This window comes from Chryseobacterium sp. RU33C (assembly GCF_900156015.1).
GTDB lineage: Bacteria > Bacteroidota > Bacteroidia > Flavobacteriales > Weeksellaceae > Chryseobacterium > Chryseobacterium candidae.
Genome location: NZ_FTMT01000013.1, coordinates 57,672 through 115,342, shown reverse-complemented (window position 1 = coordinate 115,342; position 57,671 = coordinate 57,672). Strand labels below are relative to the sequence as shown.

Genomic DNA, 57,671 nt, shown 5'->3' with positions numbered 1-57,671 from the left:
GACTCTCCGTACAATTACGAAAAACTTATTTTCAAATTTAAAGGATATCCAAAGTCTCTGGACAGTATAGAAGCTCAATATCTGTATTACGGAAGAAATTTTAGGAACGATAAAATAAGTACATCAGATGACAGCTTTAAAAGTCTTGTAGAAGCTTTTAAGCAAAATAATTTTGCAGACTGTATCAAACAGGGGAAAGCTTTGTATGGTAAAGATCCTACCAATCTGGATATTCTGTTAATTCTTCTTAGGGCTTATGATTCTGTAAAAGATGGAAATAACTTTATCCATCATCTGAACCAGTTCCGTACCCTTACTGAAGGAATAAGAAGTTCAGGAGACGGAAAATCTGAGAAAACAGCTTATATCGTTAATTCGGTGGGAGATGAGTATATTCTTCTCAATATTCTGAATATAGGACAGGATTATACCAGGAGTTCAAAAGCTTCTAAAGATGCGATGTTTGATATATGGGAAAAGGATGGGAAGCAGATTTATATCAAAATACTGTATTTGGAACTCACTAACTAATCTTAAAATAAAAACACTTAGTGGAATTATATTATTCATTTTCAGCATTAATCGTATTAGCATCAATCTTTGCCTATCTTAACTACAGATTTTTAAAACTTCCGAGTACCATCGGAATTATGGTCATTGCCATTGTGGTTTCTATTTTTCTGGTCCTGTTCGGAGAAACGGTTCTTCCCAGAACTTTCGGACATCTTCATAAACTGATGAACGGCATAGATTTTACAGAAGTTCTGATGGGAGCCATGCTTAATTTTCTGCTCTTTGCAGGAGGAATTCATATTAATATTAATGATCTGAAAGAACAGTTCAGACCTGTAGTGATATTTTCCACGGTAGGTGTTGTGATTTCTACCTTTGTCGTAGGATTCGGAATGTTTTATCTGCTTCCTTATGTGGGAATAAAGCTTCCTTTTATCTACTGTCTTGTTTTTGGTGCTTTGATTTCTCCTACAGATCCGGTAGCGGTTCTGAGTGTACTGAAACAAGCCAATGTATCCAAATCACTGGAAACAAAAGTGGCCGGAGAATCTCTTTTTAATGACGGTATGGCGGTTGTAGTATTTACGGTGATCTTACAGCTGGCGGTCGGAAAAGAAGTTGATCTGAGTGTTGAAACCATCGGATTGCTTCTGCTTAAAGAAGCCGGAGGAGGTCTTTTACTCGGGGTTCTGTTAGGATGGGTTACTTCAAGATTGATGCGTGAAGTGGATGATTATATTATCTCTGTGTTGGTGACACTTTCTGTTGTAATGGGAGGGTATCTTATTGCCCGTCAGATGCATATTTCAGGACCATTGACAATGGTGGCCGCAGGATTGTTTATGGGGAACTTCAACAGAAGTTTCAAAATGAAATCAGTGACGCAGGACTATCTGATTAAATTCTGGGAGCTGATTGATGAAATTCTGAATGCTGTACTATTCCTGTTCATCGGTTTTGAACTTTTGATGATTAAAGATCTCAGACATTTCATGATTCCCGGCTTAGTTGCCATTGTGGTAGTTCTGTTTGCAAGATTTATTTCTATTTGGGGACCTACAAAATTTACTTCTCTGAGAAGAAGTTTCAGTCCACAGACGGTAAAAGTTCTCGTTTGGGGCGGAATCCGCGGAGGAGTTTCCATCGCATTGGCAATGTCTGTTCCTAAAAGTGAATACAGTGAGATTATTTTAAGTATAACTTATTGTGTAGTAGTATTCTCGATCATTGTTCAAGGGCTTACTATTGCAAAAGTGGCGAACCCTAAACAGATTGCAGAAGAGGAGGAAGAGCAGGAAAATATTGCTTTAGAAGAGAAAGCTTAATTTATTATGAGTATTGTTAAAGAAATACAGGACGCACTTGCTGTTTTATCCATTCCTGAAAAAGCAGAATTTCTTCCAAGATTTTTCAAAACGGGAAAAGGAGAATATGGTGAGGGTGATTTTTTTCTGGGGGTAAAAGTTCCGGATCAACGCTCTGTAGCCAAAGAATATTACTCGAAAATAAATTTACAAGAACTCAGCACCTTACTTTCTTCAAAATATCATGAGCACAGACTGACGGCTCTTTTTATGCTGATTTCAAAGTTCGAAAAAACAAAAGATAAAGCAGGAAAAGAAGAAGTGATCGCTTTTTATCTGGATCATCTTACCTATGTTAATAACTGGGATCTGGTAGATTCAACCTGTTATAAAATTTTAGGCAGATATGCGTTTGAAAATCAGAAAGAAAATCTTCTTAGAGAACTTTCGGAATCTGATGAGATGTGGCATAAAAGGATTGCTGTTGTCGGAACAATGCATTATATAAAAAAAGGGTCATTTGAGCTGACAAAAGAATTCGTCACCAGAAACCTGAAACATCCACATGATCTGATGCACAAAGCAAATGGATGGCTGCTAAGGGAAATGGGAAATAAAAATGAAGGAGAGCTGATCCGTTATCTGAATCAGTATTATAAAGAAATACCCAGAACCTGCCTTCGGTATGCTATTGAAAAACTGGATGAAGATCTTCGTCAGGACTACCTTAAAGGACGTATTTAAAAAATAATATACGGAAAAAGTACCGTATTTTCCCCTGAAAAAGTACCGGGAAACAGCTATTTATTCCCAAAAAATCAAAGATTATAAGGATGTAAGGCCAGAATTAAGTAATTTTGTGGTTTTAAACCTAATCATGAAAAAAATATTAAAACTATTTCTTCTTCTTCTTCCCCTGTTATTTTTAACAAGCTGTTTCGATATTCTGGATAAGGTGAACGTAAAAGCAGATGGTACAGGAGAATATACTATTATTCTTAATGCCAGTAAAAGCAAAGCACGGCTGGCTTCAATTTCCAAGATGGAAACCATCAACGGAAAAAAAGTTCCTAAAAAATCAGAAATTGAAAATAAAATCAATGAAGCTGCCAGAATTTTTAGAGCAACTCCGGGAATCAGCAATGTGAAAACCTCCATGGATTTTGATAATTACATCATCAAACTGAGTTGCAATTTCAAGAAAATAGAAAATATCAATGCCGGTCTGGAAAAACTAAAGGCTCAGAAAATATTGGGCAAAGTGGTTCCAACACAAGTATACAGCCAAAATCTTGAAAAAAAAATATTAACAAGGAATAAAGTAAATACCTTCAAAACAGATTACGACAAGATGAGTAAGGCTGATAAGGAGGTTTTTAACGATGCGAAATATACTTCCATTATGCAGTTTGAAAGCACGGTGAAATCACAAACGAATAATACGTATGTGCTTTCTCCAAATAAAAAAGCACTCAAGCTGGAGGCTGATATTCTGGATCTGATCCTTCAAAAAAAACAAATTCAAAACACTATTCTTTTTCAATAAATTTCTAAACTATAGTCATGAAATCTATCTTATTAAAAACGCAAACCATTATTTTTGTTCTCTTTGGCTTTACATGGGGTTTAGCTCAAAACAGCATGAAAATTCCTTCCGATGCCGTATTTTATATGGAAGTTAACGGAAAACAGCTTAATAATAAAATCAACTGGAATAAACTGAACCCTTTGCTGCATGAGCTCAGCAAAAAGAGCAAAGAAAACCTTTCATGGACAGATTATTCCAAAACAGGAATCAAATATGATGCTGTTCAATATCACTATGCAAGTTTTAATGACTCGATTAAAGCTTATAATACCCATTTTATCATTGATAATAGAGAAAAGTTCCAGGAGTTTATTAATTCTGTAAAGAAAAAAGGACAGGAAGTTTCCAGCAGAAAGAACTATTCTTATGTAGATATCAATGATGATATTTTTGTAGCGTGGAACGGAAGCCGTGCTGTTCTCAGCATGATCAGCTATACAAAACCGTATAAGGATCTTTGGGCAGAGGAAGCAGTTGCAGACAGTACAGCAGTTGCAGTGGTGGACTCCGCTTACGCAGAGCCGGGAGATACAGTCTATACTGAAGAGCCGGAAAAGCCGTTTGATTATAAAGAAGAGATCAAAAGCCTGAAGGAAGATATCAAGTATCTGAAAGAAAGTATAAAAGATAACAACAACGAGATCGCAAGAATCCAGAAAGATATCAAATACCTGGAGAAACATCATAAATATCCTGCAGATAAAGAAACTGCCGAGAATTCTGAAAATGGAGAGGAAATGCCTGATGCAGAATATGATGAGGAAGAAGAAAAAGCCTATCAGAAAGAACAGGACTCTATCCGAAGAGAAAACTTTAAGGTTGTTAAAAAGAACGCTGAAGATCGTTTTGACCAATATTTCAGTTCAAATTTAGAAATTGAAGTTCCAAAAGAGATGCTTACATTCAGAGATGCCAATTCCGATGTTTTTGTGTACACAGATTATGGAAGAATTGTAAATGAAGGTATCTACGGAAAAATGACGAAGTATTACAGCTACGGACAGTTTTTCAAAAACATGTACAACTCCAACTATACATACAATCTGTATTTTGATAAAGACAAAGTAAGACTGGTGAATAATTATCAGCACAAAAATAATGACATTCAAAAGAATATCTCTGCCATTTATAAAGGAAAGAAAAACAAAAAGCTGCTGCAACTGATCAATGAAAAAAGTGTCGGTTACTATGCCATGAATGTTAACGGGGCAAAATGTTTTGACATGATGTACAGCCTTCTTCAGAATTCCGGAGAAAATGAGTACAAAAAAGAAATGGAGCTGATCATGGAAACCATGAAAATTGTACTGGATGAAGAAGCAATTACCAAAATTGCACCCGGAAACGGAATCTTTGTTTTAAACGAATTGAAATCTAAAACAGTAGAATACACCGATTATGAATACGATGCGGATTTCAATGAAAAAGAAGTAAAGAAAACCAAAGAGATTGCTGTTCCCAACTTCACTTTCGCTTTTGCAACAGAGAACGAAGGCTACTGGAACCGTATTTTTGATATGCTTTCGACCAATAAAAAGCTTTCTAAAAGATTCTCTAAAAAAGGAGATTTGTACACATTTAAAGAAGAAAAAAACGGAGGCTATGTGGATCAGCTATTCTTTACCGTGAAAGATGGAGTAGTATATCTTATGAGTTCAGCAGATAATATTCTGCCGGTAGACCAATCTGATATTTCCAGAAAATGGGCAAAAGATTCAGCTAAATATCCTTTGTCGGGAAGACTGGATATCCGGAAACTTTTAACAGGATTAGATAAAGAATTCAAAAGTCCGAAAGAGAGAAAAACATTGGAGGCGATCAAAAAAAATGTTGGAGAATTGTATTATAAAACAGAAGTAAAAGGAGAAAGTATCCAGACTGAGATGAATTATAACATCAAAGATTCTTCGGAAAACAGCTTAATGTATTTCTTTGATATATTCGATCAGATTTTTAAAACAAAGGAAACAGACAAGAAGCCTCAAATTTTATAGATGAAAAAAAGGAAGATTATTATCCCGTTATTTTTATTGCTGGCTGTTGCAGTATATTTTGTAGCTTTTCACAAAGATAAAAGCCTTCAATATATTCCTGATAATGCAGATGCAGTGGTCTTAATTGACACGAAGAAATTAACGGGACAGTACCTCTTCAGTTTAGTAACTCATCCTTCAAAATGGTCCGGAAGTAAAAGAAAGAGTAAAAGTTCAGGATCAGTAAAATATTCAGGGATCAGAATACCGGATTTCCTGCAGGTCTTCCATATTAAAAACACCAGGCTGTCCGAATGGTACACGGTTTTGGAACTTAAAGACCCACAGAAGTTTATTGGTTTTTTAAAAAGTCAAAAGTTTGAATATAAAGGAAATAACCGCTTTCAGAAGGATCAGTTATTCTTTATGATAGACGGAAATTATTGCATTGCGGGAACGTCAGATCATGCTTTTGAAACTATTCAGAAAAAACTTCTACAGAGTTCTCTACATCATGTTTGGGATGCAGATAAATTTATTCAAAATACACTGGGAAGCATTTCATTCATTTCAGGACATAAGATCCGAAACTTTTCCATTGAGCTAAATGAGGATGAAATTGAAATCAATAATAATTCAAATCCGGAGATTCTTAATACGATTGCTTCAAAAGCTGAGAAAGGAAATCATTTTCTAGAACTTGAATTAGACAAAGAAAACATCAGGAATTTTATCAGTTTTTTCAAAAAAAGTATAGCAGATTCTTCACAGATAACATCTTTAAAGGCTGCTGCAGATCTTAGACAGATCAATGATACCATCGTCACGTATGAATATGATGATAATTTTAATGAAGTTGAAAAAAAGACGGTTCAAAAGATCACCCAGCCCAGCTATATGGTCGATATTCAGAGTAATGATCCTGAAAAAACCTGGCAGTATTTCCAGTCCGAAAAATGGATCAACAACGAAAATCAATTCACTGCAATTCCCTTTCAACCTAACAAAATCACGTCAAATAATAATGGCATTACGATAAAATCGACCCGAAATCCGATAGCAATGCCGCCGCGATTAAATGAAAACTATATTGTAATCAGAAATAATGCGTTGTTATATTCTTCTTTGAAAACACTGAGTATCACTGAAAAAAGAATCATCTCAGATATCGATTATGTATTGTACGGAAATCAATCCGGTCATTATTGGATAAAAATAAAAGCAAAGAAAGGAGAATTACCCTTAATTTTACGATGGTAAGCAAAGAACCCGAATAAAATTTTCATGAATGGCTTCATCAGACATCGCATTGCTCAAAACTTTTACGCATTATTTTTTGCATCTTGTTTTTCCTGTTTTTATCGCATTGATTTTTTATCGTAAAAACTGGAAAAAGGCATATTTCATTCTCCTCGCTACGATGCTGGTAGATCTTGACCATCTTTTTGCCAATCCTGTTTTTGATCCTTCAAGAGAAAGCATAGGTTTTCATTTTTTACATTCTTATTACGCCATTGCGGTGTATTTTTTGCTGTTGTTCTTCAAAGGAAATATCAGAATTATAGGAATAGGGCTTCTGTTTCATATGTTCACAGATTATCAGGATTTTAACTTCTGGCCTCATTAAAATATTATTAATATTTTCTTTTAATATTGAAATTATTATAGATTTTTTGTATTTTGTAGTCACGATATGAGACTAAAAGAACTTTTACATTATACCTATATTTTTCCTATTCTGGCAGTAGGGTACTATTTTTCCGGTTTTATGGGAAGTGGTGTCTTTAATGATATTCTTGCCGGTATTTTATTGATCGGAAGTGTTTTATCAGCAGTACATCATGCTGAAGTTGTAGCTCATAAAGTAGGAGAGCCTTTTGGGACCATCATTCTGGCTCTTTGTATCACCATTATTGAAGTGGCACTCATCATCTCGCTGATGGTTGCCGGCGGAGATCAGGCGATCACGCTGGCCAGAGATACGGTTTTTGCTGCTGTAATGCTTATTCTTAATGGAATTCTCGGAATATGTATTTTGGCAGGCGGCTTTAAATATCATGAGCAGTTCTTCGCAAGAACCTCAGCAACTACTTATCTGGTGAGTATTGTTTCCATTCTGATACTTACCCTTGTTCTTCCCAATTTTACATCAAGTGTCAACGGACCATTCTATAACGAAGCACAGCTTGTTTTTATATCCATAGCATGTCTTGTCATTTACGGGGTTTTCCTGATGGTACAGACGGTTCGTCACAGAAGCTACTTTATTGTTCCTGATGAGCATCCTGAAGAACATTATATACCTTCTTTACCAAAAACGCTTATCAGCTTTATTTTTCTGGTAATTTGTCTTGTTATTGTCGTACTGATGGCGAAAGGATTATCAGATACCATAGAAGGTATGGTACAGAGTCTTGGAGCTCCAAAATCCCTGGTTGGGGTAATTATTGCTGCCGTAGTTCTTCTTCCTGAAGGGGTTGCTGCGATCCGTGCAGCAAGAGCCAATCAAATCCAGTCCAGCTTAAATCTGGCATTAGGCTCTGCACTGGCAAGTATTGGTCTTACTATTCCTGCAGTTTCAGCGGTATGCATTATGTATGATATTCCACTTGTATTAGGTTTGGACAAAAAAGACATTATTCTGCTTTCTTTATCCGTATTTATTGTAATGTTATCTTTAAGTCGCGGTAAGACAAATGTTCTTTATGGTACTGTTCTGTTGGTAAATCTGGCAGCTTATATCTTTACAGTAATAGTTCCTTAAAAAAGCAAAAAGAATTCCATTTGAAATCAATTCCCGAAAACTTCAAAACGGGAACTCAAAGCACTTAGAGCCTTCTGGCCAGCTCCATTTTGAAAGCCATAAGTTTGGCTATATTTTCGGATTTGTAGATTGCCATGTCTGCATTTTCTCCTACAAAGTTTTCCTCAATAGTAGTGCGCCAAAGAAGCAGCCATCTGTCAAAATGCTTTTGTTCCATCGCCTGTATCTCGTTAATCGGGAAGTGTACACCCATTGGATTTCCTTTATAGGTCATCTGCCCGAAAAGAATAGACTCCCAGAAAGAATACATTTTAGGAAGATGCTGATCCCAGTCTACCTTAGCAATATCATTAAAAAAGAATCCAATGGTTTCATCTTTAACAACTTTGTTGTAAAATGAATTGACAAGGTATTCAATATCTTCTCTTGATTCAAGCTTTTTCATAGTTCAAATTTAATATAATTCACATTAAAAATTCCAGTCCCGAAATTGATAAATTTCATATAGACAGTATTTTACAACCCGTGCTGTAAAAATATAGAAGTATAAAATGAAAAAATTGGGAAAGATTAAAATTTGATTAATTCGCAAAAAAACACCTTAAAAGAATCCATTTTTTGTAAATTTAATTATTAAACACTAAAAAATTATTAAAATGACTAAAAAAATCAATTCTATTTGTATTCTCTTACTGATGTTTTCGGTGTCATGTTCAAGGGATGAAGTGAGTACTATTAATGATGATTCAGAAAAAGTGAATTATTCTGAAGTAAAGAATTCGCAGCTTACAGAGGCGAAAATGCTTCAGCAAGGCTGGAAAATTGTAGATGAGTTTAAATTGTCAGGTAATAATGGACTGAGTGCCCGCTATCGTTCATCTAATGAAGAGCGTGAAATTCCATTCAGGCCCAATCATCTGAAAGATATGGGATATGATATTAGTTATTCCGGAGAAAGAACGAGGTTGAAAAATGTTTTTGCTTACTCTGGTCAGGTTCCGGATGGAATTATTTTTAATCCTGACCTTTCTGTAGATGGAGATACACGGAATACAGCTCCTAATCCTAATGTTTCCATTGTTCTGGGAACTCCTGAGGTATCCATAAAAACAGATGGGGTGGATTTACCGGATAATGCCTATACCACGGAGGCGATTAATATTGGCGACAGAGAAAGTGAAATTACGGTAACCTATTCTTATAAAAAAGGATATTCTACCTCCTGGAAACGTACTGTCTCAGGTTCATTTGAAGTGGCAGCATCAGTATCCGTTGATATTCCGTTAGTGGCAAAAGCTTCGGCAAGCACAAAAGTTGTGGTGGGAGGAGATACAACGGAAGGAACAGAAAACTCTGAAGAAATTACGGAGACCAGCAGCTACAAGACCATCGTTCCTGCCCATTCTAAAAAGTCTATTTCTGTCCTTACGAAACTGAAAGGATCATCTGTTGAATACTTTGTACCTATGAAATTAACCGGAAGATTGCAAGCCAACTTTCCTTCTCCTGTAGATGGACATTATTATTGGGCCTTTCCTATCGAAAGCTTTCCTGATTTTCTTGCCAATATACATGGAGAATCGGGGATTGTAAAATCTGTCAGCAATGTAAGTGTTACGGTAATGGAATCACCGGCACAACCTATATAAAACTATTTTAATAAAGATTGTATAAACAGCAGAAATTCAAAATTTCTGCTGTTTTTTTGTTTTAGTTCTTTTGAATGAAAGTTCAATAAAGCCCTTTGATAAAGCAATCTGTCATCTGAATGATGAATATTAAAGGATGATTCCTAAAAAGCATTGATATCTTAATGGATTCTATTCTTAACTTTGCTTTTTAAATATCTGTAAGTTGAAAAAAGAGCTGATCATCAGATGGCTTACTGATAGAGGAAAATCATAATATAACAAAGTCAAAATGATTAACAAATGACAGGAGGACTCAGAAAAAAGATCCGTCAGAAAAATGCGGAGAACAGTGGTTTCGGAACCAATGCCTCAGGAAGGTTTATCAATAAAGATGGTCTCCCGAATGTTCAGAGAAGAGGAGTGAACGTTTTTAACAGGCTAAGCTGGTATCACACCATGCTGAATCTCTCTTCATTCCGTTTTATATCTTATCTGGTTATTGCTTATATCATCATTAATCTTTTGTTTGCTATGATCTATTATCTTATTGGTGTAGAACATCTTACCGGGATTGATAAGAGTGATCCGCTTAATGAATTTATTGATGTTTTTTTCTTCAGCTCTCAGACATTTACTACGGTTGGATATGGAAGAATCGCTCCTGTAGGTTTTCTGGCAAGTCTTGTGGCTACTTTTGAAGCTTTTCTGGGATTGCTTACCTTTGCCATTGCAACAGGGCTTTTTTACGGAAGATTTTCAAGGCCCCGTGCCTATCTTAGGTTTTCTGATATAGCCGTTATTGCTCCTTTTCAGGAATCTTCAGCATTAATGTTCAGGCTTGCTCCCTATAAGAATAATGCGCTGACGGATGCAGACGTTATTGTATCTGTAGCCATTGAGGTGATAGAAAACGGAGTAGCCAAAAGTAATTTTTACGGGCTTACGACACAGATGAGCAAAATCAATACGCTGGCTCTCAACTGGACTGTGGTGCATAAAATTGATGAAAACTCTCCGTTTTACGGATTTTCTGAGGAAGATTTTAAAAATACGGATATGGAACTTATCGTACAGGTACGCGCTTTTGATGAAGTGTTTTCAAATACGGTGGTTCAAAGGTCTTCGTATACTACAGGAGAAATTGTATATGGAGCTAAATTTGTTCCGATGTATTATCCAAACAAAGAAAATCTTTCAACGGTACTGGATCTGGATAAAATCAATGAATATAAGAAAGAAGAACTCCCGGATTCAGTGATAAACAAAGCATAAATGGATTTAGATTTTTATAAAAAACAAGCGATACAAAAGCAGAAAGAGCATAAGAAATTTCTGGACGGATTAAAAAAGAAACCACCCAAAAACCTCGACTATGCAGTACAGGAAACCCATGATGAAGTTTTTGAAGAAATAGACTGTCTGCAATGTGCTAATTGCTGCAAAACAACCGGTCCTCTCTATACTGAAAAAGATATTGAGCGAATTGCCAAACATCTCCGAATGAAGTCTGCAGACTTTGAAGCAAAGTTTTTAAGAGTGGATGAAGATAATGATAAAGTTCTGCAAAATCTTCCCTGTTTTTTTCTGAATGGTGATAATACATGCTCTATCTATGATGTAAGACCAAAAGCTTGTCGGGAATATCCCCATACAGACCGTAAGAAGATTTACCAGATCAATAATTTGATGCTTAAAAATACTGTTATCTGTCCTGCAGCATTTGAATTTGTAGAAAAAATGATGAAGAATATAGAGAAGTAGATTTCAAGGATGGAAGCAGGAGGAGGGAGAGGGAAGTTTTGAGAGTAAAAACGGTTTAATTAAAGTCTTTTAACCGGAATAAACTTCCAGCTTCCGGCATCAGTCTTCCAACCAAATCACCCGAACTTATTTTTTGCAAATTCCTCTTAAATAATTATAAATTCCGTTAAATAAGCTTTTTACATATAATTTCACAAATGATGCTTCGTTTTAGTTAAACAATCATTTAAATATTATATTATGAAAAAGTTATTTTTAACGGCAGCGTTTACATTAGTCGGAGTAATCGCAGTATCAGCACAATCAACAACACAAAAGCCGGCCGATACTTCTACTAATAACACTACGACAACTCAAACTCAACAACCAAATACTCAGACTACAAGTCCTTCGGATCCAAAGAATCAACAGGAAAAATCACCTGCAACTACAATGGAAACTGCACCTGCAACGGATCCATCAGTAAGTACAACGCCTACTGATGCTACTAAACCTGCAGATGCTCCTAAAGAAGAGAAGAAAGACAAAAAGAAGAAAAAGTAAAGCACTTTAGCAAACACCAGCCGGAATCCTGAAATCTTTTATTTCAGGATTTTTTTTGGTCAATTTCTTCCACTCTGAACAGGAGGATCTTAGTAATGAGATCCAGTGGAAGATCTTCATGAATTGGAAATTGGACAGCGCCTTTAGAAAACTTATATTTTCTTTCCTTAAAATCTGTCTCAAAATTCCGGATACCTTCAGATCCCGGATAGAATCCGATATGCTTTTTGTAACCCGCAAAATAAACAAATGGTTTTCCTTTGTACCGGAAGGCAGGCATCTGATATCCAATATATTCTTCAAGATCCGGAACCTGTAAATGAATTGCTTTCCTAAGTTCTTGAAGCTTTTCCTGTATTTCTACCGAAAACAGGAAAATGTATTCATCAATATTTGTAAACGTGCTTTGCATGATATAAAAATAAAAAAAGCGCTGCATATAGCAGCGCTTTCTCCTTTCACTTTTTACTTTTTTCCCATTATCCCGGGAACAGGCTATATCAAAAAAGGTCGGGAGTTTTTCCCAACCTTTGTTTTTTTCGTTACACAACTCCTTGAGCCAACATTGCTTCTGCTACTTTTACGAAGCCGGCAATATTTGCACCTTTTACGTAGTTTACATAACCGTCTTCGTCTTTTCCGTAGTCTCTACAAGCTTTGTGGATACCGATCATGATTTCCTTTAATCTTGCATCAACTTCTTCGGAAGTCCAGTTAAGACGGATAGAGTTCTGAGTCATTTCTAATCCTGATGTAGCAACACCTCCAGCGTTGGAAGCTTTACCAGGAGAGAATAATACTTTATTATCTAAGAAATAGTTGATAGCATCAAGTGTGGAAGGCATGTTCGCAGCTTCAGTCACACAAACACATCCGTTTTCAACTAATTTTCTTGCATCATCTATATCTAATTCGTTTTGAGTTGCAGAAGGGAAGGCAACGTCACACTTCACATCCCAAGGACGTTTTCCAGCATGGAATTCAGCAGAAGGATATTTTTTAGCATAGTCTTCCGCTCTGTTGTTTCCGGAAGATCTAAGCTCTAATAAATAATCGATCTTTTCTCCGCTGATACCATCTTTATCATAGATGTATCCATCTGGTCCAGAGATTGTTACTACTTTAGCGCCTAATTCAGTTGCTTTTTTGATCACTCCCCACGCTACGTTTCCGAAACCTGATACCGTTACGATTTTATCCTGGAAATTTTGTCCGATCGTTTTAAGCATCTGCTCTGCGAAGTATACTACACCGTATCCTGTAGCTTCAGGACGGATTAATGAACCTCCGTAAGCAAGACCTTTTCCTGTAAGAACTCCGGTAAACTCGTTTCTGATTTTTTTATACTGTCCGAATAAATATCCGATTTCTCTTGCTCCAACACCGATGTCCCCTGCAGGTACATCTGTTTCAGGGCCGATGTGCTTGCACAATTCTGTCATGAAAGCCTGGCAGAAACGCATTACTTCCATATCAGATTTTCCTTGTGGATCGAAATCTGAACCTCCTTTACCACCTCCCATTGGAAGAGTTGTCAAAGAGTTTTTGAATACTTGTTCAAAAGCTAAGAATTTAAGAACGGATAAGTTTACAGTAGGATGGAAACGGATTCCTCCTTTGTATGGTCCAATAGCAGAGTTCATTTGAATTCTGAAACCTCTGTTAACCTGAATTTCTCCTTTGTCATCAACCCATGGAACTCTGAAAATAATAATTCTTTCAGCTTCAGCCATTCTTTCAAGCAGCTTCATTCCGGTATATTCTTTTTTAGTAGCAATGAATGGAATTACGGTTACGGCAACTTCTTTTACAGCCTGTAAAAATTCCGGTTCGTTAGGATTTTTTGCTTCAATTTTTGCAATAAACTCTTGGATTTTCTGGTCAATATTATATTGTTCCATATATTAAGGTTGAATATTATTGTCAACAAATTTAATTTTTTTTTCAAGATTCACAACACTATATTTTAACATTGTTAAAAATTAAATAATAATGTTCCGTAATATTATTAAATTAATAATTTACGTTCAAATTTTGTTAAAAATGAAATGTTATGTGTGAAATAATGCAGTATTAAGAAATCATTAAATCTTAAATGGCGATGAATTGTCTCCCGGAAAATGATTTTACTTTCCCTAAAAGTTCCAATTCCAAAATTATTGGTAAAATTTTGTGAGTGGCAAGATCAATTCTCTGGGCCAGGTCATCTAATGAAATCTGAGGCTGGTCTTTAATAGATTGATATATTAAGTTTTGATTGCCAGATAATTGTAAAGTAGTCTCGCAATAAGGAAATAACTCTTCCATTTTTTCTTTGGGACCATTTAACCCGAGAAGTCCGATAAGATCTTTTAAGGTAGAAATGGCTGTTGCTTTATTATGGAATATCAACTGATTACATCCCTGGCTGCAGCTGTCCGTAATTTTTCCAGGCAGCGCAAAAACATCACGGTTATAATCATTAGCGAAGGCAGCTGTGCTTACAGAGCCTCCTCCAAAACCGGTTTCCACTACAATAGTTGCCGGAGATATTCCTGCGACAATTCTGTTTCTTTGGATGAAGTTTTCCCGGTCTGGTTTTCTTGCAGAGCTGAACTCTGTTATTAATACGCCTCCTTCCTGTAAAATTTTTTCAGAAAGTTTTCTGTTTTTTGCCGGATATAAATACCTGAAACCATGTGCAAGAACCGCTATGGTAGGTTTCCGGTGGCGAATAGACTGTTCGTGAACTTCTTTGTCGATGCCTAAAGCGAGACCACTTACAGATGTATATTCTGAAGATTGTGTTGCTTCAAAAAAGTCTTCAATGAACTGCTTCCCATAAGTTGTCATATTACGGGTTCCTACAATACTTACTTTTGGTTGTGCCTCATCAATATTTCCTTTTTGATAAAGAATAGCCGGTGCGTCATTACATTCATTAAGCAGGGATGGGGTTTCTTGAAGGTGTCTGAGCCTTATTTGAATATTATTTTTTTCGCAAAAATCCAATTCTTCTTCTGCAAATTCCAAATGAACCTTATTTCCAATGTCTGAAACCGTTCTTTGTCCTATTCCTTCCAGTTTTTTATACTCTTTTTTTGCTCTTTTCCAGGCATCCTGAGCACTTCCGAATGTACGGACAAGCTTATGAAAATGAATGTCGCCAATCTGGCTGCACTCGCGAAGGGCGATTGAATATAAGTATTCTTCGGAAATCATGTGTGTTTTTCTTCAAATGTAGTAAATTAAGTTTTATCTTTTTCTCAATTCCTCCAGATGATCCCAGATATCATCTTTTTTCTTGTAGGGAAGTTCCATAAAATCCTCAGGATGATTTTCCTTATATTCCTGCCACAATTTATCATCTTTTTCGCTATAATAATTCGGAAACTCCCAGATAAATTTTTTCTTCTTTTCTCCTACGTTTTTAAAAGCAAACGCAATAATACTGCCTACTACAGCTCCGGAAAGATGGGCCTGCCATGAAATTTTACTCGGTTCCTGCATATTATAAAACAGTTCTTCCGGAAGCATTCCCCAAACCAAGCTGCCATAATAAAGCACTACAAGCATTGAAATAGTAAGAAGTTTTGTATTCCATTTGAATACCCCGCTGAAGAAAAGGAAAAAAGCAAGAACATATACCACACCGCTGGCTCCGATGGTACAAGTGTACATATATTCGCCAGTGAGAATGTCAATTGGAGGAAGCAGCCATACCAAAAGCCCCGTTGCCAGCCAGCCGATAATAAAAACTTTATTGGCTACCACAGGGTAAAACTGATATAATAAAAACATAAGTGCCGCTATCGGGATAGAGTTTCCTATAATATGATCGATGTTTCCATGTAAGAGGGGAGATGTAACTATGCCAAATAATCCCTCGGGCAAGAGAGGAATAATGGCTCCAAAACAGCTTTGAAAAAAGCCCTGCATTTGTAAAAAATATCCGAACCACATCGCTGAAAGCATTAGCAATGGGTATATAACCGCTCTTTTGGAAATTACATTTTTGAACATGTGGATTTTACGTCAAATCAAAAGCCAATGATAAATTTCGGAAAATTTGGCGATGAATAAGTTTCTACCGACCTGATTTTAAGACAAAAGGTATTAAATTTAACTGTTGAACTTATTATTTTGGCATTGATTTTATAGAAATATCTTGTTATGAGGTGATTAAACTTTATTGAAATCAGATTCTTTTAAAGCCAGATTTACCTTAAAAAAAATTATATTAATATTTTTGCATTGAAAATTATTTAGAGTAATGAAGAAGTTTTTATTGATTCTTTCCTGTTTTATAGGAATAAATGCAAGTGCACAAGAAGAATTGAAAAAAGATTCCGTAGTTGCAGACACTGTAAAATACTGGTCAGTAATGGGAAAAAATACATTAATGATTAACCAGGCTGCCTTTTCAAACTGGGTAGGAGGTGGTGCCAACAACGTAGGATGGCTTGCCGGTGTCAATTACAATATAACCTATGAAAAAGACAAAGATCTTTGGGAGAATATTATTATACTGGGTTATGGGCAGAATGACACAAAAGGGTTAGGAATAAGAAAAACCCAGGATGTGATCAATGTTTCTACCAATTATGGGAGGAAGTTTTCAAAAAGCTGGTATTTCTCTTCAGGAGCTGGTTTACAGTCACAGTTTGCAGCAGGGTATGAAGATGGAAATAATCCTGAGGCGAAGAAAATATCAAATTTTATGGCGCCAGGTTATCTGAATGTCGGTATGGGTATCACATACAGACCGAATGATGATCTGACTGTCACTTTACGTCCTATCAACGCCAGATGGACTTTTGTATTGGATAAAGATCTTCAGACGGCTGGAAGTTATGGGTTAAAAAATGACGGTGATACCTCCTTACTGCAATTCGGTTTCCTGGGAACGGCAATATATAAACTGAAAATAATGGAAGATATTTACTTAACCAATACAGCTTCTGTTTTCTCGAATTACCTCGACCGTCCGGATAGATTGGTTCTTGCTTATGGAGCTTTACTGAACCTGAAAGTAAACAAATATATCTCATCCAATGTGACAGTAGATTTGCTCTACGATCATAATCAGATAGAAAAAACGCAGTTAAAACAAACTCTTGGAATCGGTTTCGCTTATACGCTGGATAATGGGGTGAAACGCTCCGACCGTAAAGACAGCCAGTGGTGGATTAAAAAATGATGTAGAATAAAATACTTAAACAGGAAAAGCACTTCATAAATGAGGTGTTTTTTTGTTTTTACAATACTGTAATTTTAAGTTGCTTTAAGTTTGTGAGATAAAATATTTATGTTTAATTGTCTTATTTTCAGTTTGTTATTGCTTTGAAATAAATTATGTTAAATTCAATTTAAAGTGAATTTTATAATGGCATAGATTATTATTTATACATTTGTAATAAATCGTCATTTATGAAAAAACTTTTATTAATCAGTTCTATTTCTCTTGGTGCTTTAGCGCTTGCCCAAGAGACTAAAACAGATGCTCCGGCATCAGATACCGTTAAAGCCTGGTCTATTCAGGGGCAAAATACCTTAATGCTCAATCAAGCTGCCTTTTCAAACTGGGTAGGCGGGGGAGCCAACAATGTGGGCTGGCTTGCCGGTGTTAATTATAACCTCACCTATGAAAAAGGGAAAGATCTCTGGGAAAATATAATTATCCTGGGTTACGGACAAAATAACACGCAGGGAACTGGAGTAAGAAAGACTCAGGATGTTATTAACCTATCTACAAATTATGGTAGAGAATTTGCCAAGCATTGGTATCTCTCAGCTGGTGCTGGGCTTCAGACTCAGTTTGCACCGGGATATGAAGATGGAAATAATCCTGATGCCAAAAAGATTTCCAATTTTATGGCTCCCGGATACCTGAGCGTAGGGGCTGGGGTTACTTATCGTCCCAATGACAACTTTACAGTGACTTTACGCCCGGCGAATGCCAGATGGACTTTTGTTTTAGACGAAGATCTTCAGAAAGCAGGAACTTATGGTCTTAAAAATGATGGAGATTCTTCTCTTTTCCAATTCGGTTTTCTGGGAACAGCTATGTATAAGCTGAAGATTATGGAGAATATCACCTTGCTGAATACGGCTTCTGTATTCTCCAACTATCTTGATCATCCGGACAGGCTTGTTCTTGGGTATAGTGGAGTTTTAAGTATGAAAATCAATAAATATATTTCTACCAACGTTACCCTTGACCTTTTGTATGATCATAACCAGATATGGAAAACACAGTTGAAACAGACATTAGGAGTAGGTTTGGCCTACAATTTTGATAACGGTAAGAAGCGTTCAGAAAATAAAGATAACCAAAGCTGGTTGAAAAAATAAGATAGAAAAAATCTGAAATACATTAAAAAAGCACTTCATTTTGAAGTGCTTTTGTGTATCAATATATAAGTTTTAAAATTCTATATCAACTCCTAATTTCTCAGCTAAAAGTTTTGAAATTTTATCTTTTAGAGGTTCTATATCAATGTTTTGCATTGCATCATTAGCGAAAGCATATAAAAGTAATGCCTGTGCTTCTTTTTTAGAGATTCCTCTTGCTCTCAGATAGAATAAAGCATCTTCATTCAATTGGCCTACTGTACAACCGTGAGAACATTTTACATCATCAGCAAAGATCTCTAACTGAGGTTTTGTATCAATACTTGCCCCTTCGCTTAGCAATACGTTGTTATTCTGTTGGTAAGCGTTGGTCTTCTGAGCAATTTTGTCTACAAAAACTTTTCCGTTGAAAACTCCGTGAGCATTCCCATCAAAGATTCCTTTGTAGTTCTGATAACTTTCACAGTTCGGGAAGTTATGGTGAACTGCCGTATGGTGGTCTACCAGCTGATCTTTCCCGATAATGGTGATTCCGTTCATGAATGAATTGATATTAGATCCATTATGAATAAAATCAAGGTTATTTCTTACCAGTTTACCTCCGAAAGAGAATGTATTTACGGTGGTTAAACTGTCTTTTTCCTGTCTTGCAAACGTATTATCAATCAGGTAAGTTGTATTGTTGTCATTTTGAAGTTTGTGCCAGTCTGCTTTTGCGTTCGGGTATGTAAAGATCTCTGTTACAGAGTTGGTTAATACATAAGTGCTGTCAAAATTGTGGTGGCTTTCAATGACCTCTACTTTGGCTCCTTCTTCTACGATCAAAAGGTTTCTGGTATTGTAGAATGTATTTTCCTCCTGGTTCTGAGAAATATAAAAAACGTGTATTGGCTTTTCAATCACTACATTTTTAGGAACTTTCAGGAAGAATCCGTATTTGCAGTAAGCAAGGTTTAAGTTCGTAAAAGCCTGTTCTTTGGAAGCAATAGTATTGAAATATTGTTCAAAAACCTCTTTGTGCTTCTCATCGTTCAATGCATAATTGAATGAAAGGAACTCTGCATTCTCAATAGAAACTTTAGAAAGTTCTTTGTGAAGTTTACCGTTTACAAAAACAATCCAATCAAAATTTTCTTCTCCAAGGTGCAGTTCATCAAACTGCTCTTTAGTGATATTGTGGTTCTCTTTCGGGAAGAAGTTGTAGCTTTTTTCCGTGATTTCCTTTAGATTGGTATATTTATATTCTTCGTCTTTTTTTGTCGGAAAACCAAGGTTTGCAAATCTCTGAAGTGCCATTTTTCTTTCATCATCCAGAAATCTGTGACGAAGACTCTCCAAAAATTCATTGTGGTTCTCTATAATTTGTTCTTTTAATGCCATTACTGGTATATCTGTGGTTTGCACCATTTTTTCTTTTTTTTGAACTAAAATATTGTTATTCCGAGTGATAGGAATCCAAATTTTACTTTAGAGATTCATATTTTGCTGCACTTCATAAATGGGCGCTATACATTTAATCTCTGAAATACTATACTTCCTTCTTAATTTAAAAGCCAGTCGTAACCTTTTTCTTCAAGTTCTAATGCTAAAGACTTATCTCCTGTTTTGATGATTTTTCCATCTGCTAAAACGTGAACAAAATCAGGCTGAATATAGTTTAGCAATCTCTGATAGTGCGTAATCAAAAGAACTGCATTCCCTTCATTTTTAAAGTGATTTACCCCATCTGCCACGATTCTTAAGGCGTCAATATCCAATCCTGAGTCAGTTTCATCAAGAATAGCCAGTTTAGGATTAAGCATCATCATCTGGAAAATTTCATTTCTTTTCTTTTCACCTCCGGAGAATCCTTCGTTCAATGATCTTGAAAGAAAATCTTTTTTGATTCCTAATTTTTCAGATTTTTCACGGATTAATGCAAGCATTTCTTTTGCCGGCATTTCTTCCAGTCCGTTTGCTTTTCTTGTCTCGTTCAAAGCAGCTTTGATAAAGTTCGTTACAGAAACTCCCGGAATTTCCACTGGATACTGGAAAGAAAGGAAAATCCCTTTGTGAGCTCTATCTTCTGGAGCTTCTTCACTGATGTCTTGTCCTTCGAAAAGAATCTCTCCACCAGTTACCTCATAATCTTCTTTTCCAGCGATTACAGAGGAAAGGGTAGATTTACCAGCTCCGTTGGGTCCCATGATTGCGTGAACTTCGCCCGGCTTTATTTCAAGATTAATCCCTTTTAATATTTCTGCGCCATCTTCAATTTTGGCGTGAAGGTCTTTAATTTGTAACATTCTTGCTAACTTTTGCTTTTTTATAATTGTATTAGCTTCCCCTGTATGTGGAATATCCAAATGGTGATAATGTGATTGGAACATGATAATGCTCGTTATCTTTTATCTGGAATATTACCTCAATAGACGGATAGAAGCTTTCTATATTTTTATGTTTATAATAATCTTCTATGAAGAATACAAGTTTGTATTTTCCGTTGTTACCAGCTTTTTGATACGGTAAAAAATCTGAAACCCTGCCATTATTATCAGTTTGCTTTTTACCTATAGAAACCCACTGTCTGTTTGTTTCATTATATTTCTCCAGTTCTATGACCACACTTCCGGCAGGTTTTCCCTGCGAAATATCAAGAATATGACTTGATAACTGAAACCCTTTATTTTCCTGAGCAGAAAAACTTAAGGAAATAAATCCAAAAAATGCTAATAAAAACCTCTTCATAAAAATCATTTTTTCTATTATCCCACTGAACCTTCCAGTGAAATTTCCAATAATTTCTGTGCCTCAATAGCGAACTCCATCGGAAGTTTATTTAAAACTTCTTTACTGAAGCCATTTACTATCAGAGCAATTGCTCTTTCTGTATCAATACCTCTCTGGTTGCAGTAAAAAATCTGGTCTTCCCCGATTTTTGAAGTCGTTGCCTCGTGTTCCAACTGTGCCGTGGGATCTTTGATTTCAATATAAGGGAAAGTATGAGCACCACATTCATTACCCATCAATAAAGAGTCGCATTGTGAGAAGTTTCTTGCTCCTTTTGCAGAAGGCATTACTTTCACCTGTCCTCTGTAGGAGTTTTGAGATTTCCCGGCAGAAATACCTTTTGAAATAATCGTAGATTTGGTGTTTTTACCAATGTGGATCATTTTTGTTCCTGTATCTGCATACTGGTGGTTATTGGTTACCGCAATAGAGTAGAATTCTCCGATAGAATTGTCACCTTTAAGGATACAAGACGGATACTTCCATGTCACTGCTGAGCCTGTTTCCACCTGTGTCCATGAGATTTTTGCATTTCTTTCGCAAAGTCCTCTTTTCGTTACAAAGTTGAATACCCCGCCTTTTCCTTCTTCATTACCAGGATACCAGTTCTGCACTGTTGAATATTTGATCTCAGCATTATCTAAAGCAATAAGCTCTACAACGGCTGCGTGAAGCTGGTTTTCATCTCTTGATGGTGCTGTACATCCTTCAAGATAAGAAACATAACTTCCCTCATCAGCTACAAGAAGCGTTCTTTCAAACTGTCCTGTTCCTGCCTGGTTGATACGGAAATAAGTGGAAAGTTCCATAGGACATTTTACCCCTTTAGGAATATAACAGAAACTTCCGTCAGAAAATACTGCGGAATTCAAAGCGGCATAAAAGTTATCTCCCCTTGGAACTACTTTTCCAAGATATTTTCTTACCAAATCAGGATGATTTTTAATAGCTTCAGAGATTGAACAGAAAATAATTCCTTTTTCTGCCAATGTATCCTGGAATGTAGTTTTCACAGAAATAGAGTCCATTACGATGTCTACAGCAACTCCGGAAAGTCTTTTTTGCTCTTCGATATTAATCCCTAGCTTTGCGAATGTCTTCAACAACTCAGGATCTACCTCGTCAAGACTTGCCAGCTCAGGCTTTACTTTAGGAGCAGCGTAGTAGCGGATTGCTTGGAAATCTGGTTTTTCATACTTGATGTTTGCCCATTCAGGCTCTACCATCTTCTGCCAGATTTTGAAAGATTCCAATCGCCATTCAGTCATCCATTCCGGCTCTTCTTTTTTAGCAGAAATGGCACGGATGATATCCTCATTTAAACCAATCGGGAAGTCTTCATAATCAATCTTCGTTTCCCAACCGAATTCATATTTTTTATTTTCTAGATCGACTCTTAAATCGTCTTCTGTATATTTACTCATTATTTTTTTTTAGATTTCAGATTATAGATTTCAGAATTCAGAATAGCTCTGAGGTCTGAAATCTAGGATCTAATGTCTTTTCACTAAAGACTAAATGATTCCCCACATCCACATGTTCTGGATGCATTCGGGTTGTTAAAAACAAACCCTTTTCCGTTCAACCCTCCTGAATACTCAAGAGTTGTTCCTGCTAAATAAAGGATGGATTTCTTATCTATAATAATTTTTATGTTATTATCTTCAAAAATCTGATCTGTTTCTGTTTTTTGGTTATCAAACTTTAAAACATACTCTAAACCAGAGCATCCGCCGCTTTTTACCCCTACTCTTATATAATCTTCAGCAGGGTTAAAACCATCTTCCGTCATCAACTGGATGGCTTTCTCCTTTGCATAGTCTGATACTTTTATCATTGTATTTATTTAGAATGATTTAATGATGCAAAAATACAAACTAATTTCCGCAATCTCAAATCGAAGATATCTATTTTAATGATTCTGATATTAATAGCAATTTTCTGGGGCATAAATTATGTTAAAAAAAGATAAATCCAGTCTTTCAATGTGAAGATTTCGTTACGGATTTAACCTTGAATCGTATTTTCGATCTATAAAAAATAGAAATCATCATTTTATACAGTTCTCTTTTTTAAATTCAAAAAAATAAAAAATATAAATGAAAAAATTAGGTATTATCGCGTTGGCACTCTTCATACAGAATGTTTCTGCACAGACAAACAGGTTTGTGTATCAGGTCACTATGAAGCCAGATGCGGAAAATAAAACAGATATCAAAACGGAAAATGCTTATCTGGATATTTCTCCGGAAAAGTCAGTGTTTTATTCTGAAAACAGAATCAAAAGAGACTCTATCATGCAAAGGGCATTTCAGGGCGGAGGCGGAAGAGCAAGCATCAACAGAGACCAGATGGAAAGTCTTAGAACCAATATCAGCTATTCCATTGAAAAAGATAAAACAAATCAAAAGACCTATTTTAAAGACAGAATCGGACGTGATATCTACTCCTACGAAGAAGATCGGCCTTTGAACTGGAAAATACAGTCAGAGACAAGGAAAATAGGTGAATATAAAGTTCAGAAAGCAGAAACCGATTTTGGAGGAAGAAAATGGACAGCATGGTTTACCACAGATCTTCCTTATCAGGATGGACCTTATAAGTTCGGAGGACTTCCAGGGCTTATTGTAAAAGTAGAGGATGACAAAGGAGATTACTCTTTCGATTTAATGAAAAATTATAAAATTGCAGAATTTCCAACTTTGAATCAGTTTGGAAATACGCTAAAGGTAAAAAGAACAGATTATGTAAAGCAGCAGCAAAAGTTTAAAACGGATCCCATGTCATTCATGAGTCAGAGTGCAGGAGGTATCAGTGCTCCGATGAGAATAGGCGGAGGAGGAAGAGGCCCTGGAGGCGGTGGCGGAAATCAGAATCCTGCTGATATGAGAAAAAGAATGGAAGAAAGGGTGAAAGAAGAAGCCAGAAAAAATTCTAATCCCATCGAATTGTAATAAAAAATGCGGTCTCACATGAGACCACATTTTTGTTTTATATAATCAATAAATCTGATAAAATTATTTCAATAATTGGTTGAAAGTATCTCCCTGCCTGATATCTCCGGTGTTGTAGCCTTTCATGAACCATTCTTTACGCTGAGCTGAAGATCCATGGGTAAAGCTTTCCTGATTTACATATCCCTGTGCTCTTTTCTGGATATTATCATCGCCAACTGCTTCTGCAGCATCTATGGCAGACTCAATATCTCCCGGTTCAAGAATGTGTTTGCTATCGTTGGTTCTTTTTGCCCATACTCCGGCATAGAAATCAGCCTGTAATTCTGTAGCAACGGATACTCTGTTCATCTGTTCTTCGGAATATCTTCCGCTTCTTCTTAACGCATCTACTTTCTGAGTAGTTCCCAAAAGAGTCTGAACATGGTGTCCTACTTCATGAGCAAGAACATACGCTACGGTAAACTCAGTTACTTTAGCTCCGAATTTTTGCTGAAGCTCACCAAAAAAGCTCATATCCATATAAACTTTCTGATCGGCAGGGCAATAGAATGGTCCCATAGCAGATTGAGCAGTACCACATGCTGAAGAGGTTGTATTTTCAAAAAGAACAATTCTGGGTTCAGAAAAAGTCATCCCATTTTCTTTAAATATCTGGTTCCAGGTTAAGGTATTCCATCCGGACATCATGTCAACCATTTCCCCAATCTGTTTTTCGCTGGCTGTAAGTTCTCTTTGTTCTCCAGAGTTTCCTGAAGGCTGCATGCCGCCGGAATTCAAAATACCGGACGGATCACCTCCCAAAAAGAATACGATGGCTGCTATAATTAAAGTTCCGAGTCCGCCTCCTACAATCATACCGCCTCCTCCGCCTCCTGAACCACGGCGGTCATCAACGTTTCCGCCTCTGTCGTCTGTCCATTTCATACTAATAAATTTATGGGTTAATTTAAATATTTTACGCCAGATTATAAGCGAAAATACCTAGATATTTATCTGTTGAGTTGTTTTGTCTTTAGCCAGTAAGAGGTAGACTGATAAGCTGATATAGCATCATCTACCAGTTTCTGATCTGGATTTTTTAATAATTTCTCGTCGTAATACAGTTTAAACTCCGGTTTCAGATCACTTTTTTCCAGTTCTAAAGAATATTGTTTTACCTTTTTTACCGGCGAAATAATGGTCAAACGTTCCCCTTTGATAAATCCAAGATCCTGATAGGTTGCCACATAAGCTTTAGGCTGGAATTCGGGTTTGAATACATCCTGGCCCAGGAATTTAGACTGATAGCTGAAGTTTAATAGCCCCAAAACGGTAGGCATTACGTCTATCTGAGACATCAAGGCATTGAATTTCTGAGGCTGAATAAATCCTTCAGAAAATACCATGGCAGGAATTCTGTATTTATCCATAGGAAGTTCTGTTTTTCCGGCACTGGATGCACAGTGGTCTGCAATGATGACAAAAACTGTGTTTTTATACCAGTCTTGTTTCTTAGCCATATCGAAGAACAATTTAAGCGAGTAATCAGTATATTTTACACCGCCTTCACGGGATTTTGCTGTTCCGGGAATATCAATTCTTCCGTCAGGATAAGTAAACGGTCTGTGATTGGAAACTGTCATCCAGTGATTGAAAAATGGTTTTCCGGATTTTGCTTCAGCATTCATCACCTGAATAGCTTTTCTGGCCATATCTTCATCAGCAACACCCCAAACATTGGCAAAAGTGATTTCTTCAGGTTTAAAATTATTTCTGTCTACAATACCATAGCCGTTTCCTCCAAAGAAGTCCTGCATATTATCGAAATAGCTGTATCCACCATATAAAAATTTGACATCATATCCTTTAGACTTGAAAACACTCCCGGTGGTGAACTTATTCTTATTATCATCTCTCTTGATGATACTTTCTCCTGCTGTAGGAGGAATACATAATGTCAAAGCTTCCAGTCCGCGTACAGTTCTGTTTCCGGTTGCATAAAGATTGGTAAACATCAGTGATTTATCAGCAAGGCTATCCAGAAAAGGAGTAATTTTTTGGGTATTACCATAGTGTTCCATGAAATCTGCAGAAAGACTTTCAATGGAGATCAATACTACGTTTTTCTTTACTTCAGGCTGTGCAGCAGCAACAGTCCTTGATAAAGTCTGTTGTGGATACTGGCTTAAGAAATTCTTTTCAGCCTGCTGCTGGTTAATCTGTGAATAGAACTGGAAATAATCCAGCTCATTATGGGTAAATGCCCAGTAGAACTTGGGAAGTCCGTTGGCTTCAATTTCGTCTGCAAAAACATTGTCGGATCTGATTTGCATCAAAGAAGGTATTGCCAGTGTACTCAACGCACAAAGTACCATATAACTGCCCAGCAGCACCATTTTTTGTTTAAAATCAGGAAGTTCCAGCAGTTCATTTTTTGTTTTCTTATAAATAAACCAGGTGATGGCAAGGGTAACGATCATGATGGCTGAAAACAGAGGAATAACCGGATAACTTTCCATGATATTCCCAATCACCTCATTCGTATAAATAAGATAATCTACTGCAATAAAATTATAACGTACTCCAAATTCATTATAGAAGAAATATTCACTTACTCCGTTGAAAATGATCAGCAGAACATATAATAGTAATGTGATGAAATATAGGGTGTTACGGATTTTAATTCTTTGTGTAGGAAGAAACAGCATCAATCCGAAGAAAAGCGTCTTTATTCCTACAAAAACAAGAGCGATCTCCATAACAGAACCTCCATACTGCTTGAAAATATTATTCGGAACAAGCCAGATATAAAGGAAGAATAGAACCAGCGCTCCCAGAATAGTATAACCGTAAGGCTTTTTATATTTTGAATCCGAAAGAAAGAGGAAGTAAAGGGCAAGAATAGAGCTGGCCAATATGAAGACGAAAACGTCATTCACCAGACCTATCAGCAAAACTTTTACAACTTCGAAAAATCCGAAACTAGCGGTAGTAATTGGATGAAAAAAGAATACTGCTCTTATTATCAAAGAAATAATAAGATAAAAAATTCCTAAATACAGGAAGGGCTTTATTTTTTTTAAAAACATGTCTTGACCGTCTTTATTAATTTTCACAAAGATAGTTTTTGTAGAGAACTTTTGACTGAAAAAAAGAAAAACATCCTTGTTATTAGTAAGATTTTAGAATTATTTATCTACTAATAAAAAAGGACTATTAAAAAATAGTCCATTATATTGTCAAAGTGGATAAGCAGTTAAGAGTGTCCAAAACCGATATTTCCTTTTTTATCAGATAATTTTTTTTTGAAATCAATCATTCTTAGCGCTGTAACGGCTGCTTCTACGCCTTTGTTTCCAAGATCACCGCCGCTTCTTGCGACAGATTGTTCTTTGGTGTCATCTGTTAATACACAGAAGATTGTGGGAGTATCAGTCATGATGTTACAGTCTTTGATTCCCTGTGCTACTGCAGAACATACATAGTCGAAGTGTGGTGTTTCCCCCCGGATTACACATCCGATAGAGATTACTGCATCATATTTTCTCTCTTTGCAAAGCTGCATGCTTGCATAGCTTAATTCAAAAGCTCCTGGTACAGGGAAAAGTTTGATGTTTTCTGTTTTTACTCCTTCTTTTTCAAGGATTTCCAAAGCTGCATCACGAAGATTGTACGTTACAAAATCATTCCACTCAGAAAAAACAATGCCGATAGAAAAATCTTCGGCATTAGTTATATGAAGTGGCTTGTAATCGGAAAGATTAACTGTTGCCATTTTTTAATAATATTTAGTCATTTCGATATAAGAATCAGACATTCCGTTGTCGTAGTCCTGATATTTCTCATCAATTGCAGAGAAGTATTTTTTAGCTTCTGCATTTTTCTTTAATCCTAAAGCAAGAATACCTGCTTTTCTTGTAAAATAATAAGTCGTATAAGGATCATCAGATGCTGATGCGGCCTGGTCTAATAAAGATAGAGCTTCGTCGTTTTTGTTAAGACCTGATTTTGCGTCAGCCATAGCTCCATATTTCATTGCCATCAGAGTTTTGTTTTTGGAAGAAAATTTATCCAAAAGATCATATGCTTCCTGAAATTTTCCTTCTTTGAATTTTAATAAACCGGCATTGTAAGCAGAAAGTTTACCAATTTCAGTAGAAGAATACTCGTTGGCTGTTCCTATAAAGCCAGGATTAGCAGCAGACTTTCCACCTAAAGCATCTTTATCTTTACCTTCTGTAAGATTTTTTTGAGCAGCAAGGAAACTTTTTACAGCTTCAGTGTTCTTTGGAGCAATCACAAATTGCTTATAAGCAAAGAATCCTAAAACTCCCAAAATCAATGCTCCGAATATTAAACCCAGTGGTTTTGAATATTTTTCAACAAATCTTTCAGTGTTTAAAGCTTCTCTGTCAAGGTCTTTAAAGAACTCAACCGTTTCTTTACCTTCTTGCTCATGCTGAGCACTCTTTCCCAATTTTGCCATAAGTTTTTAAAAATTGAAATGCAAATTTAATTGTTTCTGAGATATTTACAAAATACTTTGTTTATATTGTTGATTTTATTTAAACAAATAATGTAAATTCTTATAAAAAACGCTTCGACTCCGCTCAGCGTGACACTTCTAATATTCCCTGGTTTAATCTCACAGTAAATGATTAGCGTTGTCATGCTGAGCGGAGTCGAAGCATATATATTGAATCTTAATACCCTAAAATATGGTAAATTTCTGCACCGAATCTTTTCAGTTTTTCGTCACCATTCAAACCTTGCAAACCGATAAGAAAACTAAACTGTGAGACAATTGCTCCCTGCTTTTCTATCAATTTTGCTGCTGCTTCAGTAGTTCCTCCCGTTGCTAAGAGATCATCGTGGATTAAAACTCTTTGTCCGGGTTTTATCTGTCCTTCACGGGTTTCAATTATGGCATTTCCATATTCCAGATCATATTTTTCTGAAATGACAGGCGGAGGAAGCTTTCCGGCTTTTCTGATTAAAACGAAAGGTACTTCCAATGCTACAGCAATTGCGATCCCAAAAAGGTAACCGCGGCTTTCTATCCCGCAGACTGCATCTATTTTCCCTTTACTGAAAGCAGCAAGATCTGCAATAACATCTTCATAAAGTTTTGGGTTTAGAAAGATGGGTGAAATATCCTTAAACTGTATTCCCGGGATCGGAAAATCGGGGATATTTTCAATTGTTTCTTCTAATCTTTTGATCAGTTCTGCTGAAGCCATTTATTAATTGATTTTATAGCTGGAAATTTTCCAGTCTCCATTTACATTTTTAAGTCCGAAAGTTACTTTTAAAGAAGTTGTCTTCCCGCTTTTATCCGTTACATCATAAGTAGCATTTACGCTGGCACTATTAGCATTAGCTCCACTTGTTGTAATGTTTTTTACACTTACATTTTTTACAGATCCAAAACCTGAAGTAGGATTTGAGAAAGATTCATAGCTTCCCCAGCTTGGATTGCTGGCTGTTTCGTATGCGGCTTTTAAATTCTGAGAACTTACACTGTTCAGGAACTTGCTTACAGTATTCTTAGGATCTGCAGTAGGCTGTTTGGGTGCAGCTGGTGTTGCAGGAGTAGCTGTTGCAGGATCTGTAGTTGTTCCGGAAGGTGCTGTAGGATTGTTTGGATCCACCACTGCGCTTGGCTGTTCTGTTACCGCTGTAGAATCCGTTTTTGGAATGGCCGGAACTTTCAGAGCTGCTGCATTCACATCAAGTCCGATTTTTGACATTTTGAAAGTTTTTGCCGTAGTTTTTACGGAAACTGTGATGTCAATTTTATTATCTACCACTTTTGAAGCAGGAATAGATGAAAACTTTAAATTGAATCCTTTAAAGTTATTATCCTGCATCAGGTTTTTAGCTGTAGCCAATCTTACACCATTGCTGAAGACTTCAAGAGTGGCTTCAAGGCCGGCTCCTGTGAAAGATACCGGATTTCCGGCTGCATCTACAAGTCTTGGAACAATCTGAATGGCCGTAGGCGCTCCGGTTCCGTCATCTCCTGTAGGTCTTGTCACAAGGCTTAATGATCCTGCTTTTACATCATTAGGATCGCTTTCTTTAGCTTTATCATCCCCGAAGATATTCATTTCTCCCAGTGATGGCGGGGCAGTACTGGCCCATTCTATTCCGTTTTTCTGTGCAACTTCGTCAGCCAAAGACATGATTTCAGGAACTTTCTTCCCGTTAATCAGTTTTCCAAGGGCTTTTAGCTCATTGATATCACCATCTGCCTCTACTCCAAATGTTTTAAGTATATAAAGAGCTTCATTAAACTTAATCTGCTTAATGGTAGGTAAACTGGAAGTCATATCATTGATACTTGACTGCAGCGTTTTAGTATTCGTAGCATCTACATGATCTTTCTTACATGCTGTAAAAAGCAACAGACTGAAAACAAGTAGAAAAGAAAACTTTTTCATTTTTATTTGGTTTGTTGCAAATTTAATAAAACCTTTATTAATACTGGATTTTATTTTCACTTTATGTTTTATGGCTTGTTTTATTTCTTGATCACGGAAGCCATAATCCTATATTTTTACTTTTTGTTGGGTTGTTCTTTTAAGTCTCCTTTGAAAAAATTACTGAAGATGGTCTGCATATTGGGGAATGAAGAATCCTTCCAGTAAGATGTCTGATAACTGCTGTTATCTTTATTGAATTTTACCTTTTCAATATCGTTGTCATTATTGAAGCTGAGTTCCGTAGGATAGAAATTAGTGTAAAGTGCAATCTGATTGTATTCGGGTTCGCTTTTATGTTTTAGTTTAACAAAAACAAGTTCATTGTATTCCTGGAAATCTTTCAGCGTCTTTTCTGATCCCTTTTCAAAGGACATATTCAAAATGGTTCTGATATCATAAAATTTATATCCGAAAAATGAAAACTCTTTTTCCTGAAGTGCTCCACCCGTTACTTCAATCTGATCGTTACGATCACCTTTCAATTCTCTGATGGTATTTCTTTTTGTTTTATATTCTTCCGGATTTCCCACATTTTTTAGTTTGGGAATCTGTAGAGAATTTCCATAATCCCATGATGAAGTTTCTTTCTTCTCGTTTTTAGAGTCCGTTAGTCTGAAAACTCTGTACTGTTCCACATTGGTACTTTTCAGTTTTTTTGTTTTATTGTCAAAGATGTAGGTTACAATTCCATCGGCATAGCTGTTAAGCTTATTATTTACCGTTACATAAGCATTAAAATTTCCTTTGATAAAAATATACCTGTCAGGCTTATTATTTTTGATGACTATGGCTTCAATCTCTTTTACCTGATCATTGATTTTTATAACGGATTGATCAAAGTCTGAGTAAGATAAAGTGGCAACCGGAAAATTATTGTAGACAAGCTGAAACTTTTCCTGAGAAGGCGAGAGTAACTGTTTGTCAATCTTACCTTCAATATCAGAATACGCTACAATGGTTCCATCTTTCCCAAACACTGAAACTCTGGGAAGGGGAGTATTACTTTTTTCAGAAACAAAAGTGATTGTCTGAGCAGAAATAAAACTATATAAAAAAAGGAAGAATGAGTAAATGAAAAGTTTTGTTTTCATAGTAATGTGTTGTTAAGTTTTTGATCCCATCATAGAGGTGCATAAATATCTGTTGTTTTGTATGCATAAAAAAAGACTGATCGTTTTAACAATCAGTCTTTTATCATTTTATTTTGTTACAAGTCCTTAGAAAGGATACTCATAAATTTCAGATTCGTGTAAGAATGGGTTTCCTGTAGGGATCAACTTCAGTTTAGATAAAGCTGAAAGTACAGTAAACATAAATAATCCGGCTACGAATAAGATGGCTCCAAGGATTAACAGGAATACTTCAGGAGTGTTCCAGTATGGTCCTACCGTTCCCGGCATTACCATGTTGAAGTAATCTAATATGTGTCCTAAGATCACCACTACTGCCATTGTAGTAACTACTTTGTAGTTTCTCTTGATGCTGCTGCTTACTAATACCAATAGTGGTAATAAGAAGTTGATGATCAACATCGGTAAGAAAGTAGGAGAGTAGTGCTGGAATCTACCGAAGAAGTAGTTAACCTCTTCCGGAACGTTGGCATACCAGTAAAGCATGAACTGAGCGAACCATGTATATGTCCAAAGCATACTTGTAGCGAAAAGGAATACTCCTAAATCGTGTAAGTGGTTGTCATTGAACTGTGGTAAGAAACCATTTTTCTTAAGATAAACACTTAATAGAATGATTACAGCGATACCACTTGAAAGGCAGCTAACCATTGAATACCAGATATACATTGTAGAATACCAGTGAGGGTCAATAGACATCAACCAGTCCCAAGCCCAAGCTGCAGAAGCAAATCCGAAGAATGCAATATATCCTACTGCCCATCTGTAAAGCATTTGATACTCTACTTTAGACTTTGTTTCATCTACTTTTTTAGACTGAGCTTTTAATTTCCAAGCGAAGAAAGAAGCACCAATCACATAGATTAAAGTTCTTACTGCATAGAAAGGAATATTTAAGAATTTTTTCTTCTCGAATAAGATCACATCAAAGTGTGGATTTTCAGGATCTGTTAAAGCAGGGTCCATCCAGTGGAATAAGTGACCATTATGAGTGATGTTTAAGATCATCAGGATTACCAGGATTGCACCACCATAAGGAATATAAGAAGCAATAGCTTCCATTACTCTTGTAATGATGATTGGCCATCCTGCGTGTGCAGCGTGCTGAATAGAATAGAAGAATAATACGCAGCAGCTTACTCCAAAGAAAAATACAGCTACAAAATGTATTGCTGCTAAAGGCTGGTTGTGTACCTGCATGGTAGCATGCTCAAGGTGAGCCGCGTGATCCTGAGGTCCAACCATTTCACTTGAGTGTGTAGGAGCGGTATGACCGGAAGCATGAACAGCTTCCATCATTTGTTCTATTTTCTCAGTAGAAATTCCTTTGTTCAAAAAGAAACCAATACCGAAAAGAACTAAACCTACAACAAGAAGTATTATAGAAGTTGATTTTAATTTTGGTGAAAAACTATACATTTCTTTTCTTATTTTTTAGTTTCGGTAGTCGTTTCAGTTGTTGCTGGTGCCGCCGCTGTAGCTGCTGCCGGTGCTGCTGCTCCTTTTTTGAAAGCACTCATCACATACATTGCTACTCTCCATCTGTCTCCTGCGTTCAATTGTCCAGCATAAGATCCCATGGAATTTCTACCGTTTGTTAATACATAATGAACAGATCCTACAGTAATTTCTCTGTCAGCATAGTTAGGTACCCCGGAGAATGCCCCACTTTGAACGATAGGTCCTTGTCCATCACCTCCTGTTCCATGGCATGCAGCACAAGTATGATCAAACAATATTTTTCCTCTTTCAAGATCTTTCGCTGCGTTAGCCGGATTCAAAGGAGATACTGTAAGTTTTTTAGATGCTTCATACCCTGCATTGTACTCATCAACATTTTTAGGTAATAAGCTTTCTTCAAAAACTCCATCTTTATTTTGAGCAACTGATCCTTCTACCGGAGAAAGACCTGTTGCACCATTATTTTTAACAAAAGCAGGAATTTCATTTTCATGATCTGAATAAGCATCCTGAGCTTTCATCAACGGATCATAAGCTACCGGAAAATACATGTCCGGGAAATATACCAGCGGAGTGTTCTCCTTTGGTCCGCAAGAGTTAAGTAAAACTGTTGTTAAACCTAAAACCGCTGTAATTTTTAATACATTCTTTTTCATTTTAAGCGTCTTTAACAGTTATTTCTTCAACTCCAGTTTCAATAAGCAACTGTTTTACAGATTCTACATCTTCAGTTACGAATTCCATCATGAATTTATCATCAGTAGTTCTTGGGTCCGGGTTCTGAGCTGGAGCTCCTGGATACATTTTGTTTCTAACCAGGAAAGTTAAAGACATCATGTGAGCTGCACAGAATACCATTAATTCGAACATTGGAACTACGAATGCCGGCATGTTGTGTCCCCAGTCAAAAGCGGGTTTACCACCGATATTCTGAGGCCAGTCGTGATTCATCACATACCATGTAAGAGTAGCACCGATAGTTACACCATAACAAGCATAGATGAAAGCGGCATCAGAAATTCTGGTTTTCTTTAAACCTAAAGCTTTGTCTAGTCCGTGAACCGGAAACGGAGTATAAACTTCGTTAATTGCGATTCCTTTATCGTTGAATGCTTTAACGCCGTTCATTAAGTCGTCGTCGTCAGCATAAAGTCCGTATACAATTTTAGTGGTGCTCATCTCCTTCTTTTGCTTTATAAGTTTCACCTGAGATTTTCAAAATCGATTTTAATTCAGCCTGTGCAATTACAGGGAATGTTCTTGCATATAATAAGAATAATACAGAGAAGAATCCGATTGTTCCTAAGTATACACCCACATCAATGATCGTTGGCTTAAACATAGTCCATGATCCTGGTAAGTAGTCTCTTGAAAGGTTGATAACGATGATATCAAAACGCTCAAACCACATACCGATGTTGATGATTAATGCAACGATGAATGTCCAGATAATGTTCGTTCTAAGTCTCTTGAACCAGAAAGAAGCCGGGATAACAAGGTTACAGATGATCAATGACCAGAATGCCCACCAGTAAGGTCCTACAGCAGCACCTGGAGAAAGGTATGTGAAATCTTCAAATCTTGAACCTGAGTACCATCCGATGAAATATTCAGTTGCGTAAGCTACAGTTACCATACCACCAGTTAAGATGATTACGATGTTCATAATTTCGATATGATACATTGTAATATACTCTTCCAAGTGACACACTTTTCTTGCTACCAACAATAGGGTCTGTACCATTGCAAATCCTGAGAAGATTGCACCAGCAACGAAGTAAGGAGGATAGATTGTTGAGTGCCATCCTTTAATTACCGAAGTGGCGAAGTCAAATGATACGGTTGTGTGTACTGAGAATACAAGTGGAGTTGCCAAACCTGCAAGAACCAAAGAAAGTTCTTCGAATCTTTGCCAGTGTTTTGCTTTACCACCCCAACCGAATGCAAGGAATGTATAAATTTTCTTAGTCCAAGGAGTTTTAGCTCTATCTCTGATCATTGCAAAGTCAGGGATTAGTCCCATGAACCAGAATACAGTTGATACTGAGAAATACGTAGAGATCGCAAATACGTCCCAAAGTAGAGGAGAGTTGAAGTTCCCCCAAAGAGAACCGAATTGGTTTGGCAAAGGGAATACCCAGTATCCAACCCAAACTCTACCCATGTGGATTACAGGGAAGATTGCTGCCTGTACAACCGCAAAGATCGTCATTGCCTCTGCAGATCTGTTTACAGACATTCTCCATCTCTGTCTAAATAATAATAATACTGCGGAGATTAGGGTCCCGGCGTGACCGATACCTACCCACCATACGAAGTTGGTAATATCCCAACCCCAGTTAATAGTTCTGTTAAGCCCCCATGCTCCAATACCTGTCCCGATAGTGTAAGCGATACAGCCGAATCCATAGAGGAATAGAACTAGTGCAGCATATAATGAGATCCACCATAATTTACCTGCTCTTTCTTCGATAGGTCGTGCGATATCTTCTGTAATATCGTGATAAGTTTTGTGACCAATAATTAGAGGTTCCCTTATCGGAGCTTCGTAATGTCCTGACATTTTTTACCTATTTATTATTTAAACTTTATTTTTCTACTCTGTTTCTTACTTTAGTATGATAGAACACGTTTGGTTTTGTTCCGATCTCCTCTAGTAAATAATATCTTCTGTTAGATGCATACTGCTCTCTGATTGAAGAATCTTTATCATTCATGTCTCCAAATGTCATTGCACCAGTAGAACAAGCTTTAGAACAAGCAGTCTGGAATTCTCCATCCTTCACTCTTCTTCCTTCTTTCTTAGCCTCAAGAATAGTATTCTGAGTCATTTGGATACACATTGAACATTTCTCCATTACCCCTCTAGTTCTTACAACTACGTCAGGGTTAAGTACCATTCTTCCTAAATCATTGTTCATGTTGAAATCGAACTTGTCATTTAGGTTATACGTAAACCAGTTGAAACGTCTTACTTTGTACGGACAGTTGTTTGCACAATATCTGGTACCGATACATCTGTTGTAAGCCATATGGTTTTGACCTTGCTTACCGTGTGAAGTAGCCGCTACCGGACATACAGTTTCACATGGAGCGTGGTTACAGTGCTGACACATTACCGGTTGGAAGATTACATCCGGGTTGTCTGCAGGGTGGTTTAATGCACCTCCGTCTCCGAAAGCAGTACCGTACAATTCTGGTACAGCCATTCCTTCTTTCAGTCCTTCGTAAACTTCAACTTTCTGTCTTGAAGAGTAGTAACGGTCAATTCTTAACCAGTACATATCTCTGGACATTCTTACTTCTTCTTTACCTACTACAGGAACGTTGTTTTCTGCCTGACAAGCAATAATACATGCTCCACAACCAGTACAAGAGTTTAAGTCAATAGATAAATTAAAGTGAGGACCATCCGTATCATCAAAAGCATCCCAAAGGTCGATTTTTCTCGCCGGAAGTGCTCCGCTGATCGTGTGGTATTCCAAAGGCTTGTTCCATCCTTTGTGCTCATCATCGAAAGCTACGTTGATGAAATCTGCCAAAGGAACTTCCTTCGCGATTTCATAACGACCCATCAATGTATTTTGAAGCTGGATACCTGCGAATTCGTGATCTTCTCCTGTTTTTTCGATTTTTACCCCTGAAAGAACAAGGTTAGAACCGTCAAATAAAGGATAAGCATTTACACCAGTATCTGCAGTTGCTCCTGAGTTTTTCTTACCATAACCAAGTGCGAGACCTACAGATCCTTCAGCCTGTCCTGGCTGTACGAATACAGGAACATCTTTTATCGTAACTCCGTTTACAGTAAGGTTTACAATAGAACCATCTAACTGCATTCTCGCATTAAGATCGTTATCAATTGCAAATTTCTCTGCATCTTTAGGAGAAATTGTAAGGTAGTTATCCCAAGACATTCTTGTGATCGGGTCAGGTAATTCTTGTAACCAAGGGTTGTTTGCCTGAGTACCGTCTCCCATTGAAGTCTTAGTGTATAATACTAATTCTAATTCAGAAGCTTTAAAGTTTCCTAGTTCCGCAACAGCCTGAGCAGCGTTTCCACCTGCATAAGATAAAGTAGTAGCGTTTGTGGAAGCGTTGATACCGTTATACAATGCTTTGTTGAAAGAAGTACCACCTAAAAGAGAAGCTGAGCTTGCCTTTAAATAATCGTAGTAGTTGTTTGCTGCATTGTTTTTTCCATTCTTCCATACCAATAGAGATTCTTCAATCTGTCTTGATTTGTAGATCTTCTGGATCGTAGGCTGCATTAATGAATATACTCCTGTCTGTGGTTCGATATCTCCCCAAGACTCCAGCCAGTTAGCAACCGGAATTACAGCTTTCGCTGCTTTGTACATTTCATTTTTCTTATCTGCTACAGCAATTACGTAAGGAACTTTTGATAAAGATTTTTTGAAATCTTCTCCTTTTGGATGAGAGTAGATAGGGTCTACGTTGTTGGTAACCAATACACCTACTTGTCCACCATTTATCCATCCCAGGAATTCCTGATATCTTGCACCGTCGAATTCTTTAAGGAAGTTTGCTTTACCTGTGAAAGCAACTGAACCTAATTTTTGGTTGATTAAGTGTGCTAAAACCTGTGCTCCTTTGGAACCGTCAGCGAAAACAACAGCTTTGCTTCCTTTTGCTTTCAATTCGTTAGCAATTTCAGTTGCCGTCTTATCAGAAGTACCACTACCTACAATTGCATTGTAAACTTCAACTAAAGTTTTGTTTACAGCACTTGGTTTTAATCTGTATCTTGAATCAGCATTAGCACCCGTTAATGACATGTTAGATTCCACCTGAATGTGTCTCAACATGTTTGGTCCTGGCTTTCTTGCTGCTGCATAAGATGTTTCTAAGCTTGAAGCGTTATAATCTCCTAAGAAATCAGCCTGGAAAGAAACTACCAGTTCAGAACCTTTAAGGTCGTAAACAGGTAATGCTCTTTGTCCGAATACTTCCTGAGCCGCATCTAATCCTGCAGCGTAAGGGAAAGCATCATAAGTTACTAATTCAGCTGTAGGATATTTAGCTTTGAATTCAGCGAATAACTTTTTGAAAGTTGGTGAAGCAAAAGAGTGTGATAAAACCACAATTTTTTTGCCAGACGCTTTAGCTTCTTCCAAACCTTTAATAACGAAACTGTCTACTTTATCGAAAGTTTCATCTTTACCGTCTAGTTTAGGCTGCTTTACTTTATCATTATCATAAAGAGAAAGAACACTTGCCTGAGCTCTTGCGTTAGTTTTACCTAAATCACCACCAGCCGGATTGGGTTCAATTTTGATAGGTCTACCTTCACGGGTTTTTACTAAAACACTAGCAAAGTCGAAACCATCAAAATAAGTTGAAGCGTAATAATTAGGGATTCCCGGAATAATGTCATGCGGCTTTACCACATAAGGAATCGTTTTAATTACCGGAGCTTCGCAGGCAGCTAATGTTACTGCTGCTGTAGAGAAACCTAGTAATTTAAGGAAATCTCTTCTTGAAGTACTAGATCCGTTTTTCTCAGCATCTCCAAGGAAATCTTCTACCGGAATTTCTTCCTGAAACTCTTTCTGAGCCAGCTTATTATTCAAAGCTGGATCTTTAAGTTCATGAATACTTCTGAATTGTATTTTGTTTGAAGCCATTTATACTTCTAATTTTTTAGTTATTAATAATGACATTTACCACACTCAAGACCTCCAATTGCATCTACAGTGATCTTACCTCCATCTTGTGGATATTGTTTTTTCAACTTGTCATGTAGATTTTTGAAGTACTCTTTATTATAACCGTTGTTCATATCAACTTCAGTCGTTCTGTGGCACTCGATACACCATCCCATAGTAAAGTCGTTTGCCATCTGAACAACATTCATTGTATCAATTTTACCGTGACAAGCTTTACATACAACATCGATTTTGTTGTTAGGGTTCTTTTTGTTGAAAGAATTGATGATCGCCTGTTCTCCAGCAATTACGTGCTGAGAGTGGTTGAAGTACACGAAGTCTGGCATGTTGTGGATTCTTGTCCATTCAACCGGTTGTGTTTTTCCTGTGTACTGTTGTTTTGCAGGATCCCAGCCTGTTGCTGCGTAGATCTTCTGGATTTCTCCGTCATAGAATGCCTTATCTTTTCCTGGCTCCATGTAGTGATCTGCGTTGTATTCAGAAATTGTTCTGTGACAGTTCATACAAACGTTCATAGAAGGAATTTCAGATACTTTTCCGTATTTGGCACTGGAGTGACATAACTGACAGTCAATTTTCTGTTCTCCGGCGTGAATTTTGTGAGAGAAATAGATAGGCTGCTCAGGTTTGTAACCTTTGTAAACCCCAATCCACATTAACCAGTTCCATACTCCGTAAGCAGCTAAAATAGCAAGAATTGCTAATAACCCTTTGCCAATGAAGTGGAACTTCTCATACATTTCACTGAAAGAGCGCACTCTTGTTTCATTAAGCCCGGCTAAATCTTCAGACTGACCTAATTTTACCAGTTGTCTTAGTTTAGCCAAGATCCAAACCAGTAAACCTGCGATTGCTAAAAGCGAAATGATGACAACGTTTGTAGTAGTTTTGTCTGCAGGAGCTGCAGCAGTAGAGCCAGCATCAGCTGTTGCTTTCGCATCATCTTTCTTTGGTTCCGGCTCTGGCGGATTAGTAGTGAAAGCTAAAATGTCGTCAATATCCTTATCTGTAAGATTAGGAAACTGCTGCATTTCAGTCTTGTTAAACTTCTCAAAAATCTCATTGGCGTATTTATCCCCGGAAGCTCTCAGAGCTTTGTTGTCTTTGATCCACTTGTAAAGCCAATCTTTGCCTACACCACCTTCTGTCTTTACACGTTCTACAACCCCTTTTAATGGTGGTCCTACAACCTGTTTGTCCAGCGCGTGACATGCAGTACAATTCGCTTTGAAAAGTTTCTCTCCGTTTTTAGGATCGCCGTCTTGCCCGTAAAATGAAGCACTGGTTGATAGCAATAAGCCTATTGCGATCAACGTTTTTTTATAATGCTTTCTCCAACTAATCATTTAAATTATCTTATGTTAGTAAATTATTGAACATTCAATCAATTCCGCAAAAATAATATTTTTAACAGGAATTTAACGGTATATCGAAAAGGGAAAATATCATTTACGTTTAATTTGTATTGATTCTAAATAACCAGTTTGGTATAGTTTTTTAATTTGTATAAATTTGCGGAAACAAGTTTAAATGAGAAATCTAATCAAAATATTTTCGATATTATCATTATTTGGATTTTATAATATTGAAGCACAGCAAGTTGTTAAAAAGGATACCCTGTCAGGAACAGAGCTTGTTATGACAATGGATTCCAAAATAAATGCTGCTTTGGAAGGAATTGAAGGGAAGTGTGCTAAAGTGACTCCAACAAATTCTTCTAAAGATTTTAGTAATAATGATACTGGAATTTCTACAGGAATCAATACAAAACCACCTAAGATCTTTGTGCCGAGCAGAGAGCTTACGAATGCTGAAATCTGTAGGAAAAATCCTAGAATTTTAGGGTTTAAAATCCAGATTACAACAGTGAAAAGTAATGAAGAAGCTAATGAGGTGAAATCTTATTTCAGAAAAAGATTTCCTAATCTGAAAGTGGAAACAGATGCATCTTTAAGACCTAATTATAAAATTTTAGCCGGAAGTTATTTTACAAAACAAAGTGCTGCCAGCGATCTTTCCAAAATCAGAGAATACTTTAAATCGGCAGTTGCTGTGCAGTATAGAATTTTCTGTGCCGAGGCAAAATAGGAAGAACTTATTTCAACATAAAAAACATAAAGCTGAGAAATTTCTCAGCTTTTTTTATTGATAATAATTTTCCATAAACCAGAAGAATTCTGACATTCTAAAGATATTATTGACCAGCAGATAAGTACATAATATTGCGACAGTTAATGTTAAAAATGACATCATTTTCGGTGATGTTCTGTAAGTAAAAAAGAGCCATCCTAAAAGCAGAGGATATACAAAAACAAAATGTCCTCCATAGATATAGGAAGTGTGAAGGCCAAACCTCATCACACAATGGATAACAATGTCAATCAAAAACGAAATAATAATTATCTGAACCCATTTGTTTTTAAAATTCTTAATATAACTCCAACTTATCAGGATCAGTAATATTGCTATGAAAAAGTAAGGAATAGCTGATGAATAGAGATCCATATAAAGTCCTTTGAAATTAAATCCTTTCATATTATGCTTGTCTGACATGATGAATCCCGGGAAAAGAATATTCCCTCCGAAGAAGAAAGAAAAAATCATATCCCATGTTGGCATCGACTTTACATTTGAGAACTTTTCATACTGCTGATTTGTTTTTGAAAAGATGTTCTGGTATTTAAAATCAATTCTGTTCAAATAAAGAACAATGAAACAGATCATAGTGATTGCCACCCTAAATAATGCATTTCCAAATTTTTTCCAGCTTCTGAAAAGATCTTTTTCGAAAATAAGGGGAATAAAAACTTTGACAAAATTGGTAATGGTAAGCCCTCCAATGGTTATCCCCGCCAGGGATAATGCAGTTGCGGGTATCTTTTCTTCTTTTCTCAGTTTTATGGCTGCATAGTAATTGTATAATGAGAGCAAGAATAAAGTGTAAGTAAAGTTCTCCGGAGTGAAAGAAAGGATGATATTAGTTGAAAAAACTCCAAAGAACAAAGTAATTAAAAGGCTTAACCATAAAGGAAGGTAAATGATATTCTTTAAATATTTAAATACCTGAATAATGTTCAATGTGATGATGATGTTACTAAGCCATGCCAGCGTGAGCCTGAAGTTGGCGTCCATTTTTCCTCCTGAAATAAATAGTGAAAACTCTCTTACCCAGTTAAAAAAATAGTAGGATAGAGGATGTCTCTCAAAACTACCTCCCGTCATAAGAATAGACTTATTGTCAAAACTGAAATAAGCATCCCATGGAATTCTATTGTCAAAAATAATCCTGTAATGGATTGCAATATAAGAACCTAAAATTCCATAACAGACAATAAAAAACAGAAATACTGCCACTTCAGAGTAGGTGGAAGGAAAAACCAGTTTGAAAAAATCGGTGATTTTTGTTTTGATATAAGACACAGGTCAAATTTTTTGCAAAAATAAAATAAAAAAACCACCAAAAATGGTGGTTGTGAAAGATTGTATGAACGTTGTTATTGTTTGATTACTTTTTCTGTTTTGGACGTTCCGTCTGAGAAGTCAACTTTTAATAGATAGATTCCTTTTGGAAGTGAAGACATATCCAATCTTTCAGAAGTATTGTTAAGCAGAGATTTTCCGCTTACATCAAATACTGTGGAAGATTTGATTTTTTTGTCTGTTCTGATGTTGATTTCTCCTTTTGTCGGGTTTGGATAGATATCAGTGAAATCTTTTACTTTAGCATTTGCTTCCTGAGTAGCTAATGTAGCACTTGCTAAAACCTGTACATCATCTATAGAAAGGCTGTCTGCGTCATTAGCTACGTAATGAAATCGGAATTTAACATTGGCTTGCCCTGCATAAGGAGTTAAACTCACTGTAATTGCCAATGTTTCATAATCGATAAATAATCCATAGTTTTCTTCAACCCATACCTGGTTCCATGTGGTTCCTCCATCTGTTGATACTTCTACTTTTAGATCTCCGTTTGGATTTGGATCCACCATGTATTCGTATCCAATTTTTGCATTGAATTTTAGTACTGGACTTGTTGTTCCTACTAAACTGAAAGAAGGACTTGTTAAATGAGCGTCCTGTGCCTGGGCAATCCATCCGATACCTGCGGATTTACCTCCAGTGATATTAAATGTTGTTTGACCGGTTGCATTGAAGATGGTGGTAGTGAATCCCCAAGGTCTTGAAGCTACATTTGTTCCGGTAGTCCATCCTGTTGGTGGAAATGTCGTACCCTGAAAAGTCTCTGAGAGAATCTGTGCATTCCCAAATACAAAAGAGATTAGGGAAATAAATAGTAATTTTGTTTTCATTTGGTTTACATTTAAAGTTGATAGTAAATATAATAAAAAAATGAAAATAATTACGTTGTTTTTAATTTTTTATGAATATTTGTTAATTACGAACTGCATGAAAGTGTGGAACATCCTGCTGTATCATCATATTCCGACGGTCTTTTGGCAGAGAACTCAGTGTATATTTCCTGATATGGATTTTCGAGGGCTTTTATGAGCTTTTCCAGCATCTCTTTTTTACCATGGCTGATTTCCTCTATGCATTCGTAAAGAAGATAATTTCGAAGGATGAATTTTGGATTTGATTTTTCCATCATGGCTAAAGATTCTTTTTGGGAAATAGAGTTTAGTTCTAATCTTGATCTGTAGCTTTTGATGAAATTATTAAGTTTTGCCAGCTTTTCTTCGCTCAAAATAATATAAGACACATCTCTGAAATGCTCTGATATATTGGTTTCTTGAGTTGTTTTTACCAGTTGATTGAAAAACAGGGTGTAATCCAGCTGAAGCTCTTGCATAAGACCTTGCCAGTTGGTGAAGAAATCTTCATCTTCCTGTCGCAGCTGATCAAATCCGAACTTTTTGCAAAGCATCTGGTCATGGGCTTCCCAAAAATAGGTTCCAAAATTATTTAAAGTGTTTTCCAAAAACTTTTCATCTTTAATTAATGGATGAAGGGCATTAGCCAGCTGCCAAAGATTCCACTGGGCAATCTGCCCCTGTTTTCCGAATGCATATCTTCTTCCCGGAAGATCTGTTGTATTGGGTGTGAAATTCAAATCATATTCGTCCATCATTGAATAAGGACCGTAATCAATGGTTAATCCCAGAACTGACATGTTATCTGTATTCATCACTCCATGTACGAAGCCTACTCTGAACCATTCAACCATTAAATTCGCAGTACGGGTACATATATTTTCAAAGAAGTCTTTATATTTCTGATGGTCTGATGATGTAATTTCCGGATAATAGTTTTCAATAGTAAAATCAGCCAATTCTTGTAGGTTGTTGTATTCTCTTTGGGCAGACATGAGTTCAAAGTGTCCGAAACGCAGAAAGCTTTCGGCTGTTCTGATGACCACTGCTCCTTTTTCTAACTTTGGATTTCCGTTATACATGATGTCACGCATTACATCTTCACCGGTAAAAGCCAGGCTCAATGCTCTTGTTGTAGGGATTCCTAAATGATACATAGCTTCACTCATCAGATATTCCCTTACAGAAGATCTTAAAACGGCCCTTCCATCGGCATGTCTGGAGTATGGGGTAGCGCCGGCTCCTTTCCACTGAATTTCTGTCTTTTTTCCTGCCTCGTTAATAATTTCACCTGCAAGGATGGCTCTTCCGTCTCCAAGCTGTCCTGCCCAGTTTCCGAACTGATGTCCTGCATAAGCTGTAGCATAGGTTCGAACATTGTCCGGAAGATTATTTCCCACCAGAAAGTTCAGGTCTTTATCTTCAAATTTTCCCAGCCCTATTTCCTGTGATAAAGCTTCGTTAAAAGCAATCAGCTCAGGTTTGTCAAAGCCGGCAGGGTTAATGGTGGCAAATAAAACCTTTGGGGTGTTTCTCTGCATGGGGTTGTTGGAGAAATCACCGGGAAAATTTTCAATAAATGGCTGTCTGATACGTTCGATATTCATCCTCCAAAGGTATTAATTATAAAAGAAAAGACCTTCCAGATTATTGAAAGGTCTTGTGTATTTGTAAAAGAGAATTTATTTATTGAAATCTACTTCATCATTAGAATGAAGGTTTTCATTAATGTTATCTTCTTTCTTTTCTGTTGTTTTTTTAGGAGTTGGATCTGCCGGTCTCGGATTTTTGATTTCGTCAATGGTTTGAAGGCTTCCGTCATCTCCATATCCTCCGCTTAGTCCTTTAAGGTTTGAACATCCGTCTTTCCAGTCTGAAGGCTTTACGAATTTATCATCAGGAGTAACTCCTAAGCTCTTATCTGCCCATACTTTCTTCATGAAAATTGCCCAAATCGGTAATGCCATTTTCGCACCCTGACCTTCACCTGTTCCAAAGAAGTGAGTCGCTCTGTCTTCCCATCCAACCCATGCTCCGGTTGCCAGTTTTGGAGTAATTCCCATAAACCATCCATCGGAGTTGTTCTGAGTGGTTCCTGTTTTGGCAGCAATTTCTACTGCTTTTGAAATTCCTCTTCTGCCCAGTTCTCCGGAAGCGGTTCCGTATTGTGCAACACCTTTCATCAGTTCAATCATAGTGTAAGCATACATTGGGTTCATTACTTCTTTCGGTTCTACATTTACTTCTTTGATCACTCTACCGTTGGCATCTTCAATTCTCCAGATCATCTCTGGTTTGTTGTAGTTTCCATAGTTGGCGAAAGTACTGTATGCACCAAGCATTTCGTAAATCGTAATATCTGATGAACCTAGAGCGATAGTATTGTTTCTTGGAATATCTTCTGTTACTCCCAAGTCTCTTGCAGTCTGGATGACAGCGTCCACTCCTGTCATTTCAATAAGTCTTGCAGCAACAGGGTTTTGTGAGTGTGCCAATGCATCTTTTAAAGTAAGCATTCCACCTCTTCCCGGTACATGCCATCCGTTATGATCATAAGTTCCGTTAGAAACAGCCGAACAAGGAGTCATTCCCAGTTTCATAATAGCAGTGGCATATACGAAAGGTTTAAATGTAGATCCTACCTGTCTCTTACCTTGCTTGATATGGTCATACTGGAAGTGCTGCCAGTCTATACCACCTACCCATGCTTTGATTTCTCCGGTTCCCGGAACCATAGACATCAAACCTGCCTGTGCAATTTGTTTGTGATATCTGATAGAATCCCAAGGAGACATTTCAACCTCTTCTTCTCCGGCCCATGTGAATCGTGAAGTTTTGATAGGTTTCTTGAACTCCATCATGATAGAATCTTCAGGCATTCCGTCAGCTTTCAGCAATTTGTAACGGCCGGTTCTTTTCATGGCCTGAACCATTACATCTTTGATTTGTTTGTCATTCAGGTAGTAGAAAGGTCTGTTCTTTCTTCCTCTCTGCTCTGCATCAAATCTCTTCTGGAGATCTGTTAAGTGTTCTTTGATTGACTCTTCAGCATATTTCTGCATTTTAGAATCAAGAGTGACGTATATTTTTAAACCGTCTTTGTAAAGGTTAAGTTTTTTACCGGTTTCTTTTTCATGAGCTTCAAGATATTTGTCAATCTCTTTTCTCAGATAAAATTTGTAATAAGCAGAATATCCGTCAGTGATGCTTTTGATAGGGTGGAAATCTACTTCAATTGGAGTGCTGGCTGCTTTTTCATAGGTTGCAGCATCAATATATCCGGTTTTCTGCATTTGATCCAATACGACATTCCTTCTTTCTTTGGCCTTTTCAGGATATCGGTAAGGATTGTTTTTTCTTGGATTTTCTAGCATGGCAACAAATGTTGCCGCTTCAGGTAGTGTAAGCTCAGAAGTCTTCTTGTTAAAGTAAACTCTGGAAGCCATTTCAATACCATTAGCATTGAAAAGGAAATCGAACTTATTAAAATAAAGAGTGATAATTTCTTCTTTGGTATATCTTTTCTCAAGGCTTACCGCTACCACCCATTCTTTCAGTTTCTGGAATGCTCTCTGAACTTTATTCTGAGAAGCGTTTCCTGTGAAAAGAAGTTTGGCAAGCTGCTGGGTAATGGTAGAACCCCCGCCACGTCCACCACCATACGCTACGGCTCTGGCAACGGAATATAAATCGATTCCTGAGTGTTCTTTGAAACGCTCATCTTCTTTAGCCTGCAGCGCATAAATAAGATAAGGAGGAAGATCCTTGTAAACAATTGGCTGAGTTTTTTCTTTTTCAAATTTACCCAGAGTTACTCCATCTGAAGAAATGATCTCAGAAGCAACAAAGATGTCCGGATTTTCAAGTTCTTTTACATCAGGCATTTCCCCAAGGAACCCTTGAGAAACCGAAAAGAAAAGTCCTGAAATTCCCAGAACTACTGCAATGAGTCCGATCCAAATAAACGAAACCCATTTTTTCCAGGAGGTGTCTTTCTTTTTCTTGGGAGGCAGAGGAAATGTTTTCCCCTTATTTCCTGCATTTTTTTTGTTTTCTTCCATTTATGGTTACGGTTTAGCCGTTTCTATTTTTACGCCAATATCCTCAATTCCCGGAAGGTTGTCATTTCTCATAGCCTGGGTAAGGCCGATTTCATATTTTCCTTTCCCTGGAAATTGATAATTTACTTTATACTGAAACAAAGTTTCCTTCGTATCACCAAACCCTGTACCAAGCCATTCTCCGTTCGGTTTTGCCAGTACATAATTCAAGGTGTCTGTTTCCTTTTTTTTGTTTTGGAGATTAGTGAAATTCACTATAAACCTTATATTACTGTAAGGATAATTGTTGTTGTTTCTTACAACAAATATAATATTTTTAGGATTCTGCGGATCTGAAATTTCAAGATTAAATTTTTGTTCACTTTTCTTATTCCATTTGTTATCAACGGAATTCATGATGATATCTCCTCCTGAGGAAGAGTTACAGCTAAAGAAAAGGATAAGTGACAGTAATCCTAAAATTTTATGCATTATTATCTTTTTTTGGAGGATATTTCTTTTTGAATTTCTTCTTGTTTGGGCTGCTCTGTTGTTTTTTATCAGTGTCAGAATTATTCACAGCTTTTTCCACAGGTGCTTTTTGCTGTGGGTGATGCTTTTGAGGTTTAGGCTGATTGGCAGACTGAGCATTTGGGTTTTCTGTTTTATCAGATCTTTCCGGTCTTTCTTGTCTGTCCGGTCTGTTTCTTTTTTGTCCTTGCCCCTGTTGTCCCTGTTGGTTGTTATTCTGCTTATTCTGGTTGTTTCTGTTCCTGTTTCCTCTGTTTTTCTTCTCGAAACGATCCACATTGTTTTCCTGGATCAGATCAATATTATGAGTAGAGGTTTCAGGCTGTTTCAAGTCTTCAAGAGGAAGTGTTTTTTCTCCTCTTTTATTTTTTGAAATCAGCTTTTTAACAAGATCAATATCGAAATCATACCATGCAATGGAACTATCCACATAAGCAAACCACATTTTCTTTTTGAAAACGTCAATTTTAATACAGAACGCTTTCCCTTTCTCTGTATCCAAAGTAGTTGAAGAAGAAGGAAAGTTGCTTAATGCATCCAGATAACTGTCAAGCTCATAGTTAAGACAGCATTTAAGCTTGCCACATTGTCCTGCCAGTTTCTGAGGGTTGATACTCAGCTGTTGATATCTTGCAACATTCGTGTTTACAGATCTGAAATCGGTAAGCCATGTAGAGCAGCAAAGCTCACGTCCGCAAGACCCGATTCCACCCACTTTGGCAGCTTCCTGTCTGAAACCGATTTGTTTCATATCGATCTTTGTGCGGAATGCTCCGGCATAATCTTTAATCAACTGTCTGAAATCTATTCTGTTATCAGCAGTGTAGTAGAAAGTGATTTTTGAAGAGTCACCCTGATATTCCACATCGGTAACTTTCATTTCAAGGCCTAATCTTTGTGCAATTTTTCTTGCTTCAAGCTTTACGCCATCTTCCTTTTTTCTTGCTTCCTGCCATACCTCAAGATCTTTTTGGTTGGCCTGCCTGTATATTTTGAGTGCCGATTCTTCAGAAAACTTTTTCTTTTTCATCTGAATCTTTACTAATTCTCCCGTAAGGCTTACTACGCCTACATCGTGTCCCGGACTTGATTCTACTGTAACTACACTACCAATATGTAAAGGAATATTATTTACATTTTTATAAAACGATTTTCTGTCATTTTTAAACCTAACTTCTACAAAATCACACCTGTTTGGTGCCGGATTGTTGATGTTAGAAAGCCAGTCAAAAACACTTAATTTATAACTATTCCCGCAGGTATTTACATTTTCACAGCCATTTGCGGTTTTTTTAGGGCCGCAAGAATGTGCAGAATCGCCGGATGTTTTACATCCACAACTCATATTTCTATTATTTATAATCTGCAAATTTATGTATTTTTATCTTTATGCAATTCTAAAATACTTAAATAACCCGAATTCGGAATGAAACATTTCTTTATTTTGAATAAGAATGAACGTTGGAGGCTGTATAAAAGCCGATACAGGGTAATAAAAAAAGTGTTTTTTTTCTTTAACATTTATTATCATTTCATTGTTGTAATCTTGTTTTTTGTGGCACAATAGTTTTAAATTAAACATTTGTTTAAAATTAAACAGTAGGGTGTATACTTTTTTTGCGTGTTCTTAAACCTTTAATAATGATAGTTTTCTTTTGTTTTATTTAAATGTGTTATTTTAAACATAGTTTTCTTTGGGGATATTGTTTAAAATATTAGCAAATATTAACAGATGTATTCAAAATAATTTTATATTTGACTTATATAATAATAGTCTATGAAAAAAATATTAGTATCAACTGCTTTATTGGCGGGAGTTCTATCTTACGCAGGAGGCTTCAGAGTTTCCCTGCAGGGGGTAAAACAATTGGCCATGGCGCATACTAGTGCTCATGCCGAAGACGCGAGTGTGACATTCTTTAACCCGGCGGGTATGTCATTTATCCCTTCCAAACTGAGTGTAGTGGCAGGAGGGTTTGCTGCAAGTAACAAAGTTACTTTTCAAAACTTCAATACTTTGCAAAGTACGGAAACAGATAACCCTGTAGGAACTCCTTTCTATGCAGCGATTACTTATAGACCAATAGAGAAACTTACCGTAGGTCTTAGTGTAACAACACCTTTCGGAAGTACAATCAAATGGCCTGATAACTGGGAAGGGAAAGAAATGGTTCAGAAATTAGAACTGAAAAGTTTCTATTTCCAGCCAATGATTTCTGTGAAACTTGCTCCATGGGTGTCTTTTGGGGCTAGCTATATTTATGCAAAAGGAGTGGTAGATTGGGACAAGGCAGTAACGCAATTTGACGGAAAGGTTAATATCAATGATAAAAAAGCAAGCGGACATGGATATGGGTTCGGTTTTTATTTCAGACCTGATCCGAAATTAGATGTAAGTATTGCCTACCGTTCAGCAATAGACATGAAAGCTAAAAACGGGACAGCTACATTCCAGTTCCCTTCACAATCTGTTTATAATCAGCTAAAACTAAATGCAGCAGGGCAGGATGGTTTTTCAGCCACACTTCCGTTGGTTGAAGAATATACAATCGGTTTAACTTATAAGGTGACACCAAAATGGCAGGTTTCTGCGGACTTTAACTACCATGGATGGGAGCGATACAGTAAACTTACATTGGATTTCGAGAATGCTCCAATTGGAAACAATCCATCAGATCCGACCGTTCTTACAAATCCTAAAAACTTTAAAAACTCCAAAACATTCCGATTGGGAACTCAATACGCATTCACCAATATGATCTATGGACGTTTGGGGGCTTACTATGATGAAGCACCTTATACAACGGATAACTTTATTCCGGAAACACCTTCATATGACACTTATGTTATTACAGGAGGTATCGGTATTAAGCTGAAACAATTTGGGGTTGATATTGCGGGAGGATATGCAATGCCTCAATACAGAAATGTAAATAATGCTAATTTAGGTTTCTACGGGCAGTCTAAAGCAACAGCATTTTACTTAGGTCTAGGTTTATCTTATAATCCATTTTAATTTTAGAAGACTATGAAAAAAATCATAATATCGACAATTGCAGTTTCTGCACTTCTTTTTACAGTAAGCTGTAATACGGATTTCGATACGGATGTGAAAGATATTCCGGTAACAAAAGGTGACGCAGACTTTTCAAAATATATATCTTTAGGGAATTCCCTTACTTCAGGATATCGTGATGGTGCACTGTACAGCAGTGGTCAAAATGAATCTTATCCAAGTATGATTGCTGCACAGATGAAACTTGCAGGCGGAGGAGACTTTAAACAACCTTTGATGCCTAATGACGTAGGTGGATTCAATAATCTTCCAGGCTTCCCTGGTAAATTGACTCTGCAGGTTGTTAACGGATCTTTAGCTCCTGTGCCAAGTGGCGCGGCAGCAGCATTGGATGTATTGTCTGGCGGAGGATCTTATAATAACATGGGAGTTCCTGGTGCGAAGTCATTCCACTTGGTAGCTCCTGGATACGGTAGTCAGGCAGGTCTTCTAACTGGTACAGCCAATCCTTATTTTGTAAGATTTGCTTCTTCTGCAACAACCAGTGTGCTGGCTGATGCTATGGCTCAGAAAGCTACGTTTTTCTCTCTTTGGATAGGAAATAATGATGTATTGTCATATGCTACCAACGGAGGAACAAACTCGCAGACTGTAGGAGGAGTTACAACATATTCGACTGCGACAGTTCAGACAGGAAATACAAATCCTACAACTTATAAATCAAATGATATCTCTGATCCTGCACTTGTTGCCGGATCTATTAAGGCGGTTTTAGACGGTCTTAAAAGTGTAGGAACAACAAAAGGAGTTATTGCCAATATCCCTTCTGTTACTTCAGTGCCTTTCTTTACTACTGTGCCTTATAACCCTTTAACACCTGCTCTTTTAGGTTCAAATTTGACAACTCTTAATACGAGTTTATATGGTCCTTTGAAGCAGGCACTTACTGCTTTTGGAGCTGGGGATAGAATTAATTTGCTTTCCGCTGCAGGTCCGAACCCTGTTTTAATTAAAGATGTTGCGCTGACGGATCTTTCTGCTCAGCTTACAGCAGCACTTACTCCTTCTTTGGGGGCTCAGTTGGCTGCAGCTTTCGGACAGATTTTTGGACAGGCAAGACAGGCAACGGCGGATGATTATATTTTGCTTACTACAAGTTCTGTAATTGGAAGTACTGCAGCAGGAGTTCCTGCACCGGTAAATATTTATGGAATTTCTTATCCGTTACAAAACCAGCATGTATTAACAAAAACAGAAGCAGGATATGTGAAAACAGCAACAACTGCATATAATGCTTCTATAAAATCACTTGCTGATTCCTATGGACTTGCATTTGTAGATGCCAACGCTAAGATGGTTGAATTGAATGCACAGTCAGGAATTGTATTTAATGGTGTAAAATATTCTGCGAAATTTGTTACAGGAGGAGCCTTCTCTTTAGATGGAGTTCACCTTACAGGACGTGGATACGGTATTGTTGCTAATGAATTTATTAAGTCTATCAATGCTAAATACAAGTCTACACTTCCGCAGGTAGATCCGAACAAATATTCAGGAGTTAAGTTCCCTTAATAATTGATAAAATAAAAACTTAGAAACCACAGGAGTAAATCTTGTGGTTTTTTTTTAAATTTGCAAAATCTTTTAAAAAGTAAAAATGGCCGATCAGTTAAGTTATCTATTTTGTACAAGAACCAGCAGGGACTTGGCAGAGAAAATTGCCCAGAATTATGGGAAAGAATTAGGAAAAATCAACTTTCAGGAGTTCAGCGACGGGGAATTTGAGCCTGTTTTGGATGAATCTGTAAGAGGAGGAAGAGTTTTCCTGATTGGATCTACATTCCCTCCCGCAGACAATCTTTTAGAGCTTCTTCTAATGATTGATGCAGCAAAAAGAGCTTCTGCAAAGAGCATTACCGTAGTAATTCCTTACTTCGGACTTGCCAGACAGGACAGAAAAGACAAACCAAGAGCGCCGATCGGTGCTAAATTAGTTGCCAACCTTCTTACAGCTGCGGGTGCAACAAGAATTATGACTATGGATCTTCATGCAGATCAGATTCAAGGGTTCTTCGAAATTCCGGTAGATCACCTGTATGCCTCCAGTATCTTCGTAGATTATATAAGATCTTTAAACCTTGATAATCTTACCATTGCTTCTCCGGATATGGGAGGTGCAAAAAGAGCTAAAAACTATGCTGGTCACCTGGGTGCAGAAGTAGTAATTGCTTATAAGGAAAGAAAAAAAGCAAACGTTGTAGAAGAAATGTTCCTTATCGGGGATGTGACAGGTAAGAACGTAATCCTTATTGATGACATGATTGATACTGCGGGTACGCTTTGTAAAGCAGCAGATATCTTAATTGAAAAAGGAGCGAAAACAGTAAGAGCAATGGCTACTCACGGAGTGCTTTCAGGGAAGGCTTACGAGAATATTGAGAATTCAAAATTGTTGGAAGTTATTGTAACTGACTCAATTCCTGTTAAAAATAATTTGTCATCTAAAATAAAAGTGCTATCTTGCGCCCCATTATTTGCTGACGTTATGACGATGGTTCATGAGCACAAATCAATTAGCAGTAAATTTGTTATTTAATTGATTTTAAGGTAATTGCAAATTAAAATCAGAACAATTTTTTAAATTTTTTATAAATGAAATCTATTACAATTCAAGGTACAAAAAGAGAAAGCGTGGGCAAAAAGTCTACAAAAGCTTTACGTGATGCTGAATTAGTTCCTTGTGTTGTTTATGGAGGTGAAGCACCTTTGAACTTCTCTGCTGAAGAGAGAGCTTTCAAAGGATTAGTATACACTCCTGAAGCACACACGGTATCTATTGAGGTTGACGGAAAAACAATTCCAGCTGTTCTTCAGGATATTCAGTTTCACCCAATTACTGACAAAATTCTTCACATCGACTTCTATCAGTTATCTGACGATAAGCCAGTGATCATGGAAGTTCCTGTAAGAATTACCGGACGTTCTAAAGGTGTTGTTGCTGGTGGTGTTTTACGTCAGTCTTTCAGAAAACTAAAAGTAAAAGCTATTCCTGCTAACCTACCTGACGAAATCGTTGTAGATGTTACTCCATTAAGAATTGGTAACAAACTTTACATCGGTGGTATCAAAACAGAAGGATATTCTTTCGTACACCCGGACAATGCAGTAGTAGTTGCTGTTAAGATGTCTAGAAATGCAATGAAAGGAGGTGCAGCTGCAATGGATGATGATGATGAGGAAGAAGTTGCAACTGAAGAAGGTGCAGCTCCTGAAGCAGCAGCAGAAACTGCAGCAGAATAAGAATTGCTTATTTAAACAATATAAAACCTATCAATTTATTGGTAGGTTTTATATTTTCTAAAAGTAAGAATAGAGATAAAACTTTAATCTCTTAGTCTTTCAATAACTTTATCTTTATTTATCGGATTTCTTTATTGTAAATTATTGAATATTTCTATCAACTGACCGCGATCAGTCCCTCACCTCATGCTTCCTTTCGGAAAAAAAGCCGTAAATTTGAAGAGTTCTAAATAAGGACGTTTTAATTTAAATAATAAATAAATGTTTGACATTCAGGAAATAAGAAGCCAGTTTTCTATATTGGACAGAGAAGTGAACGGTAAGCCCCTGGTTTACCTTGATAATGCCGCTACATCCCAAAAACCAAATTCAGTTTTGGAAGTCTGTCACGCATATTATACAGAACTTAATGCCAACGTTCACAGAGGAATTCATACACTGAGTCAACTGGCAACAGAAGAAATGGAGCTTTCAAGAAGAAAGATTCAAAAATTCATCAATGCTGAGCATGACTTTGAAGTGATTTTTACAAAAGGAACAACAGAAGGATTAAACCTTATCGCTTATATTTTAACCCAGAAACTGCAGAAAGATGATGAAATCATTATTTCATATCTGGAGCACCATTCTAACATTGTTCCCTGGCAGATGCTTTGTGAAAGGACAGGAGCAAAACTTCGTGTGATTCCGATTGATGAAAACGGAATTCTTCAGATGGATTATTTTGATCAGTTTTTAAGTGAAAAAACGAAGGTTGTTTCTGTAAATCAGGTTTCCAATGCGCTGGGTATTGTGAATCCTATTGAAGAGATTATTGCCAAGACAAGAAAAAATACGGATGCCTATGTTGTGATAGACGGAGCTCAGTCTGCGCCGCATTTCAATATTGATGTTCAGAAGATGGATTGCGACTTCTTTGTATTTTCAGGTCATAAAATGTATGCGCCTATGGGAACAGGCATTTTATATGGAAAACGTGAAATATTAGAAGCTTTGCCACCATTCCATGGAGGAGGAGAGATGATTGCAACCTGTTCTTTTGAAGGAACTACCTATGCAGGTCTTCCATTTAAATATGAAGCAGGAACACCAAATGTAGGTGGAAATATTGCTTTAGGTGCTGCTGTTGATTTTATGAACAGAGTTGGCCATACCCATATTCAGAATCATGAAAATGCATTATTAGAGTATGCTCAAAGACAGCTTTTGGAAATAGAGGGTATTAAGATCTATGGTGAAAAAGCAAAGAGAACAGGTGTTGTTTCCTTTAATCTGGAAGGAGTGGGGATTGCCTCTGATGTAGGGATGATCCTTGATAAAATGGGAATTGCTGTAAGAACAGGACACCACTGTACGCAGCCTATTATGAACTTCTTTAATATTGCAGGAACGGTAAGAGCAAGTTTCGCTGTTTATAACACTTTCGAAGAAATTGATGCTTTGGTAGAAGGTGTCAGAAAAGCACAGAGAATGTTGAGTTAATTAATAAAGAATCTCTACGATATAGAATTAAAGCAGCCTTTGGGCTGCTTTTTTTATTAGTGTATTGGTATACAATAACACCGGCCCTCAATAATGACCTGATAATTGCCGGGAGCACATTTCAGGCAGATTTCTCCTCCTGCTATAATGCTTTTCGTGTTAAATAAACCCTCCGGAAAAATTAAATTACAATAAAAAAGCCCTGCTAATGGACAACAAGGCTTTTATATTTTCTTAAGAGAATAATCTTATACATTCGGTTTCCAGTCAACTACCGCTCTGATGAATGCTTCAGCATTTTCAACAGGTACATTCGGTAGAATTCCATGACCTAAGTTGGCAATATATCTGTCTTTTCCAAAACGGTTAATCATTTCATTCACCATCTTCTTAATCGTTTCAGGGGTTGAATGAAGTCTTGCAGGATCAAAATTCCCCTGCAGCGTCATCGTATGGTTCGTTAAAGTTCTTGCGAATTCCGGCTTAATAGTCCAGTCTACCCCAAGAGCAGAAGCTTTAGACATGGTCATATCTTCCAGTGCAAACCAGCATCCTTTTCCAAATACCACAACATGCGTAAGCGGGCTTAATGCTTCAACAATCTGGTTGATATACTGCCATGAGAATTCCTGATAATCTGTAGGAGAAAGCATTCCTCCCCAGGAATCAAAAACCTGTACTGCAGAAACTCCTTTTTCTACTTTTCTCTTTAAATAGGCAATCGTAGTATCTGTGATTTTTTGTAATAATAAATGAGCGGCTTCAGGCTGCTGGAAACAGAAAGATTTTGCAATATCAAAAGCTTTACTTCCTTTTCCTTCCACACAGTAGCAAAGGATAGTCCATGGAGAACCCGCAAAACCGATCAATGGAATATCATTGTCCAGCTTCTGAAGAGTAAGTTCAATAGCATCAAAAACGTAACCTAAAGTGTCATTCACATCCGGAGTTTCAATATTCTGGACCTGCTCCATCGTTCTGATTGGAGTATCCAGCCATGGGCCAACAGATTCTTTCATTTTGAAATCAATTCCCATTGCCTGCGGAACTACCAGGATATCAGAAAACAGAATCGCGGCATCCAGAGGAAATCTTCGGATAGGCTGCAGAGTGATCTCTGCGGCAAGTTCAGGAGTCTGGCATCTTGTAAAAAAATCATATTGATCTCTTAAAGCAATGAATTCCGGCAGATATCTTCCAGCCTGCCTCATCATCCAGACAGGAGGTCTTTCAACGGTTTCTCCGCGAAGTGCTTTTAAATATAGGTCGTTTTTTATCATAATCTATTGTAACTAATATTACCGGCAATATTTCGGTAACAGATATTCTAAATTCTACTTCCGATTTCTTTTCTGATCAATGCAAAGATGGATGTCAGGGTATTTTCTTCAGAAGTAAAAATTTCTTCCTGCGTATAATTTCTCAGCTCACCGGAAGTGGTTTCGCCAATGGAAAAAAGCTTCATGCCTTCCAGAGAATTTCGCCTTGCAAAACTACGAACTCCGCTCGGACTAAAAAATACCACAGCATGATATTTTTCAGTTATTACAGGATTGATTTCCTCTGTATTATAAATTGTAACTTTTTTGTACTTAATGTTTTGTAACGGAAGGTCTTTGTCCAGAACGTTAATGGCAAGATTGCCGCAGAAATGAAGGAACTGCTCGTGCTGGCATTTTCCGATAATGAATCTGGAAAGTGTTTCAGCATTCTTAAGTACCTTAAATGTCCCAAAGCCATGCTTCCTTAGTTCTCTTTTGGTCTTTTCCCCTACACAATAGATCTTGTTGTAGTTTTTGGCTGTAAAATTCTCATTGGGTTTGAATCTGTTTTTAAAAAAAGAAGCAACTCCATTGACACTGGTGAAAATAAGAGAATAATTCTTCAGTTCAAAAGGACTGATCATGATGGGTTTGGTCTTAATCACCTCAACACAGTCAACCAAAATATCCTCTCCTAATTCTTTGGATATAAGCGTATGGTCTATATTTTTGGTAAATAAGATTTTCATGTCTGTAAAATTAAGAAGATGAAAAAGTGCGGCTAAAGGAATTTACATCTGAAATATCAGATCTGGCTTTTGATTTCTG

53 protein-coding genes (2 of these 53 cut by a window edge) are annotated in these 57,671 nt (G+C 37.0%); 21 read left to right on the top strand and 32 right to left on the bottom strand.

Features of this window, described 5'->3' with window-relative positions; translation table 11 throughout:
* The 8 genes from BW946_RS12485 to BW946_RS12450 all read left to right on the top strand — a co-directional run.
* Positions 1–531 carry the 3' portion of a DUF4919 domain-containing protein gene (locus BW946_RS12485; RefSeq protein WP_076596497.1) on the top strand. It extends 105 nt beyond the left edge of the window, so 531 of the gene's 636 nt are visible here — the last part of the coding sequence; its start codon lies beyond the left edge, outside the window; the stop codon is at positions 529–531.
* 20 nt (positions 532–551) lie between these two features.
* Positions 552–1,838 carry a cation:proton antiporter gene (locus BW946_RS12480; RefSeq protein WP_076596496.1) on the top strand — a complete coding sequence of 429 codons (1,287 nt, stop codon included), beginning with the start codon at positions 552–554 and terminating at the stop codon, positions 1,836–1,838.
* Positions 1,839–1,844: 6 nt separating this feature from the next.
* Positions 1,845–2,561 (top strand): DNA alkylation repair protein, encoded by a 717-nt coding sequence (locus tag BW946_RS12475; RefSeq protein ID WP_076596495.1) that lies wholly within the window; start codon positions 1,845–1,847, stop codon positions 2,559–2,561.
* A gap of 133 nt (positions 2,562–2,694) precedes the next feature.
* A complete protein-coding gene (locus tag BW946_RS12470) occupies positions 2,695–3,363 on the top strand; it encodes a hypothetical protein (RefSeq protein WP_076596494.1) in 669 nt (222 codons plus the stop codon).
* 17 nt (positions 3,364–3,380) lie between these two features.
* Positions 3,381–5,399, top strand: coding sequence for a hypothetical protein (locus BW946_RS12465; protein WP_076596493.1), 2,019 nt, complete (start codon positions 3,381–3,383; stop codon positions 5,397–5,399).
* On the top strand, positions 5,400–6,638 hold the full coding sequence (locus BW946_RS12460; RefSeq protein WP_076596492.1) for a hypothetical protein: 1,239 nt from the start codon (positions 5,400–5,402) through the stop codon (positions 6,636–6,638).
* Positions 6,639–6,666: 28 nt separating this feature from the next.
* The gene (locus tag BW946_RS12455; protein WP_076596491.1) at positions 6,667–7,005 is read left to right on the top strand and encodes a DUF6122 family protein; all 339 of its coding nucleotides are present in this window, start codon (positions 6,667–6,669) and stop codon (positions 7,003–7,005) included.
* A 66-nt stretch (positions 7,006–7,071) separates the two neighbouring features.
* On the top strand, positions 7,072–8,142 hold the full coding sequence (locus tag BW946_RS12450) for a calcium:cation antiporter (RefSeq protein WP_076596490.1): 1,071 nt from the start codon (positions 7,072–7,074) through the stop codon (positions 8,140–8,142).
* A 64-nt stretch (positions 8,143–8,206) separates the two neighbouring features.
* Here the strand turns inward: BW946_RS12450 and BW946_RS12445 are convergent, their stop codons facing one another.
* Positions 8,207–8,587, bottom strand: a complete 381-nt coding sequence (locus BW946_RS12445; RefSeq protein WP_076596489.1) for a group III truncated hemoglobin — start codon at positions 8,585–8,587, stop codon at positions 8,207–8,209.
* A 211-nt stretch (positions 8,588–8,798) separates the two neighbouring features.
* Here BW946_RS12445 and BW946_RS12440 point away from each other — a divergent pair, with 211 nt between their 5' ends.
* The 4 genes from BW946_RS12440 to BW946_RS12425 all read left to right on the top strand — a co-directional run bounded on the left by BW946_RS12440 (position 8,799) and on the right by BW946_RS12425 (position 12,077).
* On the top strand, positions 8,799–9,791 hold the full coding sequence (locus BW946_RS12440; protein ID WP_076596488.1) for a hypothetical protein: 993 nt from the start codon (positions 8,799–8,801) through the stop codon (positions 9,789–9,791).
* Between the two features lie 282 nt (positions 9,792–10,073).
* Positions 10,074–11,045: an ion channel gene (locus BW946_RS12435; protein ID WP_076596487.1), complete on the top strand. Its 972-nt coding sequence runs from the start codon at positions 10,074–10,076 to the stop codon at positions 11,043–11,045.
* A complete protein-coding gene (locus BW946_RS12430; protein ID WP_076596486.1) occupies positions 11,046–11,534 on the top strand; it encodes a YkgJ family cysteine cluster protein in 489 nt (162 codons plus the stop codon).
* A 240-nt stretch (positions 11,535–11,774) separates the two neighbouring features.
* On the top strand, positions 11,775–12,077 hold the full coding sequence (locus BW946_RS12425) for a hypothetical protein (protein WP_076596485.1): 303 nt from the start codon (positions 11,775–11,777) through the stop codon (positions 12,075–12,077).
* A gap of 43 nt (positions 12,078–12,120) precedes the next feature.
* Here the strand turns inward: BW946_RS12425 and BW946_RS12420 are convergent, their stop codons facing one another.
* The 4 genes from BW946_RS12420 to BW946_RS12405 all read right to left on the bottom strand — a co-directional run bounded on the left by BW946_RS12420 (position 12,121) and on the right by BW946_RS12405 (position 16,079).
* Positions 12,121–12,489, bottom strand: a complete 369-nt coding sequence (locus BW946_RS12420; protein WP_076596519.1) for an iron chaperone — start codon at positions 12,487–12,489, stop codon at positions 12,121–12,123.
* A 130-nt stretch (positions 12,490–12,619) separates the two neighbouring features.
* Complete coding sequence (gene gdhA, locus BW946_RS12415) at positions 12,620–13,978, bottom strand: NADP-specific glutamate dehydrogenase (protein ID WP_076596484.1); 1,359 nt, start codon at positions 13,976–13,978, stop codon at positions 12,620–12,622.
* A gap of 190 nt (positions 13,979–14,168) precedes the next feature.
* Positions 14,169–15,278: a DNA-processing protein DprA gene (dprA, locus tag BW946_RS12410; protein ID WP_076596483.1), complete on the bottom strand. Its 1,110-nt coding sequence runs from the start codon at positions 15,276–15,278 to the stop codon at positions 14,169–14,171.
* Positions 15,279–15,311: 33 nt separating this feature from the next.
* Positions 15,312–16,079 carry a rhomboid family intramembrane serine protease gene (locus tag BW946_RS12405; protein WP_076596482.1) on the bottom strand — a complete coding sequence of 256 codons (768 nt, stop codon included), beginning with the start codon at positions 16,077–16,079 and terminating at the stop codon, positions 15,312–15,314.
* 250 nt (positions 16,080–16,329) lie between these two features.
* Between BW946_RS12405 and BW946_RS12400 the strand changes: the two genes are divergently transcribed.
* Together BW946_RS12400 and BW946_RS12395 are read left to right on the top strand one after the other, a co-directional pair.
* Complete coding sequence (locus BW946_RS12400; RefSeq protein ID WP_076596481.1) at positions 16,330–17,256, top strand: DUF3078 domain-containing protein; 927 nt, start codon at positions 16,330–16,332, stop codon at positions 17,254–17,256.
* A 230-nt stretch (positions 17,257–17,486) separates the two neighbouring features.
* Positions 17,487–18,410, top strand: a complete 924-nt coding sequence (locus BW946_RS12395; protein WP_076596480.1) for a DUF3078 domain-containing protein — start codon at positions 17,487–17,489, stop codon at positions 18,408–18,410.
* 72 nt (positions 18,411–18,482) lie between these two features.
* Here the strand turns inward: BW946_RS12395 and sufD are convergent, their stop codons facing one another.
* From sufD to BW946_RS12370, 5 genes are all read right to left on the bottom strand, one after another.
* Positions 18,483–19,790, bottom strand: a complete 1,308-nt coding sequence (gene sufD / locus BW946_RS12390) for a Fe-S cluster assembly protein SufD (RefSeq protein ID WP_076596518.1) — start codon at positions 19,788–19,790, stop codon at positions 18,483–18,485.
* A 161-nt stretch (positions 19,791–19,951) separates the two neighbouring features.
* Positions 19,952–20,695: a Fe-S cluster assembly ATPase SufC gene (gene sufC / locus BW946_RS12385; RefSeq protein WP_034691829.1), complete on the bottom strand. Its 744-nt coding sequence runs from the start codon at positions 20,693–20,695 to the stop codon at positions 19,952–19,954.
* A gap of 31 nt (positions 20,696–20,726) precedes the next feature.
* Positions 20,727–21,137, bottom strand: coding sequence for a hydroxyisourate hydrolase (uraH, locus tag BW946_RS12380; protein WP_076596517.1), 411 nt, complete (start codon positions 21,135–21,137; stop codon positions 20,727–20,729).
* 17 nt (positions 21,138–21,154) lie between these two features.
* Entirely contained in the window at positions 21,155–22,603 is a 1,449-nt protein-coding gene (gene sufB / locus BW946_RS12375) for a Fe-S cluster assembly protein SufB (protein WP_076596479.1), read from the bottom strand.
* An 83-nt stretch (positions 22,604–22,686) separates the two neighbouring features.
* The gene (locus BW946_RS12370; RefSeq protein ID WP_076596478.1) at positions 22,687–23,016 is read right to left on the bottom strand and encodes a HesB/IscA family protein; all 330 of its coding nucleotides are present in this window, start codon (positions 23,014–23,016) and stop codon (positions 22,687–22,689) included.
* Positions 23,017–23,278: 262 nt separating this feature from the next.
* Here BW946_RS12370 and BW946_RS12365 point away from each other — a divergent pair, with 262 nt between their 5' ends.
* On the top strand, positions 23,279–24,133 hold the full coding sequence (locus tag BW946_RS12365) for a GLPGLI family protein (RefSeq protein WP_076596477.1): 855 nt from the start codon (positions 23,279–23,281) through the stop codon (positions 24,131–24,133).
* 63 nt (positions 24,134–24,196) lie between these two features.
* Here the strand turns inward: BW946_RS12365 and BW946_RS12360 are convergent, their stop codons facing one another.
* From BW946_RS12360 to BW946_RS12300, 13 genes are all read right to left on the bottom strand, one after another.
* Positions 24,197–25,060: a KPN_02809 family neutral zinc metallopeptidase gene (locus BW946_RS12360; protein ID WP_076596476.1), complete on the bottom strand. Its 864-nt coding sequence runs from the start codon at positions 25,058–25,060 to the stop codon at positions 24,197–24,199.
* A 65-nt stretch (positions 25,061–25,125) separates the two neighbouring features.
* Entirely contained in the window at positions 25,126–27,204 is a 2,079-nt protein-coding gene (locus tag BW946_RS12355; RefSeq protein WP_076596475.1) for an LTA synthase family protein, read from the bottom strand.
* 167 nt (positions 27,205–27,371) lie between these two features.
* On the bottom strand, positions 27,372–27,890 hold the full coding sequence (ribH, locus tag BW946_RS12350; RefSeq protein WP_076596474.1) for a 6,7-dimethyl-8-ribityllumazine synthase: 519 nt from the start codon (positions 27,888–27,890) through the stop codon (positions 27,372–27,374).
* Between the two features lie 3 nt (positions 27,891–27,893).
* Complete coding sequence (locus BW946_RS12345) at positions 27,894–28,601, bottom strand: YfgM family protein (RefSeq protein WP_076596473.1); 708 nt, start codon at positions 28,599–28,601, stop codon at positions 27,894–27,896.
* A 217-nt stretch (positions 28,602–28,818) separates the two neighbouring features.
* Complete coding sequence (locus BW946_RS12340) at positions 28,819–29,355, bottom strand: adenine phosphoribosyltransferase (RefSeq protein ID WP_076596472.1); 537 nt, start codon at positions 29,353–29,355, stop codon at positions 28,819–28,821.
* 3 nt (positions 29,356–29,358) lie between these two features.
* Positions 29,359–30,558, bottom strand: coding sequence for an NTF2-like N-terminal transpeptidase (locus tag BW946_RS12335; RefSeq protein WP_076596471.1), 1,200 nt, complete (start codon positions 30,556–30,558; stop codon positions 29,359–29,361).
* A gap of 116 nt (positions 30,559–30,674) precedes the next feature.
* The gene (locus tag BW946_RS12330) at positions 30,675–31,691 is read right to left on the bottom strand and encodes a hypothetical protein (protein WP_076596470.1); all 1,017 of its coding nucleotides are present in this window, start codon (positions 31,689–31,691) and stop codon (positions 30,675–30,677) included.
* A gap of 126 nt (positions 31,692–31,817) precedes the next feature.
* Positions 31,818–33,149 carry a quinol:cytochrome C oxidoreductase gene (locus BW946_RS12325; protein WP_076596469.1) on the bottom strand — a complete coding sequence of 444 codons (1,332 nt, stop codon included), beginning with the start codon at positions 33,147–33,149 and terminating at the stop codon, positions 31,818–31,820.
* A gap of 8 nt (positions 33,150–33,157) precedes the next feature.
* A complete protein-coding gene (locus BW946_RS12320; protein WP_076596468.1) occupies positions 33,158–33,847 on the bottom strand; it encodes a c-type cytochrome in 690 nt (229 codons plus the stop codon).
* Position 33,848: 1 nt separating this feature from the next.
* The gene (locus tag BW946_RS12315; RefSeq protein ID WP_027371993.1) at positions 33,849–34,370 is read right to left on the bottom strand and encodes a DUF3341 domain-containing protein; all 522 of its coding nucleotides are present in this window, start codon (positions 34,368–34,370) and stop codon (positions 33,849–33,851) included.
* Entirely contained in the window at positions 34,357–35,754 is a 1,398-nt protein-coding gene (gene nrfD, locus BW946_RS12310) for an NrfD/PsrC family molybdoenzyme membrane anchor subunit (RefSeq protein ID WP_034691792.1), read from the bottom strand. The genes BW946_RS12315 and nrfD overlap by 14 nt, the downstream gene beginning before the upstream one ends.
* A 25-nt stretch (positions 35,755–35,779) precedes the next feature.
* Positions 35,780–38,839, bottom strand: coding sequence for a TAT-variant-translocated molybdopterin oxidoreductase (locus tag BW946_RS12305; protein ID WP_076596467.1), 3,060 nt, complete (start codon positions 38,837–38,839; stop codon positions 35,780–35,782).
* Positions 38,840–38,862: 23 nt separating this feature from the next.
* Entirely contained in the window at positions 38,863–40,227 is a 1,365-nt protein-coding gene (locus BW946_RS12300) for a c-type cytochrome (protein ID WP_076596466.1), read from the bottom strand.
* Between the two features lie 184 nt (positions 40,228–40,411).
* Between BW946_RS12300 and BW946_RS12295 the strand changes: the two genes are divergently transcribed.
* On the top strand, positions 40,412–40,969 hold the full coding sequence (locus BW946_RS12295; protein ID WP_076596465.1) for a sporulation protein: 558 nt from the start codon (positions 40,412–40,414) through the stop codon (positions 40,967–40,969).
* Positions 40,970–41,023: 54 nt separating this feature from the next.
* On the opposite strand, the gene BW946_RS12290 is transcribed toward BW946_RS12295, so the two are convergent.
* The 6 genes from BW946_RS12290 to BW946_RS12265 form a co-directional block, all read right to left on the bottom strand.
* Positions 41,024–42,301 carry a DUF6080 domain-containing protein gene (locus BW946_RS12290; protein WP_228402568.1) on the bottom strand — a complete coding sequence of 426 codons (1,278 nt, stop codon included), beginning with the start codon at positions 42,299–42,301 and terminating at the stop codon, positions 41,024–41,026.
* Positions 42,302–42,375: 74 nt separating this feature from the next.
* Positions 42,376–43,191, bottom strand: coding sequence for a T9SS type A sorting domain-containing protein (locus BW946_RS12285; protein WP_076596464.1), 816 nt, complete (start codon positions 43,189–43,191; stop codon positions 42,376–42,378).
* Between the two features lie 86 nt (positions 43,192–43,277).
* A complete protein-coding gene (locus BW946_RS12280; protein WP_076596463.1) occupies positions 43,278–44,819 on the bottom strand; it encodes a protein adenylyltransferase SelO in 1,542 nt (513 codons plus the stop codon).
* Between the two features lie 75 nt (positions 44,820–44,894).
* Entirely contained in the window at positions 44,895–47,273 is a 2,379-nt protein-coding gene (locus tag BW946_RS12275; protein ID WP_076596462.1) for a transglycosylase domain-containing protein, read from the bottom strand.
* 6 nt (positions 47,274–47,279) lie between these two features.
* The gene (locus tag BW946_RS12270) at positions 47,280–47,744 is read right to left on the bottom strand and encodes a gliding motility lipoprotein GldH (protein WP_047426948.1); all 465 of its coding nucleotides are present in this window, start codon (positions 47,742–47,744) and stop codon (positions 47,280–47,282) included.
* Positions 47,737–49,128 carry a PSP1 domain-containing protein gene (locus BW946_RS12265; protein ID WP_076596461.1) on the bottom strand — a complete coding sequence of 464 codons (1,392 nt, stop codon included), beginning with the start codon at positions 49,126–49,128 and terminating at the stop codon, positions 47,737–47,739. The genes BW946_RS12270 and BW946_RS12265 overlap by 8 nt, the downstream gene beginning before the upstream one ends.
* Positions 49,129–49,560: 432 nt before the next feature.
* Here BW946_RS12265 and BW946_RS12255 point away from each other — a divergent pair, with 432 nt between their 5' ends.
* From BW946_RS12255 to BW946_RS12235, 5 genes are all read left to right on the top strand, one after another.
* Positions 49,561–50,799, top strand: a complete 1,239-nt coding sequence (locus tag BW946_RS12255; protein ID WP_076596459.1) for an OmpP1/FadL family transporter — start codon at positions 49,561–49,563, stop codon at positions 50,797–50,799.
* 12 nt (positions 50,800–50,811) lie between these two features.
* Complete coding sequence (locus BW946_RS12250; RefSeq protein WP_076596458.1) at positions 50,812–52,371, top strand: SGNH/GDSL hydrolase family protein; 1,560 nt, start codon at positions 50,812–50,814, stop codon at positions 52,369–52,371.
* Between the two features lie 85 nt (positions 52,372–52,456).
* Entirely contained in the window at positions 52,457–53,395 is a 939-nt protein-coding gene (locus BW946_RS12245; protein ID WP_076596457.1) for a ribose-phosphate pyrophosphokinase, read from the top strand.
* Between the two features lie 56 nt (positions 53,396–53,451).
* Positions 53,452–54,099, top strand: coding sequence for a 50S ribosomal protein L25/general stress protein Ctc (locus BW946_RS12240; protein WP_076596456.1), 648 nt, complete (start codon positions 53,452–53,454; stop codon positions 54,097–54,099).
* Positions 54,100–54,360: 261 nt separating this feature from the next.
* Positions 54,361–55,581, top strand: coding sequence for an aminotransferase class V-fold PLP-dependent enzyme (locus tag BW946_RS12235; RefSeq protein ID WP_076596455.1), 1,221 nt, complete (start codon positions 54,361–54,363; stop codon positions 55,579–55,581).
* A 248-nt stretch (positions 55,582–55,829) separates the two neighbouring features.
* On the opposite strand, the gene hemE is transcribed toward BW946_RS12235, so the two are convergent.
* The 3 genes in view from hemE to hemC are tightly spaced (at most 56 nt apart) and all read right to left on the bottom strand, a layout consistent with a single transcriptional unit that may run on beyond the window.
* Positions 55,830–56,861 carry a uroporphyrinogen decarboxylase gene (hemE, locus tag BW946_RS12225; protein WP_034691752.1) on the bottom strand — a complete coding sequence of 344 codons (1,032 nt, stop codon included), beginning with the start codon at positions 56,859–56,861 and terminating at the stop codon, positions 55,830–55,832.
* Between the two features lie 47 nt (positions 56,862–56,908).
* On the bottom strand, positions 56,909–57,592 hold the full coding sequence (locus BW946_RS12220; protein ID WP_076596454.1) for a uroporphyrinogen-III synthase: 684 nt from the start codon (positions 57,590–57,592) through the stop codon (positions 56,909–56,911).
* Between the two features lie 56 nt (positions 57,593–57,648).
* On the bottom strand, positions 57,649–57,671 hold the 3' end of the coding sequence (gene hemC, locus BW946_RS12215; protein ID WP_076596453.1) for a hydroxymethylbilane synthase. The gene runs 886 nt beyond the window's last position; only the last 23 of its 909 coding nucleotides appear in the window; the start codon falls outside the window, past its right edge; the stop codon is at positions 57,649–57,651.

Bases quoted from the DNA above. Each gene is read 5' to 3' on its own strand.
- BW946_RS12455 (WP_076596491.1), top strand. From the start codon at position 6,667: ATGGCTTCATCAGACATCGCATTGCTCAAAACTTTTACGCATTATTTT.
- gdhA (WP_076596484.1), bottom strand. From the start codon at position 13,978: ATGGAACAATATAATATTGACCAGAAAATCCAAGAGTTTATTGCAAAA.
- BW946_RS12335 (WP_076596471.1), bottom strand. From the start codon at position 30,558: ATGAAAAAGTTTTCTTTTCTACTTGTTTTCAGTCTGTTGCTTTTTACA.
- BW946_RS12270 (WP_047426948.1), bottom strand. From the start codon at position 47,744: ATGCATAAAATTTTAGGATTACTGTCACTTATCCTTTTCTTTAGCTGT.
- BW946_RS12245 (WP_076596457.1), top strand. From the start codon at position 52,457: ATGGCCGATCAGTTAAGTTATCTATTTTGTACAAGAACCAGCAGGGAC.
- BW946_RS12250 (WP_076596458.1), top strand. From the start codon at position 50,812: ATGAAAAAAATCATAATATCGACAATTGCAGTTTCTGCACTTCTTTTT.
- BW946_RS12365 (WP_076596477.1), top strand. From the start codon at position 23,279: ATGAAAAAATTAGGTATTATCGCGTTGGCACTCTTCATACAGAATGTT.
- BW946_RS12300 (WP_076596466.1), bottom strand. From the start codon at position 40,227: ATGATTAGTTGGAGAAAGCATTATAAAAAAACGTTGATCGCAATAGGC.
- BW946_RS12460 (WP_076596492.1), top strand. From the start codon at position 5,400: ATGAAAAAAAGGAAGATTATTATCCCGTTATTTTTATTGCTGGCTGTT.
- ribH (WP_076596474.1), bottom strand. From the start codon at position 27,890: ATGGCAACAGTTAATCTTTCCGATTACAAGCCACTTCATATAACTAAT.
- BW946_RS12450 (WP_076596490.1), top strand. From the start codon at position 7,072: ATGAGACTAAAAGAACTTTTACATTATACCTATATTTTTCCTATTCTG.
- BW946_RS12440 (WP_076596488.1), top strand. From the start codon at position 8,799: ATGACTAAAAAAATCAATTCTATTTGTATTCTCTTACTGATGTTTTCG.
- sufB (WP_076596479.1), bottom strand. From the start codon at position 22,603: ATGAGTAAATATACAGAAGACGATTTAAGAGTCGATCTAGAAAATAAA.
- BW946_RS12430 (WP_076596486.1), top strand. From the start codon at position 11,046: ATGGATTTAGATTTTTATAAAAAACAAGCGATACAAAAGCAGAAAGAG.
- BW946_RS12470 (WP_076596494.1), top strand. From the start codon at position 2,695: ATGAAAAAAATATTAAAACTATTTCTTCTTCTTCTTCCCCTGTTATTT.
- BW946_RS12315 (WP_027371993.1), bottom strand. From the start codon at position 34,370: ATGAGCACCACTAAAATTGTATACGGACTTTATGCTGACGACGACGAC.
- BW946_RS12360 (WP_076596476.1), bottom strand. From the start codon at position 25,060: ATGAAATGGACAGACGACAGAGGCGGAAACGTTGATGACCGCCGTGGT.
- BW946_RS12240 (WP_076596456.1), top strand. From the start codon at position 53,452: ATGAAATCTATTACAATTCAAGGTACAAAAAGAGAAAGCGTGGGCAAA.
- BW946_RS12420 (WP_076596519.1), bottom strand. From the start codon at position 12,489: ATGCAAAGCACGTTTACAAATATTGATGAATACATTTTCCTGTTTTCG.
- BW946_RS12295 (WP_076596465.1), top strand. From the start codon at position 40,412: ATGAGAAATCTAATCAAAATATTTTCGATATTATCATTATTTGGATTT.
- BW946_RS12325 (WP_076596469.1), bottom strand. From the start codon at position 33,149: ATGTATAGTTTTTCACCAAAATTAAAATCAACTTCTATAATACTTCTT.
- BW946_RS12400 (WP_076596481.1), top strand. From the start codon at position 16,330: ATGAAGAAGTTTTTATTGATTCTTTCCTGTTTTATAGGAATAAATGCA.
- BW946_RS12370 (WP_076596478.1), bottom strand. From the start codon at position 23,016: ATGATAAAAGTATCAGACTATGCAAAGGAGAAAGCCATCCAGTTGATG.
- BW946_RS12405 (WP_076596482.1), bottom strand. From the start codon at position 16,079: ATGTTCAAAAATGTAATTTCCAAAAGAGCGGTTATATACCCATTGCTA.
- BW946_RS12220 (WP_076596454.1), bottom strand. From the start codon at position 57,592: ATGAAAATCTTATTTACCAAAAATATAGACCATACGCTTATATCCAAA.
- BW946_RS12305 (WP_076596467.1), bottom strand. From the start codon at position 38,839: ATGGCTTCAAACAAAATACAATTCAGAAGTATTCATGAACTTAAAGAT.
- BW946_RS12340 (WP_076596472.1), bottom strand. From the start codon at position 29,355: ATGGCTTCAGCAGAACTGATCAAAAGATTAGAAGAAACAATTGAAAAT.
- nrfD (WP_034691792.1), bottom strand. From the start codon at position 35,754: ATGTCAGGACATTACGAAGCTCCGATAAGGGAACCTCTAATTATTGGT.
- BW946_RS12330 (WP_076596470.1), bottom strand. From the start codon at position 31,691: ATGAAAACAAAACTTTTCATTTACTCATTCTTCCTTTTTTTATATAGT.
- BW946_RS12465 (WP_076596493.1), top strand. From the start codon at position 3,381: ATGAAATCTATCTTATTAAAAACGCAAACCATTATTTTTGTTCTCTTT.
- BW946_RS12345 (WP_076596473.1), bottom strand. From the start codon at position 28,601: ATGGCAAAATTGGGAAAGAGTGCTCAGCATGAGCAAGAAGGTAAAGAA.
- BW946_RS12280 (WP_076596463.1), bottom strand. From the start codon at position 44,819: ATGAATATCGAACGTATCAGACAGCCATTTATTGAAAATTTTCCCGGT.
- BW946_RS12355 (WP_076596475.1), bottom strand. From the start codon at position 27,204: ATGTTTTTAAAAAAAATAAAGCCCTTCCTGTATTTAGGAATTTTTTAT.
- BW946_RS12445 (WP_076596489.1), bottom strand. From the start codon at position 8,587: ATGAAAAAGCTTGAATCAAGAGAAGATATTGAATACCTTGTCAATTCA.
- BW946_RS12235 (WP_076596455.1), top strand. From the start codon at position 54,361: ATGTTTGACATTCAGGAAATAAGAAGCCAGTTTTCTATATTGGACAGA.
- BW946_RS12425 (WP_076596485.1), top strand. From the start codon at position 11,775: ATGAAAAAGTTATTTTTAACGGCAGCGTTTACATTAGTCGGAGTAATC.
- BW946_RS12475 (WP_076596495.1), top strand. From the start codon at position 1,845: ATGAGTATTGTTAAAGAAATACAGGACGCACTTGCTGTTTTATCCATT.
- BW946_RS12395 (WP_076596480.1), top strand. From the start codon at position 17,487: ATGAAAAAACTTTTATTAATCAGTTCTATTTCTCTTGGTGCTTTAGCG.
- sufD (WP_076596518.1), bottom strand. From the start codon at position 19,790: ATGGCATTAAAAGAACAAATTATAGAGAACCACAATGAATTTTTGGAG.
- hemE (WP_034691752.1), bottom strand. From the start codon at position 56,861: ATGATAAAAAACGACCTATATTTAAAAGCACTTCGCGGAGAAACCGTT.
- BW946_RS12435 (WP_076596487.1), top strand. From the start codon at position 10,074: ATGACAGGAGGACTCAGAAAAAAGATCCGTCAGAAAAATGCGGAGAAC.
- BW946_RS12255 (WP_076596459.1), top strand. From the start codon at position 49,561: ATGAAAAAAATATTAGTATCAACTGCTTTATTGGCGGGAGTTCTATCT.
- BW946_RS12320 (WP_076596468.1), bottom strand. From the start codon at position 33,847: ATGAAAAAGAATGTATTAAAAATTACAGCGGTTTTAGGTTTAACAACA.
- BW946_RS12275 (WP_076596462.1), bottom strand. From the start codon at position 47,273: ATGGAAGAAAACAAAAAAAATGCAGGAAATAAGGGGAAAACATTTCCT.
- BW946_RS12285 (WP_076596464.1), bottom strand. From the start codon at position 43,191: ATGAAAACAAAATTACTATTTATTTCCCTAATCTCTTTTGTATTTGGG.
- dprA (WP_076596483.1), bottom strand. From the start codon at position 15,278: ATGATTTCCGAAGAATACTTATATTCAATCGCCCTTCGCGAGTGCAGC.
- uraH (WP_076596517.1), bottom strand. From the start codon at position 21,137: ATGAAGAGGTTTTTATTAGCATTTTTTGGATTTATTTCCTTAAGTTTT.
- BW946_RS12265 (WP_076596461.1), bottom strand. From the start codon at position 49,128: ATGAGTTGTGGATGTAAAACATCCGGCGATTCTGCACATTCTTGCGGC.
- sufC (WP_034691829.1), bottom strand. From the start codon at position 20,695: ATGTTACAAATTAAAGACCTTCACGCCAAAATTGAAGATGGCGCAGAA.